We start from the raw sequence: 57,671 nt of genomic DNA on the forward strand, positions 1-57,671 counted from the left end.
CCTTCAGTTTATCTTCTACCGTATAAGTTGTATAGCGTTTTTCAAATGCACGTTCTCCATGATATTGGTACTGTCGAATCCAATTGAGTAATACTCCAGAGTTAACACCAACAGATTTAGCTAAGCTATTATGTCCCTCTGTTCCTTCAAGATATCTCTGTACCGCTTGTATTTTTTGTTGTGCTGTAAATTTGGCCATAAAGAAACTGCACCTCCAATTGATAGATGTGTCTAACAATTGGGGTGCAGTTCATAATGGGGTGCTTTTTTATTTTCGCTTCATGCTGCGTTTCAATTTTTTTGTAAAGCATGGAGATTAGATGAAGTTTGACAACGGTTTGGAATTTTCGAAAAATATTGAAATAAACACCAGGGGAGATTATACTCTATTTAAGGAATTTTTTCCTTAAACTATCCTAAAACAAGAGCTGTTATGTAAATTGAATGAAAAAGGGGTTGTAGTGAGTGTCTCAAACGATAATGATTCATGATTTAATCGAGGCTGTTAAAGATGAAGTGGTTGCTTGGAGAAGATATTTACATAAGTATCCGGAGCTTTCTTTCCAGGAGGAAAAAACGGCACAATTTGTTTATGAAAAGCTGCAAACTTTTGGTGAATTGGAAATTTCGCGTCCGACAAGAACGAGTATTATGGCCCGTTTGATCGGTCAGCAGCCTGGGAAGGTTATTGCACTGAGGGCAGATATGGATGCGCTTCCAATTGAAGAAGAGAATGTTTTTGACTTTGTGTCACAGAATTCTGGGGTTATGCATGCTTGCGGACATGATGGGCATACGGCGATGCTGCTTGGCACAGCAAAAATTCTTACACAGTTAAAGGATCAAGTTAAAGGGGAGGTGCGCTTTTTATTTCAGCATGCTGAGGAACTGCCGCCCGGTGGAGCTCAAGAAATGGTGAAAGCCGGTGTGCTTGATGGAGTGGATATGATCATTGGATCCCATCTCTTGTCGACTCTTCCTTTAGGGAAAATTGGTTTGGGCTACGGTCCGGTGATGGCTGGAGCTGATACTTTTAACATTACCGTGGTGGGGAAAGGGGGGCACGCCTCACAGCCTGAACTTACCGTCGATCCCATAGCGATTGGAACACAGGTTGTATCGAATCTCCAGCATATTGTTTCGAGGTATCGGGATGCCCAGGAAGCCCTTGTGATTTCAGTGACCCAGTTCCATGCGGGAAGTGCGATTAATGTCATTCCAAGTAGTGTAAGCATTGGTGGATCGGTTCGAAGCTTCAATCCAGAACTACGGGAAGAAATCCCGAATTTTATCGAGCGTATAGTAAAAGGAATTACGGAAGCGCATGGAGCCACATATGAATTCGATTATCTGTTTGGTTATGCCCCTACCATTAATGATGAAGAAGTTACCAGATTGATGGATGAAACGATCTGTGAAGTATTTGGTGAAGAAAGTCGAGAGATTTTAAAGCCAATTATGGGAAGTGAAGACTTCTCTGCTTTTCAAAAAGTGGTTCCGGGATCTTATATAGTAATAGGAGCCCGTAATGAAGAAAAAGGGATTATTTATCCTCACCATCATCCAAAATTCACTTTCGATGAACAGGCTTTACAAAATGGGGTGAAGTTATTTGTTCATGGGACTTTGAAAATGTTAAATCTAACATACTAGGGGGTTGAGAGGATGAAAAAAATATATTGGCTCGGAATTATCCCGTTTCTTGGCTTTATTGTGGGCGCCTTGTTTACAAATAAAGTGACTCCCTATGTTCTGGGAATGCCATTTTTTCATTTTTGGATTGTACTCTGGTCTGTGCTGACCACAGGTATAATGGGGGTTATTTACCTACTGGATCCGGCTAATCAGAAGGGAGATTCAAGATGAATATTGCCGTTTTTTTTATCCTGTTTTTTTTCGTCATTTCTGTTTGGATCGGTATCCAGGCTAAAAAAGGGAAAGAAATGAACTTGGAACAATGGTCGGTTGGAGGACGCGGAATGGGAGCCCTATTGATTTTCCTCTTGTCCGCTGGTGAAATGTATACAACCTTTACCTTTTTGGGTGCAAGTGGATCTGCTTATGGGGAAGGGGGTTCCATCTTTAGTATCGTATCATATGGCTGCCTGGCTACAGTGATCTCCTATTGGACATTTCCTGCTATCTGGAGGTATGCAAAGAAACACCAATTAGTTTCCCAATCTGACTTTTTTGTAAAAAAATATCAAAGTCCTTATCTTGGTGTGCTTGTTGCGGTTATAGGTGTTGTAGCCTGTACTTGCTACTTAGTGCTGCAATTGAAGGGATTAGGATATATCGTCTCAGCAACATCCTATGGGGCAATCTCTTCTACAGCTGCCATTTGGGTCGGAGCAATTGGCGTTACCATTTTTGTAATGGTTTCCGGTATTCACGGCTCTGCGAGGACAGCTATTTTGAAGGATATTCTGATTCTTGGCATTGTCATATTTTTAGGAGTTTATTTCCCACTTCATTATTATGGCGGGCTCCAACCTATGTATGAGGCAATTGAAAATGCAAAGCCGAACTATACCATACTTCCAGATCAGGGAATGAGCGTTTCGTGGTATATATCCACTGTTATATTAAGCTCTATTGGATTTTATATGTGGCCGCACGGGTTTTCTCCTATATATGCTGCCTCTAGCGAAAAAGCTTTGCGGAAAAACGCAATCCTAATGCCCATGTACCAATTGATATTATTGTTTGCCTTTTTTGTTGGATTTGCAGCGATCTTGCAGATGCCTGGATTAAAAGGCGGAGAAGCCGATCAAATCTTGCTGCAGCTATCTAAACAGGATTTTGATCCATGGTTTGTGGGCTTAATCGGTGGAACTGGCGTGTTAGCCGCTTTAGTGCCAAGTTCCATGCTCTTGATGTCCATATCAACCATGCTTGCAAAAAATGTATATAGCGTATTCACTCCATCAGCAACGGAAAAACAGATTGCAAAACTGGTAAAATACTTGGTTCCCCTAATTTCTCTCTTAGGGATTTACTTGACCTTTAAGGGTGGAAATTCCCTCTTTAGTCTCGCTCTAATCGCCTATAATTTCATTACACAACTTGCTCCTGCCTTTTTCGCAAGTTTGATGAGAAAGAATTTTGTAACCAAACATGGAGCATTTGCCGGGATAATAACAGGAGGGGTGCTAGTCTCCATTATGGAACTGGGGAACATGAAAATCAGTCAACTATTTCCTCATCTTCCTCAAGCAATTAAAGACCTGAATGTAGGAATTATTGCCCTATTTGTCAATATCGTAGTCTTGGTGGTGGTTAGCTTGATGACAAAAAACATTAATTATACTCATCAAGGTACCGATAGTTTGGAAACGACAACGGGAGGGCACAAGTTTCCAACACCAAAAGAATCAAATAGCTAACTTAACATGATTAATAATTTCACTAACGATATGATAATGAAAAATGAATGTGCTCTTTTCTAGGGGCAGTTTTGCAGGACGCTATTTACAGTTCGGATAACGCCGATGATGAATTGGGCTTTCTGGACTCAAAGTTGTCCGTGCACATATGCTTGACCGCCTTCTGCCCAATAACAAAGAAGATGGTTTACAAAAGGAACAAACCGGTCTGAATATGGCCGGTTTGTTTCAGTTAATTACTCTGTTTTGGAACTTTGATCTTTATTTCTTTTATTTCCTTTACTGTTGTCCCCACTAACAGGAGCTTGCCCGTGTAATTGCGGTGAATTTTGATTACCGCTGCCTTTATTGAATTTTTTTGTCATGTCTCACATCTCCTTTCTTTTTTCAAATACAGTTTGTCCCTTTTTGGTGATCTTATGTTTTCACTTGGTAAGAACATCAAATTCAAGTGATATTCAAACCATTGTTTCAAAAATAAAAACCTAAAATTGCCTTTCAGGATATAGGGATGCGATAAAAATATTTTGACGTACAACAAGAAAAAAACATGAACCTTGAGATGCAGCGAGGAAACGCACTTCTTTCACACTGCAGCTAAGGCCAGAGTAAGATTTTGTTGAAAAAGAGTCGTTCACCTATTCCAAACAGGTGAATATCATCACGTAATGAAGGAGGGGCAATTTAAGTGGACAATATTTCTGACAATTACCTCGTTAGAGTATATTTTTACGGGCTATTTTTGGAATGACAAAAACTGATTTTGGTATGTACCTTATGAAGGGCCTGCCGAATATTTGCTCCACAGTTACTAGCACTTGTACCATTAATTCGACATGAGAGCTTTTCTGGTTACTGTTTTTTTCTTAATTAGTGCCATTTTATTTTTCATGCTCTTTCAAAAAGGCTGTTTTCCCATACTTTGTTGCCATTTGCCAAGTAAAGCGGTGTGGTTGATTTCCCTTCCAGATGCTCGCTTTCCGCGGGGCGGGCGGTGAGCCTCCTCGGCGTGAACGCCTGTGGGGTCTCACCTGTCCAGCTGCTCCCGCAGGAGTCTCGCACTTGGGCTCCAATCAACCTTAAATCGTTTAGTTTTTAAAAACAACAATCTTTACGAAAAGAGCCTTCAAAAAAGATTATTAGCATATAATTTAAAAGTGGGACAGAGTATCTATGAGAAAATATAAAAAACAAAAGGCAGATTGATTCTGCCTTTTGTTTTTAGGTTTAAAAATTCCCCTGTTGGTCTTTCTAAACTATATTGATTATTCCTATTCATGATTAAACAAAAACCTGAGCCTATACACTATAACCAGCTTTCATTCAGCGTCCACAAATTTCAATTTCAATAGATTTGGGTGAAATTCTTTCCTGCAAAATGTACTCTAGATGTTAAACTTTTTGACTTCTTCTATATCAACGCCTATGGTTATCATTATGAATGCCAACAACAACCCGATCACCTGAACCCGGGGGAGAAGCAATTCTCAATGGTTATTTTTATGACCGTCATTACTTGTAATGTCATTTTTATTTAAAAATTCAATGATTCCATTCACCAATCCAGGGGATAAAGGTAGTTCAGGATTTGTATAGGTTGCTAAATTTCCCTTTTGATCTTCAGGGGCTTCTTTCAATACATGATTCATCTTTTCAAGTATAAGTAATTCAGAATCTTTTTTTTCATTATGTAATGCTTTTGCGTTGGTTGCCGGCACTTGAATATCTCTATTACCGTTCACGATTAGAACAGGGATGTTCAGTTCCTTTACTAATTCTTTCGGGTTATATTGAATCCATGATATCATGTAAGGTTGAACAGAAGGTCGGAATACACTTTGTAGATCAGCACTGACAGTCCCGACTTGTTTTCCTTGCTTTAGCTTTGCCAGTATATCTTTGGATTCCGTTAATAACGTCGGTGTCAGTTGCTCTTCAAGCTGTTTAATGAGTACTTGGTCAATGGGTTCCCCTGCACCCGCCAATGAAATGAATATGTCTGTTTCCGTTTTCCTTGCGGCTGCCATCCCAATTAAAGAGCCTTCACTATGGCCGATGATGCCAACTTTGGAAAAACGGCGATCCTTTTTGGCAAATTGAGCCCAAGCAGCTGCATCATCAATATATTGTTCAAATCTCAGATCCTTTTCTTTTCCTGCCAATTGCATATTTTCACCAATTCCGCGCTTATCATACCTAATGCTTGCGATACCTTTTTCTGCAAGACTCTCGGCTAACATTTTTAAACTATTATTTTTTCCGGGATTTGCAAGGGAGTTACCATCTTTATCGGTCGGACCAGAACCGGCAATTATAATCATCACAGGGAACGGCCCTTCATTTTTGGGTGTTTCCAAAAGACCTTTTATGGTTCCGTTCTTTAAGTCGGCCTGCACGATTTCACCTGTTTCTTTCTCTTCAACTGCCTGATCGGATTTCTTAAGCAATTCAAAGGGGAACGATTGCCCATTTTGAATAAATGTTCCTGAAATCCTTTCTTTATCTACTTTCCCATCAAACGTTATTTTCTGATTTTGGATATCCATATTAAAAAACAAGTCTGAATTGCTTAACTTTACGCTTGTTAAAGGGAATTCGTTCAATCCTTGTACAGGAATGCTTATCGTTCCATCTTTCTTCGTAAAATGAACAATGATTGGAAGCGGTTGATTTGGAATCTTAATATCTCCCTCCCATCTGCCTTCAATAGCTTTCAATGAGCTCACTTCCTTCGATTTCTCTTCCACCTCTACCGTGTCCTTGGTTCTGCAACCTACCATTAATACAAAAGCACTTACGATAAAACATATAATCGCCAAAGGTCTTTTCATTTGAGCAATCCCTTTCTTTAATAATTAGAGATAAACATGTAAAGTGTTTCTTTGTTTCAGCCATTCATATCCGTCTTCATTATAAGTAAGTTTTAATATATAATTCCAATATTTTCCCTTGGAATGATGTTTATTTTACCAGTTTACGCTTTTAAATATGGTGGCAGTATGGGACGTTTAAAAAAAATATCGAAGAGACATTCAATCCGATTGTCTTAATCGGGAGCGCTTAAGTCGGTTTTCTCATGGCACTCTTTTAAAGGTAAGATTAGGGCAAAATTAGAATGATTTGAATCAAACATTGACATCTAAAAGAAACTCTTTTAGAGTGGATTTGTAAATTAAATATCCTCGTTAGGTGAGGCTCCTGTGTAGGAGATACGCTACTGCCCAAAAATGTCGAAAGACGCCAATGGGTCAACAGAAACCATCGACATAAGGTGGTTTTTAATGTAGCTGGCTTTGTCCTATGCCACACAGTGCTAAAGCTCTACGAATGGAGGAACTGGATTTATGCTTGTATTTGTCATTCAGTCATATACGACTGGTTGTATTTGTCATCCAGGCAATGTACGCATATAAACCGTATTAAGCACCTTCATTTGTAATGGAGGTGCTTTTATTTTTTTCTGGAGGTGAGGATAGTGGGGAACTATTCACGACGATATATTCGAAGCTTAATGAAAATTGAATGAACACAAAGAGTTTAAGAAGGGGAATAATAATATTTTTTTTACTCTTGATATTTAAGGGAAATATTTTTGGGCTCCCCTAAAAAGGAGTGAGTGACGAAATGATAAAAATCCTGACGGAAGATCAAATGACTTTACAAATCATAAAAGTATTAAAAGAAGGAAAAAAGAAAGAATTTCAAGCAATATTAGAAGAACTCCAACCATATGACATTGCGCGAATTTTTGAGGGGCTTCCAGAAAAACATCATACACGTTTCTTGTTATTAATTGATTCAGAACAAATCGCTGAACTGATTCAAGAAGTTGAAAAGGTTCATCAATTGAAAATCCTTAGTAAATTAGGAATAGAGAAATCCGGCCATGTAATGGATCTAATGGATAATGATGATTTAGCTTCATTGTTAGAGGACCTATCCCCTGAAAAAATTGAAGAACTTCTTTCAGGTATGAAACAAGAAGAATCAAAAATCGTTCAAAATATCATGAATTATCCACCTGAAACGGCAGGGCGAATAATGACAAACCGTTTCGTATGGATACCCCAACATTATACGGTTCGAGAATCAGTTGAAAAGCTGAAAGTCTTTGCAGAGTTTTCGGAAACGATCAATTATCTTTATGTAATAGATAATGATAAAAAATTAGTAGGTGTTGTGTCATATCGGGATTTAATAATAAATGATGAATCTGAAAAAATTCAAGGTATTATGTATAGCCGGGTTATCTCCGTATCTGCTTATGAAGACCAGGAAGAGGTAGCGCGTGTTATTGAGCGATATGATTTTTTAGCAATTCCTGTAGTTGAAAAAAATAATGAGTTATTAGGAATTGTGACCGTCGATGATATCATTGATGTTGTCATTAAGGAAGCGAATGAAGATATTGAAAAATTATCGGCTTCGGGTAAAGCTATAGACTTTGATACGAAGGCGCACGTGGCCGCATATCGTCGGCTACCCTGGCTTATTTTACTTTTATTTATCGGATTAGTGTCCGGAACTATAATAAGCGGTTTTGAAGAAACATTGTCCAAAGTTGTTGCACTTGCTTTCTTCATGCCGATGATCGCAGGGATGACTGGAAATACAGGTACTCAATCTTTAGCTGTTGTTGTAAGAGGCCTAATCACTAGTGATACGGATAAAGGTGTCGTAACCAGACTTATTATACGGGAAATGAAAGTTGGATTGATAATAGGAATTACCTGTGGAATATTGATTTTCATCATTGCTTATGTTTGGCAGGGAAATCCCGTTCTGGGATTAGTGGTTGGAAGTTCGTTAGTGATGACCCTAATTATCGGGACATTAGCTGGGACCATTATTCCTTTGATATTATATAAATTCAACATAGATCCTGCCGTTGCTTCTGGTCCGCTAATTACAACACTGAATGATATACTTTCGTTACTCATTTACTTTGGAATTGCAACGATGTTTATTTCAAAATTGATGTAGATTTTCCAGTAAACCAAGTTCACATATGCTTGCAAAGTTTTTTAAAGTGTGAACTTGGTCTCAAAGATTTCAGAACAAAATGTCCATGCCGACGTTTTAAATCGGGATTATAGATAAGAAGAAAAAAAGTAGCTTCTGAGCTTGAACATTTGCCAAGCAGACTAAAAAAAGTGTATTTCAAGCTGCGGCCTTTTCCGGTATCCAAAAGGGGAAGGGCCGTTAAATTTTCCTGGGAAGCGAACCGTAGAAGTCTACGTACATGGTTTATTCTTAAACGAACATTGAAGGTAACAAAGCCATTTGCTGATGACCTTTATATGAAAGGAAAATATGGGATATAATAGGTCGTAGCAAGTTTAGGATTTTCAGGAAAGGCTACATAAAGAGTGTTATGGAAGCAATAGCCAATCATATTCTTTGACCTATGAACTTCATCAGTGATACGCTTCTTTTCGAAATTACGTATTTAAAACCAAGGAGGAACAATGATGACACAAACCAAACAGCAAATGATCACCCTGGCAAATCGTCCAAAAGGTATGCCTTCGAAAGGGGATTTTAACTTTGTTGAGAGTGACGTTCCCACACCAAAGGATAATGAAATTTTAGTACGTACACTATATTTATCTGTCGATCCATACATGCGTGGCAGAATGCAAGATACAAAATCATATATTGCTCCATTTGAATTGAATAAGGTTATCACCGGTGGAGTGGTTGCTGAAGTTGTTGAGTCCAAATCGAATTCCTTCAAACAAGGGGATGTCGTTGTCGGGAATATCGACTGGGCAGAATACACAGTAGTCACTGAAAAGGAAATCCGCGTGATTGATCCCAAGGTGGCTCCGGTCACAACTCATTTAGGGATTCTTGGAATGACCGGTTTAACTGCTTATTTTGGCTTGCTTGATATTGGTAAACCACAAGAAGGTGAAACTGTAGTGGTTTCAGGAGCGGCTGGAGCAGTTGGTTCAGCAGTCGGACAAATTGCTAAGATTAAAGGTGCGAAGGTTGTTGGCATCGCCGGTTCAGATGAAAAACTTGAGTACTTAACGAAAGAGCTCGGATTTGATGGAGCCGTAAATTATAAAAGAGATAGTTTTAAGACAGATTTGGTTAATGCTGTTCCCGATGGAGTCGATGTTTATTTCGATAATGTGGGCGGCGAGGTGTCCGATGCTGTTTTCACACTTTTGAATGCGAATGCCCGAATTCCATTATGCGGAGCGATTTCTTCCTATAATGCAGAAGGGAAAGATCTAGGACCGCGTCTGCAATCGGCGATGATCAAAACGAGTGCCCTTATGAAAGGTTTTACAGTTGGGAATTATGCCGCTAGATTCCAAGAGGGAGCTACGGATTTAGGTAAGTGGCTTCAAGAAGGAAAGTTGAAGTATGAAGAAACGATTATTGAAGGGTTCGAAAACACACCTGATGCCTTTTTAGGTTTATTTAAAGGAACGAACCTCGGTAAACAGCTTGTAAAAGTTGCGGAACCTGAATTCGCTCAACTATAAGATTATGGGAACAAAGTGGAGGCGGAATCTTGTTTGACCTTTGAAAATGAGGGCGTATTAAAAGAGCTGTTATTTCAAAAAAATCCCGTCAAACCAATAATAGAGGTCGAAGTACATCTTTTTAGCTAAATTGATGTGCTTCGACCTTTTTTTATTTGGATATAGGGGTGTCCATTCCTAATCATTTACAAAGCATGTCCTTCATGAAAGATAATCAAGCTTAGGAGTAAAAAAGAATTCTCAGGATTTTCATATGTTGGGATCAATGTCGTTTTCGGACTTTGTCGCTATGAATAACACCCGAGATAAGATAGTTATATATATTATCAATAATATCGATACTGGTCACTAACACATGAAAGGCCGTGTTTGTCTATCTGTTGAAGGGAAGACGGTGATGTTCCTTCTTGAAAGTCAAGGACTTCGATACATGTGGAAATCATACGAAAATTATGTGAAAAACAAAGGCTCTCAAGAATTACTTACCCTTTACCGTATCTTTTGTTCCATATGAAGGATATTAAAAAAGGGTCTCTATAAACATGGCTCTCGACATAATGATATGATAAAGTAAAAAGAATAGTTACCTAGGTAATCATTTGATGAAAGGAAAAATTGAAATGAGTAAAGAGAAGCAAGGGACATCTTCAAAATCTCTGAAGTTGGATGTAATACATACGACATTTAAACAGGCTTTTGAATTAAAAAAGAATCCATTTCCTTGGATAAAAGCTTTAAGTGCAGGGATAGCGGCTGCCTTACCTGTTTTCATTGGCTTATTATTCGGCAATTTAGCGTACGGTTTACTGGCAGGAATAGGCGGGTTCACTTATTTATACGTATTTAACCAACCGTATCACCAAAGAGCTAAAAAGATTTTCTTTGTGATGGTGGGTCTTGCTTTATCTGTTGTATTAGGGACACTTTTGGCTCCATACCAATTGGGAACAGCCATAATGATGGGGATCATCGGGGCAAGTGTTTTTTTTATTTTTGGTGCATTAAAGATTACCGGTCCTTCGGCGGTTTTCTTTGTCTTGAGTTTTGCGCTAGCGACAGGTATGCCCATTGATCAGACGCTTGCACCGTTGCGTGGAGGTCTTGTTTTATTGGGGGGGGCACTGGCTTGGATAATCTGTATGTTAGGTTGGTTTTTCAATCCTCATGGACCAGAAAAGCTTGCGGTGGAAAAGGTGTACAGAGAATTGGGTGCATTCTTTGATTCGCTAGGCACCCGGAGATTCAATGCAGCAAGACAAAGAACGGTATTGGCGATGAAACAAGCGGAAGATACATTGTTAGCCGGGTTTTCAAACAGGCGAAGCCCAGACATGTTAAAGCGGTTGTTTCTATTGAATGACCAGGCGAATGTCATTTTCCTGGAAGCATTGGAACTATCCTTGCACAAAAAGGTTGTGCTACCGCCAGAATTAGGACAATCGGTACGTGCCTTGGCTGACTCCATTGCATCTAAAACTAAAAATGAATCAAAGATTCTTCAGCCGGACCAAATGGAACTAGAGGTTGCAAAGCTATTCGTAGAAATTTACAATGCGGATGCCATCATGAATGAACCGGTTAGTAAAATCCACCAAGAAGCTTCAATCTCAAAGCCTTCTTTAAAAACGATTTTTCTTGGGGCGTTCGATAAGAACTCGTTTGTCTTTCTCTCTTCCGTTCGATATGGAACAGTCCTTACCATTGCCGCCATCATCGCCTATTCCGCTGATTTTAACCGTTCGTACTGGATTCCCTTATCCTGTGCAGCTGTTATGTCAGGTGCGACCATCGTTGCCACATTTCATCGTGCGGTACAAAGGACCTTCGGGACAATCATTGGACTCCTATTGGCAAGCTTAATTCTTGCATCCGTTCATAACGAGTTCATTATCGTTCTGATCATTTTGTGTTTGACAATCATTACAGAGCTTTTCATCGTACGGAATTATGGATTGGCGGCGATGTTTTTTACCCCTTCAGCTTTAATCATGGCGGAATATTCAACTCAAAGCTATAATTTTAGTTTTTTTGCGACCGTAAGAATAACCGATATCGTCGTCGGGAGCATGATAGGTCTTCTTGGATCGCTGCTAATCGGCAGTCAATCGGCCTCAAGCCTTCTCAATCATTTGATGGCCAAAACCATTCGAAGCCAGGGGCAATTTCTGTTGGTGGCGTTCTCTGGACATGATAATGGACTTGCAATCGATGAAAGCAGTGAAAGGAACAAAATGCAAACCAATATGGTTAATCTATTAACGGTCTACAATGCGGCTCTTGGTGAGATATTCAAAAACAAGGCTAGACTGGAATCTCTTTGGCCCGTAATATTTTCGATAGAACAGCTGGGATATTATTTAAATGCAAGCTTGAAATTCTCTGATCGGTCGGTACTTTCAGAGCGTGAACTTGCTCAATTACTGTATGTTTTTGAAACAATGGCAATCGCTGCAGATAAGGGACGGTCACTTACTAATAAAGAGGTTCCGGAAATTGAAGGGTACTCAAAAATCCGCCACGAAATTTTGGATCTTCAAAAAGCACTTCGGTTTAGCGGTGAAGCAACGAGTTAATCAATCTAGTGATTCTAATAAGGGAGTTCTTATTAGAATCTCATTCGTCCACTGTTAGTAAGATGAAATTGGCAGGATTATAGAAAAGTCTGTAAAAATGCCGGTTTTCATTATAAAATGTATGTACAAACAGAAAGGTGATGAACCATGTCAAACGTTGCTAAATTTCGTGATTTTTTAACTAGTGAGAAAATCTATATGAATGAGTTGAAAGAAGATGGCACCACCTTTTTTAGAGCCGAGCAAAAGTTAAAGGACGGGTGGAAGGTCCTTTTAGTATTTGCTTTCAATCAAGATGAAAATGTGGCGGACTTATTTTGCTTTAATGTTGCCGAGTTGAAGAATCCTGAAAAGAAACAGGATGTACATACACTGTTGAATGAATATAATGCTAATTTTAGGTATTCCAAGCTTTACGAAGAAAATGGGACCATTTCCATTCGGTATTCATACTCCATTGAGGGGGACATCGTACCGGATCTGGCGTTCAGGAAGTTAATCATGCTGCTTGAAACGGCACAGCAGGTCTATCCGCGGTTAATGGAAGTCATTTGGTCTTAAATCATCATATAGGATGAAAAAGTTCTCTGAATCAGGGGACTTTTAACATCTTTACTAGAGTGAATGAATATATTAACGTTACAATCCATAAATTATTAATTTTTTTTAAAAGAACTATTGCATTTTTTCACATTAAACTATATAATTAATTTTGTTAGTGATTCGACAAAGTTCTACAAGGATATGCGGGTGTAGTTTAGTGGTAAAACCTCAGCCTTCCAAGCTGATGATGAGGGTTCGATTCCCTTCACCCGCTCCAATACATACTCATAACGTAGGGTTTCGTTACCTGGAGAACGAAGCTTTGCGTTTAAATATTATTACAAGAATTCTACTGTTTACAGTGGGATTTTTTTATTGTCCCAATTAACTACATTCTATGGAAGCGGTAATACCGGATGTCATACCGTAACGAAAATCGTAGCTTTCTATTTATTGTGATCCTTCATCTGGGAGAGTGGGAATTTCGATGCAGAACAAACTTGTACTACGTTAGTAGAATCAGTTTGAATAGGTGTGTGCTTTTATTGTCCACACTGAAAAAGTTATAATTAGGTATGACCGAACGGTTGAATAAAAGGATATTCGCGCACGGGTTTTATTTATCCATATAAGTTAGGAAAAATCATGAAAAGACCCCTTCCGATTGTGGAAAGGGCTTATTTCCTTTCAATTTTAATTATCCTTCTGCAATAGAGTAAGTCCCTACACCCCCGTGGATTTCAAGGAACATGTCCATCAAGGATTTCGTTAGCTGATTTGCTTCAGTGATTGGAGTATTGGGTTGTAAATATATGATTTGGATGGCCTTTTTCGTTCCTTCGGTGACTTTCGTGCGTTCTGAATCAACGTAAGGACTTCCGAATGCGCCATCATGGTCGGCTGATGTAATCATATTTTCCATGGAATTCAAGCGGCCGTTCAATCCCTCATAACCATCTGACCCTTCGCCAATCTTTATCGAGATGTCTCCTGATAATTTGTCGGCATCATAAATGCCGATCGGAACTTCATATAACAGCGAGAAGAAGTTATTCAAATCGATGGCTGAATGGATGGGTGCCAAGTAATTCTGCTTTTTTACGCGGCGGTAAAGGGCTTCCACGGAGGGGCGATACCGTGACGGGTTTGTTCCTGTAGCCTTGAAAATCTCCCTCCACGCTTTAATGCCGGAAAAGTCGGTCAATTCCTTTTCTTCAAGGTCGAAGAAAAGTGCTTCCTGAAATAGTTGAAGTCTTCCTTTCACCATTTGCGGGGAGGGACCTACTTCGATGTTTTCATATGTAATGATCCCAACTTTGAATTCAGGGATTTTACTGCTTAGATTAGCTGATATGGTAATTTCCAACCGTTTCACCTCCAAAAATGATTGCAATTAGTTTATCATAGATAGCAATGGTTTGAAATGGATTCAAGCTTCAATGGGAATACTGAATGAAGTAGGTGATTAATATGGATATGAACTTATTCAAGCAAGAAGTGATTTTATATAGTAAGGAAATCGGCATTGATAAAATCGGCTTTACATCGGCCACGGCTTTTACCGAATTGAAAGGCAGGCTGATACGTCAACAGGAGCTGGATTATCAGTCAGGGTTTGAAGAAACCGATATAGAAAAGAGGGTAAGGCCTGAATTGATATTCGATAAACCGCAATCCATCATTTCGATTGCGCTTGCATATCCTTCGAAATTGAAGGATGCTCCGCAAAGTACAAAAAGTGAGCGACGCGGGATCTTTTGCAGGGCTTCTTGGGGAACGGATTATCATACCGTTCTTCGAAATAGATTGCAGTTACTTGAGAATTTCATTAAAGATAAAGTGCCAGGGGCATTGACGAAATCCATGGTTGATACGGGTGAATTATCAGATAGGGCAGTGGCTGAGCGTGCGGGAATTGGCTGGAGTGGAAAAAACAGTATGATCATCACTCCGGAATTCGGGTCTTATGTATATTTGGGGGACATGATTACCAACCTGCCATTTGAACCTGATCAACCGATGGAAGATCAATGCGGGACATGTAATAAATGTGTCGATGTTTGCCCGACTGGTGCGCTCGTTCAGGGCGGGCAGCTCAATTCCAAGCGTTGCATTGCATTCTTAACGCAGACAAAAGGTTTCCTTCCAGATGAGTTCAGGACGAAAATAGGCAATCGTTTGTATGGGTGTGATACATGCCAGACAGTTTGTCCGAAAAACAAAGGAATGGATTTTCATTTCCATGAAGAGATGGAACCCGACCTCGAGCTGGCGAAACCGCTGTTGAAACCACTGCTTACGATTTCAAATCGGGACTTTAAAGAGAAATACAGCCATGTATCTGGCTCTTGGCGTGGTAAAAAGCCAATCCAACGAAATGCCATTTTAGCATTGGCCCACTTCAAAGATGAAACGGCATTGCCCCAATTGATACAGGTCATGAAGGAAGATCCAAGGCCTGTAATCCGAGGAACGGCGGCATGGGCAATTGGGAAAATTGGCCGGGAGCAGGCCGTTTCCATTCTGGAGGAAGCAAGAATGAAGGAAACGGATGAAGAGGTACTGGCGGAAATTGAGAAAGGACTGCAGTTTACCTTGGAAACAAAATGATATTTAAGAGAAAGAAGCTGTCCCATAAGTCGTAAATGACTTTTGGGACAGCTTCTTTCTCTTTTTTCTAGTTATGGACATTACCACTGAGGTTAACCGGATAGCTGTCAATTTATAACCACTTAGTAGTAGTCTTTTGTAGTAAATACATTATTGAACAGAAGATAAAACCAGTATCGGTTATCAGCAGAACTTACATCCCCATAATAAGATTGCTGTTATACGGGTATATTTGTTACGGCATCTACCAATTCATACTTAAGGTGAGCTGCAGCACCGCTTATTTCGGACACTTGCCATTCTGAATAACTAGTTGTTATGCTATTCCTGTGGTGGGAATATTTATATATATAAATATATATATGTGTGGGTACCTAAAAAGAGAGATTATTGGGCTGTTAATAATCAGCAAATCGTTAGCTCTCGAAGCATGACTGTCCAAATTTAAATGACTTGAGTTCCCCCTATCCCTCTTAACGTGGAGGAAACTGGTCATCTTGTCTTTTATCTATATACAAAGTGCCATCACTTTGTATTTCAGCATAAAATACATCTTGTAGGCATACACCAAACTGCTGTAATTGCGTTTCCAACCAGCTTTGGTTTAAACTCAGTTTACTTAAATTATGAGGAACGATTTTTCCATCCACAATAATTTCTGTAGGTATGTATAATGGTTTCACATAAGTAATATCCTTTTTGGAAACACTCTGGCTATCCACTTTTTTTAAGACAGACAATTGACCATTTGGTTCTAAAACGGCATAGTTTACCTCTTGCATGGAGAATATGCTTTGTTCTCGCAATAGCATGCTAAGGTCATCCATGTTTAATTTTTCCCCTTTCAAAGCTTTCTCTAGGATCTTTCCATCTTTGATTACAATTGTAGGTTCGCCGTCAAGTATTATACGAGCTTTTGGAGATTTTAAATTAATAAAGCTTACAAGAATAGTGAGTACGGACCAACCGATTAAACTAACGAAGGCGTCAACCATATCAATACTTGTATCAATTGTGATGGAAGCAGCCACCGCGCCGATAGTGATACCTGTAATATAGTTGAAGTAAGTCAACTGACTTACTTGTTTTTTTCCCATAATTCGAGTAATCAATAGTAAAACCACAAAAGCAGCGACCACCCTACTTAACACTTCAATAATGCTCAAAATTCCCGTCTCCAATCTGGTCTAATCAGGTTAGAAAATTGTGTATTCATTCTTATGATTTCCCAATATTACTTTGATTATAATTCAGCATAAAAAAGCCATACTGTAATCGACCCATATGGAAAGGCTTCACACGTGACTTTAAAATTTATGAATGTAAGGGTTGTTTGGATTGCCCAGGGGGAAATCGTCAGGTGCATTTTAATCCCCTTCGCACATACACATTAGCATAGATGGTAAGAAGGAGGGCATGAACTTGAGGGAACAATTGCAACGCCTTTTACAAGAAAGAGTGGAGTTTTATACTTCCGATGATTTGGAGCGGAGTGAAAGGAAGTTACATTTGAAGAGGGAAATGATGAGGAACCGTGCTGCTGAAATTGTTCGGGTGAATGCGGCAGGGAAGGTGCATTCGAGGAAAAAGGAAGACAATGATACAGTCCTGACATATCATGTGCATCTGCAATATTTATTGAAACAGGAGGATTCATTTTATATAGAAGAAGAAATGGAAGAAAGGGAGGCCCGGTTTCGAAATGGGTATATAGTGGATGAACGTGAGCTTTTTCCCACATTTGAAACTGAAGAGGCACCGCCAAAATGTGATCCAGGCGCAGATCGTCTCGCATATAAATATGATCGGATGAAGGCCGTCCAATATGCCGAGCGTTGGTGGAATGAATTCAATCCGGCTTATCATAAATTCACTGATGATTGTACGAATTTCATTTCACAATGTTTACATGCGGGAGGAATACCGATGTGGGGGGCGCCAAACAAAAATAAGGGCTGGTGGATAAGGGGGAAAAGCTGGAGTTACACATGGACGACGGCCCATTCCTTATATCATCTGCTTAAAGCCGGGAATGTCATCAGGACAAAGCGGGTGGAGTCGGCCCAGGAATTGAATTTGGGTGATATCCTCTGCATAGATTTCGAAGGCGACGGACGGTTTGATCATAACTTGATTGTTACGGCGAAGGATCAGGACGGGATGCCGCTTGTGAATGCACATACGATGAACAGCCGTCACCGATATTGGACGTATGAGGATTCGACCAGGTATACACCGAACATCGTTTATAAATTCTTTGTGATTTTGGATGGAAGGTGATTGGTTTTTAGTCTTTTTTGTTTAATGCTATAATTAAGGTGAAGTTCAAACTAGAGGTGAAAATGAAGTGTCAATACATGTAGTTTTATATCAGCCACAGATTCCAGCAAATACAGGAAATATCGCAAGAACATGTGCAGGGACGGATACGTCTTTACATCTCATCCGCCCGCTCGGTTTCTCGACGGATGACAAACAGCTTAAACGGGCCGGTCTCGATTATTGGGAAAATGTAAAGATCCATTATTATGATTCGTTAGAAGAGTTTTATGAAAGAAATGCCGGCGGTGAATTTTATTACTTAACGAAGTTCGGGGAACAGCCGCATTCCAGCTTCGATTACAGTGATCAAGACAGTGAAATATACTTCATTTTTGGCCGTGAAACGACGGGTCTCCCGAAAGAGCTGATCCAAGAAAATATGGATCGTTGCCTTCGGATTCCGATGACGGATAAAGTACGTTCCCTTAATCTGTCGAACACGGCTGCCATCTTGGTTTATGAAGCACTGAGACAGCAAAATTACCGTGAATTGGATTTGAAAACAAAAGGTTGAGTTTCACTAATGTCATACTGTCATCGGGGACATTTGAGCCCCGATGATGGATATTTTACATATTCCTAAGGGGTGGGAGCATTGAATAACATTATTGAGAAGATTTTAGATCACCGTTCCATTCGTTCTTTTGAGGACAAGTTATTGTCTGAGGAGCAAATCAATACGATTGTGGAATGTGCCCAAGCGGCATCGACTTCAAGCTATATCCAAGCGTATTCAATCATAGGGGTAACCGATCCCGATAAGAAAGCCAAGCTTGCTGAACTTGCCGGACCACAATCATATGTAGAGAAGAATGGACATCTATTCGTCTTTTGCGCCGATTTATATCGTCAGGATATGGTTTCCGAAATGGAAAACACGGACCTGTCCGAATCGATTGAAAGTACGGAGAAATTCATGGTTGCCTGTATCGATGCTGCTCTTGCGGCTCAAAATGCAGCATTGGCAGCAGAATCGATGGATCTTGGCATTTGCTATATAGGCGGGATCCGGAATCATCTCCCGGAAGTGTCAGAGATTTTGAATATACCGCATCGCGTTATGCCATTATTCGGTCTAGTTGTCGGATATCCGAAAAACCGTTCGGATAAAAAGCCGCGTTTGCCGCTGGCCAATATCTATCATGAAAATGGATATCAGGAGGATAAGCAGGAGTTCATCGGACAACTTGGAGAGTATAATAAAACGATTTCCAGCTATTACGAGCAACGGACTAAAGGTAAACGAAAAGACACCTGGACCGAGCAAATGGCTGGAATGCTTGGAAAGAAAAGCAGGTTGTACATGAAAGATTACGTTGAGAAACAAGGTTTTAAGAAACATTGATTGATGAAAGTGCCTATTAGGAATATTCTTGCCTTCCCATAAAAGACCATCTTTCAAAGTCCCGAGTATGGGCCAAACGGTAAAGATCCCGGAAATGTTTCCGGGATCTTTACCGTTTTCATTTGTATACGGTTCGGCTCAAAAAATCCCGGCAGAATTTCTTCTTATATACCCATGAAATTACCATTGACAATATATATAGATAGAATTATAGTAATTAGGTAATGGATAATGATAATCATTTTCATTTGGAGTTTTTACTTATCTATTTTTCAGTAAATGGAGGTTAAAAAATGGTTCGCCTATATACAGAGAATTTAAATATTGGTTATGGTGAACGTTTAATTGTAAAAGATCTCAGTGTGGAAATTCCAGATAAAAAAATCACAACGATCATCGGTTCAAATGGATGTGGAAAATCCACACTTTTGAAAGCGATCACCAGGATCATTCCAAATCAATCAGGTTCGGTTGTTTTAGATGGAGTGAATATTTCAAAAGAAAGCACTAAGATCCTTGCAAGAAAAATGGCCATACTTCCGCAGACACCCGAGAGTGCAAGCGGATTGACGGTTGGGGAGCTCGTATCATATGGGCGTTTTCCCTATCAGAAAGGTTTTGGGCGCCTGACCCAAAAAGACTATGATGTGATCGATTGGGCACTTGAAGTGACCGGAACGAAAGACTTCAAGTTCCGTCCGGTGGATGCTCTTTCAGGAGGTCAGCGCCAGCGTGTTTGGATTGCCATGGCCCTTGCCCAGGAAACGGAAATCATTTTCCTGGATGAGCCGACCACTTATTTGGATATGGCGCATCAACTGGAGGTTCTAGAATTATTACAGAAGCTGAATGTAGAACAGGGACGTACAATCGTCATGGTTCTTCATGATTTAAACCAAGCTGCTCGCTTTGCCGACTATATCATTGCCTTAAAGGACGGGGAAATAGTCAAAGCGGGTGATTGCGAAGAAGTCATCACTCATGAAGTGCTTAAGGAAGTATTCCATATTGATGCGGTAATCGGGCGAGATCAACGAACGAACAAACCAATGTGCAGCACATATAATTTATTAAAAGGAGATTTGACAACAAATGAAAAAGATAATGATCCCGTTTATACTGCTGTTAGTGTTAATTATTAGTGCTTGTGGTAACGAGTCAGCCGAAAAAGAAAAAAGCACCGATTCAAAAAAGGAAAAATCAGGTACTATCACATATCAATCTGAAAATGGTCCTGTTGAAGTTCCGGCAAATCCTCAGCGTGTTTTAGTACTATCTTCTTTCGCAGGTAACGTAATGGCATTGGATGTTAACCTTGTAGGCGTTGATTCGTGGTCTAAAATGAACCCGAACTTTAAAGAGTTAAAAAATGTCGAGGAAGTAACGGACGAAAACCTGGAAAAAATCATCGAGTTGAATCCGGATTTAATCATTGGTTTATCAACGATTAAAAATGTTGATAAATTAAAGGAAATTGCTCCAACTGTAACGTATACATACGGAAAAGTGGACTATTTAACACAACATGTAGAAATTGGTAAACTTTTGAATAAAGAAAAAGAAGCTCAAGCATGGGTGGATGATTTCAAAAAACGGGCAAAAACAACCGGTGATGAAATTAAGGCTAAAATTGGAGAAGATGCTACCGTTTCCGTTTTCGAAAAGTTTGACAAACAGTTCTATGTATACGGCGATAATTGGGGACGTGGAACGGAAATCCTTTATCAAGAAATGAAATTGGGCATGCCTGAAAAGGTAAAAGAAACGGCATTGAAAGATGGTTACTTTGCCTTATCATTAGAAGTCCTGAAAGACTATGCCGGTGATTATGTGATTTTGAGCAATAACAAAGATCAGGACAATTCATTCCAGCAAACAGATACGTTTAAAAACATACCTGCCGTTAAAAACAATCAACTATATGAAGCTGATGCAAAAAAATTCTACTTCAATGATCCAATAACATTAGAATATCAATTAGACTTCTTTTCCAAAAGTTTTCTTGGAAAATAATACAGCGAGGGAGAGGGATTCCAATTCCTCTCCTTTTATTCTATAAAAAAGAGATGAGAGAGACAGATGACTAATGAAAATCAACGTTTCATCCCATTTATATATAAACTGATCATAGGGATCGCTCTATTCATAGGCATGTTCATTATTTCAATGGCATTTGGTGCTGCGGATGTTACCGTAAAAGATGTCTGGCAAGCACTGACATCGAATGCTGCTGGTGAAAAACTTTCAATCATTCGGGAAATCCGTTTCCCTCGTGAAGTGGGGGCAATCTTTGTGGGTGCAGCACTTGCCGTTTCCGGTGCCATCATGCAGGGAATGACTAGGAATCCACTTGCTGATCCGGGGTTGCTTGGATTGACGGCAGGAGCCAATGCAGGTCTCGCCATTACTTTGGCATTTATTCCAAATGCCAATAATTTAGGGATCATGATTGCGTGTTTTATAGGTTCCGCGGTGGGGGCAACCATGGTTTTCGGGATCGGTGCGATGAAAAAGGGAGGATTTTCTCCTTTACGGATCGTATTGGCTGGTGCTGCAGTCTCTGCATTCCTTTTTGCCGTTTCGCAAGGGGTCGGCCTTTATTTCAAAGTATCAAAAGATGTATCGATGTGGACTGCAGGCGGGAATATCGGAACATCATGGGGCCAGCTTCGTGTAATCGTCCCGTTCATTTTAATTGGCATCCTGATTTCCCTTTTCTTTTCCAGACAGCTCACCATACTAAGCTTAAGTGAAGAAGTGGCGGTAGGATTAGGCCAAAAGACCACACAAATAAAGGCGGTACTCTTCGTAGTCATCGTTCTCCTGGCAGGCGCTGCCGTTGCACTTGTTGGAAATATGGTATTCATCGGCTTAATGGTCCCCCATATGGTCCGGGCTTTCGTTGGTACGGATTATCGATTCATCCTGCCTATGTCAGCGATTTTAGGAGCCACTTTCATGCTACTTGCCGATACGATCGGCCGTACAATCAATTCTCCATATGAAACACCTGTGGTAGCGATTGTTGCGATGATAGGTTTACCTTTCTTCCTCCTAATCGTGCGCAAAGGAGGTAAAGCATTTTCATGATCCAGTCAGCTTTAGTCAAAAAACAGCGATGGATAGTAGGTGCACTATCCGCACTCATTATCATTACGATCATTATAGGAACGTGTTCGGGATATTCGAATCTTTCTTTAGGGCGACTGATTCCAACGCTTTTCGGGCAAGGGACATTTAAAGAGGAATTCATATTATTTTCCGTCCGATTACCACGAATCATCATTACCATTTTAGCAGGCATGGCCCTGGCACTGTCGGGAGCCATCCTTCAAGGAATCACACGTAATGATTTGGCCGATCCCGGAATCATCGGGATCAACTCTGGAGCTGGTGTTGCCATAGCCGCTTTCTTTCTGTTTTTCCCGCTTGACGCTGGATCATTTGTTTATATGGTTCCGCTTGTCGGTTTTATCGGCGCGTTATTGACGGCCTGTTTAATATATATCCTCTCATTTAAGAGAAGGAGCGGCCTTGAACCCGTTCGGTTAGTGTTGATCGGGGTTGGTTTTTCAATGGCGCTTTCAGGCCTGATGATTGTCCTCATTTCATCAGCGGAACGAGCCAAAGTCGATTTCATTGCAAAATGGTTGGCGGGAAATATATGGGGAACGGATTGGCCTTTCATTTGGGCAGTTCTTCCATGGTTAATCATTCTCATTCCATTCACTTTATATAAAGCAAATCGTTTGAATCTGCTTGGTTTAAGTGAACCGGTCGCAATTGGGGTCGGTGTATCGATTGAGAAGGAGCGGATCATATTGCTAATCACGGCTGTAGCATTGGCTGCGGCTGCCGTTGCTGTTACAGGCGGAATTGCATTCATTGGACTCATGTCCCCGCATATAGCAAAATCTTTGGTAGGACCTCGAAATCAATTATTCATTCCGGTTGCCATTTTAATCGGTGGATGGCTATTGTTGCTTGCCGATACAATAGGCCGTAATATAATTGAACCAGAGGGGATTCCTGCAGGTATCATGGTTGCATTGATCGGTGCTCCTTATTTCATGTATTTATTGTTGAAAAAATAAAATCTTGCAAAAATCCCCTGAAATTTTTCAGGGGATTTTATGTCTTTTCAGTGCTTCCGTTTTTTGTTTTAATCAGGATTATGTATATCTAATTATTTCATCAGGACTCAATCGTTTCGCTTCGAAATAAAACACTTGAATAAATTTTTTTGTATTTACCCGGGTAGGTGTAAGGACTATTGTTGAATCATTTTGCAGTTCTTTCATCTTTTGACGAACGACTGTGAAATCAAAAAATTTAGAAGCGTAATTTTCAAACTTCGGATTTGAAAAATCCGTTAAACCGAGCGAAGCAAAATGATTTAACGAATGGTTAATCGTTCTGCGTATTCGCTGTTCGGCAGCTTTTATTTCCCGGTTGATATCAACCTGCAAAGCTGATGTGCCGAGCTTTTTTTTGGTGATTTCTACAAAGATATCTTTAAGGGTCGGAAAATGCCTTCCAAAAGTAAAAGTCCGTTCATACATAAATAAATATTGCAGCATTTCGATTAAATCTTTTGCACCCTTTTCTCCAACGATCCCTAATTCCGATAAAAGGAACTCACCCACCTCTCTTATACTTTTTTCATTATAACGATTGGATTTATCAACTTTTGGTTGTTCAAAGTTAAATACACTGTTTAATGAGGCCTGGATATTTGTGATCGATCTTTCTAAATGAATGCGTTCCATGACTTTTCGGATGACTGTTAATATTTCAATACGATTGATTGGTTTAGTAATATAATAATCGATTCCAAGTGAGTATGCCTCACCAATCAGATCCTTTGATTCAACCTGCGAAATCATTATTATTTTCCCGTTAAATGTATTTTTTATATGACGAAGTGTCTCAATGCCATCCCGGATCGGCATTAATAAATCAATAAATAGTATATCGATTTGTTTTAAATTCAAAATATGTCCTTCTAATAGACTTCCATCCTCGGCTTCCTCCACCACTTCTCCTAAATCTTCGTTCTCAATAATTTGGCTCAAGTTTGAACGTATCGCACAATCATCATCTGTTATAAAAAAACGCATGGAATCATCCCTTCTGGATCAACTTATGAATGGGTAATTTTATTGAAAAAACGGCACCGTTAAAACTATTCTCAAACAGGATATCGCCTCCCAGTTCTTTTACGACTTCTTTAACATATGAGAGACCAATCCCTGTTGAAGGTGTCCCAAAATGATCATATTTTGAAGTGAATCCAGGTTTGAATATGACAGTCTGATATTTTTGAGGAATTCCAGGTCCGGTATCAGCAACCCTGAATTCTACATTGTCGCGACTTTCACTCAAACTTAAATGTACGATTCCCTTTTCTTTAATTGCTTCCACTGCATTAGCGACTAAATTATTGAAAAGGGATAACACGGTATATACATGATAATGTGAATCGTTTTTTCCATCTAATGAGTATTCAAATTGAATATCCTTTCCTAATGATAAGGCATATTTTTCATTAATTCGGATGATTAAATGAAAAAGTTCAGCAGCATTCATATAATCCCTAAAGCTCTCATTGGAAATCAATTTGGAGAGACCAGCAAAAATTCGTTGATTATCTTTCTTGACTTCATGCATTTCACCCGCGATGCGCAATGCTTTTTGACTATATGGCTCTATAGGAACATGAAAGTGCTTTTCCCGTTTTTCCAATGCTTTTAATTCTCGATACAAATCATACGATTTCTTTGTAATATTCTCTGCATTTTTTAATGTTTTTTTTAAGTGGATCGTTTCCTCGTATAAATTGGATATGAGCATCAGCATATGTTCATTTTGTTTTCTGATTTGCCGTTCCCTTGATTGTGCTTCATATAGTTTCATCATATTAAAAAAGCTTAAAACGATAAAACTGTGGGCGAATGCGATCATGATCATCTCGTTTAGTGAACCTAACGTAATTGTTGTTTCTAATACAATATATTGAAAGATTAATTCTATTGAGTCAGACAAAATTTCGATAATAAGACCAATAAATCCAATAATCAACGATCGGTTTTGAAAGCGATTGATTTTCACTAAATAAAAAAGAAAGGAGTAGGTGAAATAAAAAAAGAAACTTGGAAAATGGACTTGAAAAGAGGAAGACCAGGAAAAACTATCAAGCATGAAAAAATCTATTAGAATACGAAATACCACAACCGTTGTTCCTGTCAGGAAGCCTGAAAAAATGGCAGGTGTTTTCTGTAATAATAGTAAAAAGAAGAAAAGTACAGGCGGACCAAAGCTTACCCGAAACGTTTCATTTAAAGGGAAAAAATTCAATTCGCCTGCTAACGGCACTGTTAACAACATCAAAGCAAGGATATTGACCTCTTTTTTCATTAACGTACTGAGATTCAAGTCGTCACCACCCAATTTGTTTAAAAAATCAGTATACAGTTTCATCGGCTTCAATACAACGCTTACTTTGTTTCTGAATAGAACGGCTTATTACCGATTATGGCAAACCCAATCTTTTTTCTATATGTGAAATAAACACGTTTTTTTGTGGTTTTTTATTTTTTGATTTTGTAGGTTTTTGTATGATTATGTAGTTCCCAATTTAAAATGAACGGTAGATAGAAATATTTGAAAGCGCTTAATAATATTTAGAATATTCATTATGTCTTCATCGAATCTATTATAAGTAAGCTTGATGGCATTCGGAAAGACGCTCATATTGAAAAAAAATGATACAACAACTGAAGAGGTGGAAGAGTGTGATCGAAGAATTGTCAAAAGAGTATGACATTCATGTTAATAGTCAAAGAATAGCCGACTTAGATGAATGGGTAGCACATTACAGATCCTTTGCTACTGAAGGGCAAACCGCCAATTATATACCGGCATTGAGAAATGCACATTTACCGCAATTGGGCATTTGCATATTGGAGCCTGGTGGAACAATGATCAAGACAGGGGATTGGGAAGTCCCTTTCACGCTGCAAAGTATTTCAAAAGTGCTCAGCTTTATAGCCGCATGCTTGGGGTGCGGCATTTCTTATGTGCTAGAGAGGGTCGATGTGGAACCAACCGGGGATGCTTTCAATTCAATTATTCGTTTAGAAATGCATAAGCCGGGAAAGCCATTCAATCCTATGATAAATGCAGGGGCGATTACCATAGCATCGCTTCTCCCAGGGGATTCTTCACGAAAAAAATTGGAATTTCTCTATGCATTATTTGAAAATTTGTTAGGGAAGCGCCCAACCATCAATGAGGAAGTATATCAATCTGAGTGGCAAACTTCCCATAGAAATAGAGCTTTAGCCCACTATTTAAAAGAGACGAATTATTTAGAGTCGGATGTAGAGGAAGCTTTAGAGGTTTACCTCAAGCAATGTTCCATAGAAGTAACCACAGAAGACATAGCCTTGCTTGGACTGATTCTTGCACAAGATGGATACCATCCTATTCGTAAAGAACAAGTACTCCCTAAAAAAGTGGCTAAGCTGGCCAAAGCATTAATGCTCACTTGTGGTATGTACAATGCTTCGGGGAAATTTGCGGCTTTTGTTGGGGTGCCAGCCAAAAGTGGAGTATCTGGCGGGATTATGGCACTGGTTCCTCCAAGTGCCCGAAGCGGAATGCCTTTTCAAGATGGATGTGGCATTGGCATATATGGACCTGCTATTGATGAATATGGGAATAGTGTAACAGGTAGTATGTTATTGAAACAAATGGCACAGGAATGGGATCTAAGTATTTTCTAAAAGCAGGGAAATTTATTCTTATAAAAAGGTAATCTTTAACAAAAGGTTATGTAATGCACAATTACTTTAAGATTCAGTTGAATGTACTTGAGACGAATCATAAATCCAATTACTTTAAGGACCTTATTATAAAGGAATAATTTTGGAAAGCATGGTGATGAACATATGAATAATTTGCAGCGAAAGATGGGAACGTTTTCGTTAACGATGGTAGGACTCGGGTCTATTATTGGCTCAGGTTGGTTATTCGGAGCTTGGAGAGCGGCGCAAATCGCAGGACCCGCTGCCATTATCTCTTGGATTATCGGGATGGTCGTTATTTTATTTATCGCACTTTCTTACAGTGAATTAGGATCTATGTTTCCTGAAGCTGGGGGAATGGTAAAATACACGCAATACTCTCATGGTTCTTTTTTAGGGTTTCTTGCAGGTTGGGCAAACTGGATTGCAATCGTTTCCGTGATTCCAGTTGAAGCGATCGCTTCTGTTCAATATATGAGCTCATGGCCATGGGAATGGGCACGGTGGACACATGGATTGGTGGAAAACGGAAGTCTTACTGGGGGAGGCCTGGCAATTGCCTCTGCCTTACTGATCGTGTACTTTTTATTAAATTACTGGACAGTTAGTTTGTTTTCGAAAGCTAATTCATTTATTACGGTGTTTAAGGTTATTATACCTGGACTTACGATTGGGTCACTTTTATTTGCAGGGTTTCATGGATCCAATTTTACCTCTGCAGGAAGCATGGCTCCAAATGGTTGGGCAAGTGTACTTACAGCTGTAGCAACTTCTGGTATCATCTTTGCATTTAACGGTTTTCAAAGTCCAATTAATATGGCAGGTGAGGCAAAGAATCCTGGACGTTCGATCCCAATTGCCGTAATTGGATCCATTTTAATTGCAACGGTCATCTACGTTTTATTACAGGTTGCGTTTATAGGAGCCGTGGATCCGTCCATGATCGTGAACGGATGGCAACATTTGAATTTCAATTCACCGTTTGCTGACTTAGCAATTGTTTTAGGCATAAACTGGTTAGTTATTTTACTATATGTGGATGCATTTATTTCTCCATCCGGGACAGGAATAACATACACGGCAACAACGTCACGAATGCTTTATGGAATGGAAAAGAATAAATATTTGCCAAGCGTTTTTGGGAAATTGCATCCACTTTATGGAATCCCTCGTCAAGCCATGTTTTTGAATCTAGGGGTATCTTTCTTATTTTTATTCATGTTTAGAGGCTGGGGCGTTTTGGCAGAGGTTATTTCGGTTGCGACATTAGTTTCTTATATTACAGGTCCAGTCACAGTTATGACATTAAGGCGCACAGGTCAGAATTTGTACAGACCATTACGTCTAAAAGGATTAAGCATCATTGCACCACTTGGTTTTGTTTTCGCTTCCTTGGTTCTATATTGGGCAAGATGGCCGCTGACAGGACAAGTATTATTTATCATTATGATTGGTCTTCCCATTTATTTCTATTATCAATCAAAAATGAAATGGAAGGGATTCCGTCAAAACTTTTCGGCTGGGCTTTGGATGGTTGTTTACTTACTCTGTATGATGACCGTTTCATACTTAGGCAGTGAAAAGTTTGGAGGACTAAATATAATCCCATTTGGTTGGGATATGGTCATCATTACATGTTTAGCCTTAGGGTTTTATAGTTGGGCAATAAAGAGTGGATTCCAAACAGAATATTTGGAACAAGGACAAAAAGTAAATGAAGACTTGAGATCGATGGAGAACGACGTTGCATCTCAAACTGATAAAAAGAACGCTGTATAAATGATGAATCCACTTCATTGGTTAGCATGTTCCAATAAGCTATTACATTCGTAGAATGACATCGAAAGTGCTTCTTTCTATTTATATTGATGAGGATACTAAAAAGGGTGACGGCAAATTTAATTTGCCGTCACCCTTTTTGGAATGTAAGAAAAGGCTGTTATTCTTTTATTTCACACCTGGTTTATCTTCATATCCGGCAGTGAAGATAGCGGCTAAAAATGTAATAGCAACTCCAACGATAACAACTGTGCCCATATTATGACCTCCCTTTACCCATATTGTCCCACTTAAGTATAGGCTTAGTATACCCTAATTTTTAGCAGTAGTGCACACAAATTTTCTTGTCAGCATATTTATCATCAATTCTCAATGATTAAGCCTTTTTCGATACATGGAGAGTCAAGGGGGATTCGAAACATTGCCCGGCCACTTTTTAAAGTCTGACATGTTTGTCAGACTTGGAGCATAGATTTAAGTATTCTCTGAAAGTGACAGGGGGAGGTTCCTTAATGGATATTTTAAAGAAAATCGAAAAATTTAGAGAAGATGAACAGAAGCTGAAGTGGGAAGGCACCTTCGCAGAGTACTTAGAAATATTGAAAGAAACGCCTTTAGTTGCTCAATCTGCTCATTCACGTGTATACAACATGATCAGAGATGCAGGGATAGAGGAAGTAAATGGGACAAAGAAATACAATTTTTTCAGCGGTCAGTTGTTTGGACTAGAGGATTCACTGGAGAGGCTCATCGAGGAATATTTCCATCCAGCGGCAAAGCGGCTCGATGTCCGTAAGCGGATATTGCTTCTCATGGGTCCGGTATCAGGTGGGAAGTCCACACTCGTTTCTTTACTGAAGCGTGGACTTGAAAATTATTCATTAAAAGACTCTGGCGCGATTTATGCAATAAAAGGATGCCCGATGCATGAAGATCCACTGCATCTCATTCCGCAGTATTTACGGGATGATTTTTTTGAAGAATATGGGATCCGGATTGAAGGAAACCTATCGCCGCTGAATGTAATGAGGTTAGAACAGGAGTATGGAAGCAGGATTGAAGATGTGATGGTCGAGCGTATTTTCCTTTCAGAGGATAAGCGTGTTGGAATTGGAACATTCAGTCCTTCAGACCCTAAGTCACAGGATATTGCTGATTTGACGGGCAGCATCGATTTTTCGACCATTGCCGAATACGGATCGGAATCAGATCCGCGTGCCTATCGCTTTGATGGTGAGCTGAACAAGGCGAACCGCGGGATGATGGAGTTCCAGGAGATGCTGAAATGTGATGAGAAGTTCTTATGGCATTTGCTATCATTGACACAAGAGGGGAATTTTAAAGCTGGCCGTTTTGCATTGATTAGTGCAGATGAACTCATTGTGGCTCATACGAATGAAACGGAGTATAAAGCGTTCATTTCCAACAAGAAAAATGAAGCATTGCATTCCCGTATCATTGTCATGCCTATTCCATATAATCTTAAGGTTACCGAGGAAGAAAAGATTTATGAAAAAATGATCCGTGAAAGTGATGTCTCGGATGTTCATATAGCCCCGCATACATTAAGGGTGGCGGCAATCTTCAGCATCATGACCCGCCTGAAGGATCCCAAAAAGGGCGATATCGATTTAGTGAAAAAGATGAGGCTCTATGATGGGGAAAATGTCGAAGGATTTAATTCCGCAGACATCAATGAATTGAAAAAAGAATACCAGGATGAAGGCATGAGCGGAATCGATCCGCGTTACGTGATTAACCGAATTTCCTCTACGATCATTCGGAAGGAAAATCCGTCCATTAATGCATTGGATGTACTTATGTCATTAAAGGCAGGTCTTGACCAGCATCCGTCCATTACGAACGAACTTCGGGAGCGGTATTTGAATTTCATTTCACTGGCACGGAAAGAATACGATGCCATTGCAAAAAATGAAGTGCAAAAGGCATTTGTTTATTCGTACGAAGAGTCGGCGAAGATCCTCATGGATAACTATCTTGATAATGTCGAAGCATACTGCAATAAATCAAGGCTGCGCGATCCATTGACTGGGGAGGAAATCAACCCTGATGAAAAATTGATGCGCTCGATAGAAGAGCAAATTGGAATATCCGAGAATGCGAAAAAAGCATTCCGCGAAGAAATATTGATTCGCATTTCTGCATATGCGCGTAAAGGGAAGAGATTCGATTATAATTCCCATGATCGTTTACGGGAAGCGATCCAGAAAAAACTATTCGCGGATTTGAAGGATGTCGTTAAGATCACTACCTCAACTAAGACACCAGACGAAAGGCAACTGAAGAAAGTGAACGAGGTCATCACGAGACTTATCGATGAGCACGGATATAATTCCACTTCAGCCAATGATTTGCTGCGCTATGTGGGCAGCTTGTTAAATCGGTAATCCATAATTTTTTGCCCCTGCCCCATATCGGGCAGGGGTTTATCCCCTTTTGCGAAAGGCTAGAGGAAATCCAATCAATTCCTCTGAATTACATTAAAATCATCCACCTTTTGAAAGTGTTAAAGGGTGCCTTGACAAGGAATGAGAAATAATGAACCAAACAAAGCACCGGGCCCTACGGTATGAAGGGGAGCCCGGTGCTTTTGATTTCTATTTAGTTACATTCAAGCCATACTGCTCAATAAGTGTAATAAGTTGATTCGGTGATAGCTTGTCTTCGCTATGATCGATTTTAATTTCCCCATCATCAACATCGATGATTGCACGTTCCACACCTTCCGTTTTCAAAAGTATGGACTCCAGATTTAAAATCGGACCTTCTGACGTTGCTTCCTTTACATAAAGTGTAGTTGTTTGCATAATTCCTGCACCTCCTTAGATTTGCTCATGATGTTTTATCTATACCCGATATTTCCATAAGATATGTTACGTTTTGGATTTGGAAATATTGGGTATCAATAAGTAGGGGTGATGTTAAATGAGTAAAGAGGAATTGAAAAAAGAACATGTTCCGGAAAACAGCTCCATGGCCAAGGATTATGAAGAGATGAAAGAACTGGGGAAGCAGATGGAAAATCAAAGAACGAATGAAGAATTGAAAGAGTGGGATAAACGCCCAGGTACAGTTCAACATGAAATTGAGGAAGATAAAGATTGACGAATATCACAACCAGAATCATTCTATCTGTTTAAAAAGGTGTCCAGAAAAACTACTGGAGCACCTTTTTTGTTGTATTTCATTGCTTTTGATGCCCTTGGAAGTCTCTGTTTTGCAGATCAATTACGTGGCTAAGTTCAAAAAGATATTTTAAAATATCCTATATCCGACAAATAAAACCTGCTTTAAAAAAGAACAGACCTGATAATCATCAAGTCTGTTCTTTTTCTTGAAATACTTATTTTACAGTAATATTTAGAAAACAACCTTATAGGGCCCATAACGCCCTTGCCAAGACTTGTCTAGTTCGTAGGCAAACGTCCATTATTGAATTTTGTTGTAAATTATCCTGCATCGCTGCATAAGATAGAGTAATACTTTTCTTTTAATCCGTTTTTTCGCACTGTATTTTTCATTGGAAAACCGGAATGATGTGGGCATTCCCACACTAACTTATTATATGAAGGAATGATGAAAAGCGTGCAAACATTTTTAAGGGGGGAAGAGAATGTCGGAAGAGAGTAATCAACAGTATGTTATCTCACAGGAAAATTGGTCCCTCCATCGGAAAGGTTTTGATGATCAACAACGTCATCAGGAAAAGGTGCAGGAAGCAATCAAGAATAATTTGCCTGATCTAATTTCAGAAGAAAGCATCGTAATGTCCAATGGCCGGGATGTTATCAAGATTCCCATTCGCTCCTTGGATGAATACAAAATTCGTTATAACTATGATAAAAACAAACATGTAGGGCAAGGCGATGGAGACAGTAAAGTGGGGGATGTAGTCGCAAGGGATGGCTCACCGTCCGATGCAGGAGCCGGTAAGGGCCAAGGTGCGGGTGACAAGGCCGGTGAGGATTATTATGAAGCCGAAGTGTCGATGATGGAATTGGAGGAAGCCCTGTTCAGTCAATTGGAACTCCCTAATCTTCAGAGGAAAGAACATGCGGAGCACACGCTTGAACACATCGAATTCAACGATATCCGCAAGACAGGCCTAATGGGAAACATCGATAAAAAGAAAACGATGATATCGGCTTTCAAACGGAACGCCTTAACGGGGAACCCGGGTTTTCATCCTATTTATAAGGAAGACTTTAAATTCAAAACCTGGAATGAGATTCAGAAACCTGATTCCAAAGCAGTTGTACTGGCAATGATGGATACTTCTGGAAGTATGGGGTTATGGGAAAAATATATGGCTCGAAGCTTTTTCTTTTGGATGAACCGTTTCTTGCGGACAAAATATGAAACGGTGGAAATCGAGTTCATTGCCCATCATACAGAAGCGAAAGTGGTTCCGGAAGAGGATTTCTTTTCAAAAGGGGAAAGCGGCGGTACGATTTGTTCGTCCGTATACCGAAAAGCATTAGAACTTATTGATCATAAATATGACCCCATGAAGTTTAATATCTATCCGTTTCACTTTTCCGATGGTGATAACCTAACATCAGATAACGTCCGATGCGTTAAGCTTGTTGAAGAACTCATGAAGGTTTCCAATATGTTCGGGTATGGGGAAGTCAATCAATACAATCGTCATTCGACATTGATGACAGCTTATAAAAATATCGATAATGAAAAATTCAGGTACTATATTCTTAAGCAAAAGGCTGACGTTTTCCACGCAATGAAGAGCTTTTTTAAAGATGAGGAAAGTAAGAAGTATGCATAAAAAGGGAAACGTGGTAAGTGAAATTTTCAGATCAAAATAATTGTAGATTAAAAAGGCGTGCGATTCACATTGTACGTCTTTTTTCTAATCTTCCTTTTGGCAATGTCAGGGTGATGGATAAGACCAGATGAAAAGGCCGTTGCTCAACAGAAGCAACGGCCTTTTCAAATCTCCTATATTTATATCATTCGTTTGAAGCTTTATATTCACAATATTTATAAAGTTGAACAGAATCAAAGAAAGACAAAAAACAACCATACCCTTATATTAAGTATGGTTGTTTTAAAAAATTTCATGACTGGTTTTATTGAGTAGTTACATATTCATTATTTCCTGCACGCATTCCAACAATGAAAATAAGTGCCGATATTGCGGCCAACATCAATAAGGGAACTGTCCAGCTGTGTGTAATGTCATGTAGCAATCCGAATAATACAGGTCCAATGGCAGCTAAGAGGTACCCGAATGATTGAGCCATTCCTGATAATTCCGTCGCCTCATGGGTGCTTTGTGTTCGAAGACTAAAGAACATCATGGATAAACTGAATATGGTTCCGACCCCAATTCCAATCAATATCATGCATACTGGTATGAATAGAGTGCTTCCATATAATATGCCGAATATCCCTGCGATAAGGAAGACGACAGGGGGGATCACTAACAGACGCTGACTTTGTAGGCGTCCAGCTAAAATTGGCACAAGGAATGTTATGGGAATGACGGCAAGCTGCATGATGGATAGCATCCAGCCAGCCTCATCAGCGTTCAGCCCTTTTTGCTCCAGGATTTCCGGCATCCAGGTAATTACTGTATAGAAGATAAACGATTGCAACCCCATGAAGAATGTTATCTGCCAGGCTAACCCAGAACGCCATAAGTTAATCTTTTTATCCATTTGTGCCGTTTGCACATCTTTACCTGACTTGAATGGCCGTCTTAATTGCGGCATCCATAAGAAGACTGTGATAAGTGATAAGATTCCCCAACATCCAAGGGCACCAGCCCATCCCAATCCCGATGAAGAAGCAAGGGGAATGCTGATACCGGAACCTATTGCGCCACATAAATTCATGGAAACAGCATAGGTTCCTGTCATCAAACCGATATTCCTGGCAAAATTATGCTTGATCAGACTGGGTAACAATACATTGCCGATTGCAATGGCTAACCCAATTAAAATGGTCCCTATGAACAATGTCGGCACTCCGCCAACTGAGCGTACCCCAATCCCGATTGTTAATAATATCAAGGAAAGGAAAAGTGTAAGTTCCATTCCAAAACGCCGTGCTATCCTAGGTGCAAATGGTGATAATAAAGCGAAAGAAAGCAAAGGCAATGTCGTTAATGAACCTGATAATGTATTGGATATCCCCAGGTTATCACGGATCGAAGTGACAAGGGGGCCAACAGATGTTAAGGGAGCCCTCAGGTTTGCCCCAAGAAGAATGATCCCGATGATGAGTAGTCCAACCTTGGGTTTAATATCCATTTTTGTTTGTTCTAGTTGATTTGCTGCTTGGTTAATGCCCATAACTCCTCCTTACTTACTCTAAAGATTTTTTGAATTGTGCAATGTATTCATTCACTGTTTCGATTGCCCGGTTCGCATCTTGTTCGATGATGGCATCTACAAGATTGCAATGAATGTTCAAATGAAAGTTCACATCAGAACTCATCTCCACTATCTGGTGGATGGATTCATGCAGGGAGTGTTCCATATGTTCGTACAAATCAATCAATAAATCATTATGTGATGAAGCCATAATCGATTTATGTAACTGTATATCGGCTTCTTCGTAAGCCTTGATATCCTTTGCCCTGGCAGCTTTACTGCATGCTGATATATGATATTGCAATCGTTCTATATCTTCTTGATTACGTCTTAATGCCGCTAACTGAGCTCCCTCTCTTTCAAGGGCATGACGGACCTCTAACGTTTCTAATATACTTGACTGCTGGATCCTTCTTTCAAAAGCAGCCCCCAAGGCACTTGATGACCTTACGAATGTTCCTTTTCCTTGTTTCGTTACTAAAAGGCCCGCATAAACAAGTGACCGTACAGCTTCTCTTAATGTATTTCTGCTTACATCGAACTGTTGGATCAAATCCATTTCAGGGGGGATTTGATTTCCAATTTTCCATTCACCTGATTCGATTAACGATTCGATTTGGGAAACGACTTGTTCTACAAGTGATAAGCGATTTGTTTTAGATATGGTCAATATTCACACCTCGAATTTGTAGGATGATTGGTTCATTGGTTATTTTAACATATGTATATTGAAGATGGAGCAAAAGGAGTATTTTAAATCCAAATTTGTTTCCTTTTATTCTTCAGAAAAAAGTCGCAGTTGATTTGAGAAATCAGCTCCCTTTCCGCCGACTGTCTGCCAAGCCTCATCGAAGCAAGCGCCTGTGGTGTCTCGGCTAGCCAGTAATTCGGCAGGAGTGTCGCAAATTTCTTCCATCCAATAAGGATTACAGTAAAAAACCATAAAGTATATCAAAAGTATTGTTTTAAAATCAGTGTTCAGGATGATACAGTTCCGAATCCGCTTTTTAGACAAAAGGGTTTCTATCTGAACTTTTTAAACGAAGTTGATTGGAGCAGGTGTTCGAGACTCCTGCTTAGAAAAGCGAGTGCAGGAGAGACCCCGCAGGTGCAAAGGCGCCGAGGAGGTTTCCGGACCGACCGCGCGAATGGCCCTACGTTCAAATTGTTCTAGCACTAAAAAGACTGTAAACAAATTCGACCTGCATCGAGTTTGCCCACAGTCTGAAATCCTCTATTTAAATTCAGGGGATTTTTATATAATAGTTCTATTTTTTTTGTTTGACAATAAAAGAGAGAAGGATGAATATTGCTAACGTGACAAGACACACTGTGGTCCCAATGATGTTTTGCTTATTGAAGATAAATGCCAAAAAGATGATGCTTAAAGCAGTGATGGCTAATATAGTTGTATATGGGTACCACTTTACCCGGAAACCTGGTTTACCAGTGTATTGATTACGCAGCTTCAATTGCGCGGAACAAATGCTGATCCATAATAATAAAACTGTGAATCCAGGAATGGCCATAAGGTAGCTTAAAATCAGGTCGGGAGTCAAATAGGTTAAAAACACACCAGCCAATATACATAATGTAGTTAGGAATATACCATTAAGCGGGATACCCTTTTTGGTTGTTTTTAAAAATGCTCTAGGCGCTTCCCCATTCTGGGAAAGAGTGAACAATGTCCTTGAGGTAGCGTATATACCTGAATTTGCAGCTGATAACACAGCAGTTAAAAGAACGAAATTCATAATATCGGCTGCTCCGGGAAGACCCGATAAGCTGAAAACCTGAACGAAAGGACTTATTTCAGTGCTTACTTGGTTCCAAGGTATTACCCCACAAATAATAAGTATCGGCAAGACATAGAAAAGGATCACCCGCCATATTGTCCCTTTAATTATTTTTGGTAGGACCCGCTGACTATCTTTTGTTTCCGTGACGGCTACACCAATTAATTCTGCGCCCCCATATGAAAACATTACCACTAAAAGTGCACTTAACATTCCGTCAATTCCTTTGGGGAAAAAACCACCATGTTCCGTGTAATTAGATAATGAAGCCGAACTAGGAAACAGTCCCAGCAGGATCAAAGCTCCTAAAATAATAAAGGCAATTAAGGTTATTATTTTAATTCCTGCGAACCAAAATTCGAGTTCTCCGTAGTATTTTACTTGAAATAAATTAATTCCTATAATTACTGAAGCGCAAAGTATGCTTAACAGCCATAATGGCACCGTAGGAAACCAATATTGTAGAAAACTGCCGGCAGCGACTATTTCTACAATGATTACGATAATCCAATTAAACCAATAGAGCCATCCGACTATGAAGGATAGTTGAAACCCAAAAGCTTTATTAATGAGATGTTGCACGTTCAAATTAGGAAAAGCGGTTGCCATCTCTCCTAATGCGGCCATTACAATAAATAACAATAGCCCCCCTATTATATAGGCTAATACAACACTTGGACCTGCCATATTTAATGTATCGGAGCTCCCCTTAAAAATCCCTGTTCCTATCATTCCTGCTAAAGCAATGAACTGGACATGCCGTGGCAATAGGCCCTTTTTTAAATCTTGATGAGTCTTCTCCATTTTATTCATGCCTTTCATTCATTTTTATAATAAAATAGTCTATAAATAAAACTAAAAAAGCTCTTCTATTATTGAATGCTTTTCCGTACTAAAGTGATATGTTAATATAACATGAATCGGAAAAATGTCAATTTAGGCAGGGGAATTGAAATAGATTCCCAATCAGGAAAGAAGAGTAGTCTTTATTATCTGAAAATATTGGGTTTTATGAAATGAATCAAACGAAAAGCAAACTGATAAGTGGGTCAGACGTTAACCATACCTTTACGACGGTGGCACAGTTGTTTAATTATCAAAAATGGCTATTACAATCCTTAGAACATATTATAACTTCTGCAAACCATTTAAGTCAGGTGAAACAAAGGAAAAGGTGTATTCTTGGGAGTATATTATAAATGGGATTTCTTTAAAAGAAGCTCAATTTTTATCAATGGAATACTTCTTTCTTCTTCAACTTACGATACAGGTTATTAGTAAAAGAAGGGGGAATTGAATTTAGTGGAGATTTAATCTTGTTAGGAATGGTATTTTGACTAGAGGAATTATCAAGGAATATCAAGTTTATGTTCCGAGGGGGATCAGTTGATTGATGAAAAAACAGCGTAACATTATTTTTTACATTGGTACTTCAATTGATGGCTATATTGCGAATGATGATGGTACATTGGAGTGGTTAGAATCAACAGAGGTAGAAGGAGATTCAGGCTACAATGCACTTCTGGAAAGAATTGATACTGTCGTTATGGGAAAAGGAACTTATGATGTCATTCGTGGATTTGATATAAATTATCCTTATATTGATTATAAAAATTATGTATTTTCTAAATCTGTTAGTGGATCAGATGAATATGCTTCATTTATTGATGAAGATGTCAAAACTTTCATTAAAAAGATAAAACAAAGGCCTGGTAAAGATATATGGTTAATTGGTGGGGGAAACTTAGCTCGTGAATTTTTTAAAGAAAATTTAATTGATGAATTCCAACTAGCCATTGCACCTATTATTTTAGGGAAAGGGATTTCCCTTTATGTGGGAGATGATATTGCTCTAAAATACACATTAACGAAAGTAGAAAAATTAGGTCAACTTGCTATGCTTCATTATATTAAAAAATGATTTTGGTCATCTTTCCCTTTTTAACTACATTTATTACTGAAAACCGTTCGATGTTTATAACTAAAGATGAGTTTTAGTATAATAGTTAATAAAGATAAATAAAAGGAAGGGCACAGTTTAAATAACTGTGCTCTTTTTATTGAAATATACTAAAATCACCGAAAAAAACTCGGTGCAAATAGTTGTACATCATAACTTACATTTTTTAGATTAATTAGTTTGTGACAGGTAAAAGAACCGGTTACTTTCAAGGCCGGTTTTCTTTAATATAGGAAAAGCTAACGAGGCTATCCGTTCTCATCTAAAAAGAGAAGAGGGGCCGGCTGTAGGTTTTCTGTTTCTTGTATCGGTTCAATTTCGCTTATAAATTCCAAATAACCGGTATATACCTGCGAGGCCATCCCTAAATAGTGCAATTCAGTGTGGATGATTCCCTTCTGTGGTGAATGGTACATATACATATTTTCATCCCTCCTTTCTATAAAAAAATAGGCCAGCCAGTTATAGGAGTTAATCGAACCATTATGAACGTTATTTTTATTTGAGATCATTCTTAATGTTTCAAATATTGGATGCTCCAGGTTCGAAGTCCTTGGATTTGACGAAGGATTTTTGTTTTGTTATGAGTATTTGTTTTATTAAATCAGGATTAAAAAATATGATAAACATTTTGGAATGGTCTTAAACGAAATTTAGGACTTCCCCATATTCCTTGGCCAATTGGGTCAGAAAGCCAATGGAATCAGTTTGGAACTCCTTTTTATGTCCGTAAATCAGCCTTCCTTTTGGAACCTTTGGAGATGTGCGGAAGACATCATCAGCGCGGCTCAATGTAGTTTTTCCCCTTTCTTTAAAATAATTACATATAATCATTCTATGAGGATAAGCTAAATCGGTTTGGACAAGTCATTAAAGAAAGGGCAAATAATTCTATGAAAAAATAAAGTTTCATCAGTTAGCAAAAAAAACTCTGGATGAATAGAGCCAGAGTCTTTCATGAAAGCTGTGGGTTAATGATGTGGGTTTCAAGTTCTTTCTTCATCGTCCCCATGCAGGAAACGATCATTTTTTTCATTAATGGGCCCGCCAAATTGTGCATTGATTTCCTTAACCACTTGATCTAAAAAATCATCGGATAGTATTGGATTATTAGTTTTTTTGTGCATGTGTTTTTCAACAACCCTTTCTGGAAATCGTTGTTAGGATCAATAATGAAGGATACGTTATCAACATAACCTCACTGATAATAAATTATTCTTTCTATAGCGAACATTTTCACTCGCTTTTACATTTCACGGAAGCGTTTATAATAAACAGTTATATTTCGCTTAGAGATTAGGGTATGGGGATATGTTAGTGGATCATTTTACAACCAGAGGGGTGAACCCGATGTGGAAATGGCCCAATTACCTCTTGGTAATTGGGCGGGGGTATATTCATTTCATTTAGGGAACAACTGCCTTAAATATGTTATTAGCTGATCACGAAGTTCAGGTCGTTTCATGGCGAAATCTAATGAAGCTTGGAGGAAGCCGAATTTATCGCCAACGTCATATCGATTTCCTTTGATGATATACGAGTATATTGGTTCCTTTTCTAACAGAAGGTCTAAAGCTTCGGTAAGCTGGATCTCCCCATTCCGATCGGGCTGTGCGGTTTCAAGGATTTTAAAAATCGCAGGTGATAAAATATATCGTCCAATAATCGCCTGTGTTGATGGTGCATCCTCCACTTTTGGCTTCTCCACCAAGTTTCTTACCAGAAATATATCCTCATATCGTCCTTGGAAATTTACGATCCCATACTTGGATACATCGGCAGGTGATACATCCTTACATCCGATAATGCTCGTACGAACCTTGTTATACCGTTCCATTAACTGCTTCAAAGCTGGAACCGGGCTATCCACGATATCATCCCCTAACAAGACGGCAAAAGGTTCGTCTCCGATAAAAGTTTTGGCACATAAAACTGCATGCCCCAGGCCTAAAGGTTCCTTTTGTCTTACATAGTGGATATCCACCATGTTGGAAATGTTCTCCACGATTTTAAGCAGTTCATTTTGACCTTTCATTTGCAGAAGCATTTCAAGTTCAATGGATTTATCGAAATGATCTTCGATTGCACGTTTGTTTTTCCCTGTAACGATGATAATATCTGTAATCCCTGATTGTACCGCTTCCTCGATAATATATTGAATGGTCGGCTTATCGACAATCGGCAGCATTTCCTTTGGTTGAGCTTTCGTCGCAGGTAAAAATCGTGTTCCTAAACCGGCTGCTGGAATCACCGCTTTCTTTATCATAGCCCAGCCCCTTTTTAAGTTTCTTTAATATGCTTTTTGTTCTACCCTTCATTTTATGTGGTCATTGGTTGACCTATTTCAAAATGGGTTAAAATAAATCCCTGAAATAGAATAGATTTACCTTTGAAGCAAATATTATGGATATATGAATTGAGTCAAGAGGTGTATATTTTGCCAATTGAAAATCAAGAGAGAGTTCAAATCCTTTTTGCCTTACTCGTCATTGTTTTATATCTTTCTCCTTTATTCATCCTTGGGGAAAATGCGCATATTCGCGTACATGATAATTTGGATTCCAACCTTGCCTGGTATAAAGTCCTTTCAGAGAGCGGTGAGTTATTCGGTGCAATAGACGCCAAAATTCCCCAGATTATGAATGGACTTCCTCGAAATGCATTTGGCAGTGAGTTCAGTATTATCGTGTGGCTTCATTCACTTTTTCCGACAATGGTTGCATATGCAATGAGCCAGGCATTAACAAGGTTTATTGCATTCTTTGGTATGTATATCCTATTAAAGAAACATTTGATTACAGGATCCCGATCAGGCTGGATTAGGGTTGGAACATCCTTAGCCTTTGCCCTTACCCCATTCTGGCCATCGGGAATGCTCAGTACACTTGGAATGCCGCTTGCACTTTGGGCTTTCTTGAATATTCGCAGCAAGGACCATTCTTGGAAGAATTATTTAGTCCTTACACTTTTACCGCTTTATTCAAGCATCGTACTTGGCTTTTTCTTTTTCCTTGTTGCAATGGGGTTTCTTTGGCTAACGGATTTAATCAGGAAAAAAGGATGGAATATAACGTTTCTTCTTTCAATCGTGTATATGACGGTCATTTTTGGAATGGTGGAGTATCGTTTGGTCGCTTCATTCATTTTTGATTCAGAGCCAAACAGCAGAGATGAGTATTTTCACGCAAGGCTGCCCCTCGAGTGGGTCATTAAACTTACATTCAAAAATTTCGTTCTTGGCCATACGCATGTCATGACTGTACATGCGCTTATCATCCTGCCGATTACCATTTTCGCCTTTTATATTATTCTGACCAAAAAACTGTGGAGACAGGAAAAGGTATATGTTTTTTTATTTTGCTTGAATTTTATCCTCTCAGTGTGGTACGCATTTTGGTTTTATAAAGGCTGGCTTCCTTTAACGGAAAGGTTTCACACCCTGGATACCTTTAATTTTGCCAGATTTCACTTCTTAAGGCCGATGGTCATTTACGTGGGGTTTGCCCTCGCGATAAAGATTATTTGGGAACACAGCGATTATGCTAAGAAAACCCTTTCTATTTTCATCGCCGTTCAAATTATGATCTTAATGGGATTCAATGAGGAAATCACTCATAATAAAAAACCTTCTTTTAAAGAGTTCTATTCAGTAAGCCTTTTTCGGGAAATAAAAGATCATATTGGCCTTCCACAGGAAGAATATCGTGTTGCCAGCATTGGGCTGCATCCTGCAATTGCACAATTTAATGGATTTTACACGCTAGATAGCTATAACAATTTCTATCCGCTTACTTACAAACATCAATTTCGTCAAATAATTGAAAACGAATTGGCTAAGAATAAAAACATCAGAATCTACTTTGATGAATGGGGAGGACGTTGTTACCTATTTGCCGATGAGCTTGGGAAGCATTATATGTTCAAGAAAAGCTCGAAGAAAGAGCTGGAAAATTTAGACCTTAATATGGATGCTTTTAAAGGATTAGGTGGCAAGTATATATTTTCTGCCATACCAATTAACAACGCGGAGGAAAACGGATTGGTACTAGATAGGATTTTCGTAAAAAAAGGAAGTGTATGGAAAATTTATTTATACAGAGTCATGTGAAAAGGGGGGGAATAAAGTGAATTCACCGATACTGACGATTGTTGTACCTTGTTATAACGAAGAAAGCGTATTGCAGGATACCATTTCCCAGCTTTGTGGATTGGTGAGGGGATTAGTCGAAGAAAACGTTGTTTCTGGTCAAAGTAAAATTCTATTGGTTGACGATGGAAGTAAAGATCAAACATGGAAGATCATTTATAAGGAAACGATTAATAATGAATTTGTTCGTGGGCTAAAGCTTTCCCGGAATGCAGGACATCAAAATGCACTCCTGGCAGGATTGTTTACAGCTAAAGAAGCCTCGGATTGTGTGATTTCCATTGATGCAGATTTACAAGATGATATTCAAGTCATCCCTGAATTCATCCGGAAATTCAATGAAGGATGTGAAATTGTATACGGTGTCCGCCAAAAAAGGGACCTTGATTCATTTTTCAAACGAACATCTGCAACTGGTTTTTATAAAATGATGAACAAGATGGGGGTTAACCTTGTCTATAATCATGCGGATTTCCGGCTAATGAGTAAACGGGCGATCGCGGAGTTGGAACGATTTGATGAAACGAATCTTTTTTTACGGGGAATCGTACCGCTTATTGGGTTTAAGACGGACTCTGTTTATTATGATCGAAAAGAAAGATTGGCTGGGGAAACGAAATATCCATTTAAGAAGATGGTTGCTTTTGCGCTTGATGGCATTACTTCCTTTTCAGTTACACCGATCCGGCTTGTATTATGGCTAGGATGTTTTTCATTTTTCATTAGCTTACTCTTTGGATCTTACTTTTTATGGTTAAAGTTTTATGGGCAGACCGAGACTGGATGGACTTCATTAATCACCTCCATATGGTTGATCGGTGGCCTACAGTTGATTGCTGTCGGCTTGATTGGGGAATATATCGGTAAAATCTATAATGAATCCAAACGCCGGCCTAAATATATAGTTGATCTGGACCTATTTAATCCGCTCGATTTAAAAAAACGGGAGCAACTAGACAATGAACGGAACAGTATTGAAAAACTATCTAAAACACACTAACTCCTTTATCCGCTTTTTATTGGTTGGGATAGTCAATACAGCGCTTGGGCTTTCCCTTATGCTTTTTCTCATGAATGTTCTTGAATTATCTTACTGGGTCTCCACCTTTATCGGTAATGGTACGGGAGCTGTAACGAGTTTTCTTTTGAACAGGACTTTTACCTTTAAAAGTGATATAGAATGGCGGAGAGGAGTTGCACGTTTCTTTTGCGTCATCCTGATCTGTTATTCCGCCGCATATTCTTTAGGCCAAGCTATTGCGGAATCAATGGAAGGATCCGTTCATTTACCCATACAACAAAATGTGGCTGTGATGATAGGAGCCATTTTTTACACAGTTCTCAACTATATTGGCCAGAAATACTTTGTCTTTAAAAAAAGCAATTTAAGGCCAATTCAAGAAGGCAGGAACTAATTAGGATGGAGCAGTGTGATAATGCCCCCGATTGACGGGAATTAAAGTGGAATCGGAAAGAGAAAATCAATGCAAGTATAACGACGACTCAAGCTGGGGGCAGATCTGTTTCACTTCATCCTCTTCAAGTGGCAATCATTTATTCCTTTTATGACCATCTTTTGTTCATTCACTCCTTGTTTTTTTCTTTTTGGACGTTTATTTACCTCCGTTCCTCCCTTCGAACCATTTGTTTGCATGACTTATGTAATATACGTCAAGAATAAAACCTCGCATACAAAAAAAAATTATATTTCTGTGCAAAATTTTCATTTACATTTCCATTTCACGGGAGTATGATAATCAACAGTTTCATATTTCTAAATCGCTTAAACCTTATGGTGCGGGGGACCCGGTATTGGGATTGTTACTACAATCCAAGGGGTGAATCCTTTCAAGGTAGGGCTACTCTTAGGTCCGAATCCGACAGCTAACCTCGTAAGCGTTATATGAGAAGGAAGGTGGAGCTTGTTAGACAAAAAAATTGATGTCTACAGGTCTATTTAGTTATGACTTGTAGGCATTTTTCTATTTCTTCTTGTATTTTGCTACAGCTGGGTAACTTAAATTTAATATGGTGGTGAATACTTGATGTTATCTTCTATAAAGAGATTCCTGATTGGGAGACCTCTAAAATCAAATGCACTTGGTGAACAAAAGCTTAACAAAACAAAGGCTTTGGCGATATTATCTTCTGATGCTTTGTCTTCTGTTGCTTATGGACCTGAGCAAATATTGATCGTTCTGATCACTGTCGGTGCTGCAGCATTCTGGTATTCCCTTCCTATCGCAATCGGCGTATTGATCCTGTTAACCGCCTTGATCTTGTCCTATAGACAGATCATTTTCGCTTATCCGCATGGCGGGGGGGCATATGTGGTTTCAAAAAACAATTTGGGAGTCAATCCAGGGCTGATAGCTGGAGGATCCTTATTGGTGGATTATATTTTAACTGTGGCTGTTAGTGTTTCTGCAGGTACGGATGCAATCACGTCCGCTTTTCCCGGCCTGCATTCATATAATGTCATCATAGCCATCATTTTCGTCATTCTGCTTACAATCCTGAACTTGCGGGGGGTTACGGAGTCGGCCTCTGTTTTGGCCTATCCGGTGTACCTATTCGTTTTAGCATTGTTCATCTTGATTGGTGTCGGGATTTACAAGATTTTGACAGGGGGAGTTTCACCTGAATTGCACACGCCCATCGGGACTCCGGTAGCGGGCATCAGTTTATTCATACTGCTAAGAGCATTTGCGTCAGGAAGCTCCGCATTGACAGGAGTCGAAGCTATTTCCAATGCAATTCCGAACTTTAAAGATCCGGCCCCGAATAATGCGGCGAAAACTTTAATAGCGATGGGTTCCTTATTAGCTGTATTATTTTCGGGAATCGTATTCTTAGCCTATTATTTAAGCATCGTCCCTAGCGCAGAGGTAACAGTCGTCTCCCAGGTTGCTGAAGAGATCTTTGGTCGGAATTTCATGTATTTCTTCATTCAAGGTACGACTGCCTTGATCTTGATACTTGCGGCCAATACTGGCTATTCGGCCTTCCCTCTGCTTGCGGTAAATCTAGCGAAGGATAAATTCATACCGAGGGCGTTTACGATCAGAGGGGACCGATTAGGGTATTCCAATGGAATAATCATACTGGGACTTGCCTCGATCATCTTAATAGTCTCATTTGAAGGACATACAGAAAATCTCATTCCGCTTTATGCTGTAGGGGTATTCATTCCATTTACTCTGTCCCAGACCGGGATGATTGTTAAATGGATCCGCGAAAAGCCAAAAGGCTGGATGTTGAAATTAACCATTAATTCAATTGGTGCCATTATTAGCTTTATCGTCACGATGATATTCTTCTTGACCAAGTTTACTCAGGTTTGGCCTGTTTTGATTTTTATACCTATTATCCTGTTAATTTTTCATCGAATCAGAAAGCATTACGAAGCAGTTGGTGACCAACTAAGGATTACAACATGTGAGCCGATCTTGCCAATTGAAGGAAATATCATTATCGTCCCTGTTGCCGGGATAACTCATGTGGTCGAGAACTCTTTAAATTATGCAAAATCTCTTTCAGCGCATCAAGTCATTGCCGTTTATGTTGCTTTTGAAAGAGAAGATGAAAAGAAATTCGGAGAAAAATGGAAAAAGTGGCAGCCGGATGTCCGACTGGTTACACTGAATTCTTATTACAGAAGTATCATTCAGCCATTAACAAAATTCGTGGATACGGTTGAACATAAGGCGAGTGAATCCAATTATAAAGTTACGGTGATCATCCCCCAATTCATTCCGAAGAAGGGCTGGCACAATATTCTTCATAACCAATCAAGTTTACTGATCCGTGCCTACTTACTTTATAGAAGGAATGTGGTTGTTACGACTGTGCCATATCATTTGAAGAAGTAAGTTACAGGATGTAAGAAATATAGAAGCCTAGACTGCAGGCAAACTTGAACTGCCTCGTAAATGTTAGACACCAAACTAACATTTATGGGGTGTTTTTTTATGGCTTGTACATATTGGGCGTTTATTTCAGCTCCAGGCACTCGCTTTCCGCAGGCGGTACTGAAGCGTCCTCGGCTTGCGCCTTCGTGGGTCTCCCTTATGGACGCGCTTTTCCCGCAGGAGTCTCGCACACCCACTCCAATCAACTTGGTTATAGCATTTAATTTAGAAACCAAACCTGGGGATTTGAAGGTGTTGCTTCGGGGCAGTTGTTTCCTTCATTTGATGAAAGAGTCGTTTTCCGAACTCCTTGTGTCTACAAACTGATAGGAAGCCTAAATATGGTTTTCTTTTTTTTATAATCTTATAAATAAAAAGACAGTCCCTACAGAATCTTTTCTTGAAGAAGAACATTAATTAAAAACTCAATAAATTCACAATAACGATTAATGCTAATGAAACCCATACAAGAAAAAGGATTGCAGTAAGATGTGGGGATAAGGCATAATGATTTAAATTTTTTCAGTCAAAAGGATTTTGGAAATACTTGTCGAAAATTATAAAAACAACGCTCATGTTGATAATAGCCAGGCATGGGAAGAATGATGAACGGCTCTCCTGAAACGCGAAGAAATGTGGATGACCCTCTCGGCCGTACTCATGGCAAACGACTACTGTAGTAAATCTCTAATTGCAAGCCAAGCTTAGTGAAAGCATGAAAGTCATTGTATCAATGTTGCGAAATTATCACTGCTTGCAAAAGTTTCAAGGGTAAAGGAACTGGGTGACAATGCAATATAAAAGGAGCGTGATGGTAGTTGAACATCATTCAGAACTTCAATACCTTCGACTATTTTCCATTCCAGCCGGAATTTGAGATTCTATCGGATTACTATATAGAATATAAACAAAGAAATTCTGACCATTCAACTACATTATTCTATCAATTTAAAATCAATCGGGATTTAATGAATCCAATGTCCGTCATTCCCGATGGGTGCATCGACATATTATTTTATTGCGATCCCGATAGCCCCTCCGCAGATGTATGCGGGAGTGTCCTCAAGTACAAAACGATAAACTTTCAGGCTAATTGTGAATATTTCGGTGTGAGGTTTTTGCCTAAGCAGGAAACCCAGCATTTTAAATATTCCATGAAGGAGGTAATCAATCGCCAAATCCCCTTAGCCGATATGGTGAAAATTGGACCTGCCATTATGGAAAGGTTAATAAATGAACGGGATTTTCGTAGAAGAATAAAGCTGTTCAAAGAAGAAATAGGGATTAATATTTTTGCGTGTAATGAGTTGCCTGCCATTATAGAATATTCCTTGGACAAAATATATTCTTCCAAAGGAAATGTAAATATGAATCAATTAGCCGCTGAGACCGGATACTCTACAAGGTACTTGCGAAAGCAATTCGATGCCCATGTAGGGATGCCGCCCAAATTATTCAGCCAAATAGTGAGGTTCCAAAACTCCCTGCATATGTTATTGAACAAACGGGCCTTTACAGTTTGGGATGTGATTAATGAGAATGGATATTTTGATCAATCACATTTAATTAATGAATTTAAAAAATTTGGTTATATGACTCCTAATGAATTCATTAATGCCGTTTCAGGAAATTGTCAAACCCAATATAAAGTTATTGATATATAGTGATTAAGATCCCGTTCATACGAGATCTTTTTTTGTTTGGTTTTAATCCACGGCTTAAATATTCTGAATGTTCCGCTTTTTACAATAAAAAAATAATGCGCAGCCTTATTCTTTTAATAGATATACGATTGTTGTTTTTGAGATTTCCACTAGAAAGGGGAAACGATGGATGGGAAAAAAATATCAATTGTTCATTGAGGGGCGATGGGTTGATTCATTATCTGGAAGAACATTTGAATCACTTAATCCTGCAACAGATGAAGTGAATGCTGTAGTTGCCGAGGCTGGTCCGGAAGATGTTGATTTAGCGGTAAAAGCTGCACGAAGGGCGTTTGAATCTGGCCCATGGGCTGAAATGGCGCCGGGGGATAGGGGAAGGTTACTGAATAAAGTGGCACAGGCACTGTGGGAGAAAGCTGATATGCTGGCCGAAGTCGAATCACAAGATAACGGGCTGCCAATCAATGAAACAAAATTCATTGCGATGCCAGCCATGATAGATGTACTCGAATTTTATGCGGGGTTAGCAAATAAAGTCCAGGGAAGTACCCTTGCTTCTCCTAATAACCGGTTCAATTATACCTTGAAGGAGCCAATCGGTGTCATAGGAGCCATAGTGCCTTGGAACTTTCCTCTTATGCTGACGATGTGGAAGCTAGCCCCTGCTTTAGCGGCAGGCAATACGATCGTGATCAAACCAGCTGAGCAAACTCCTGTAAGCATTCTGGAAATGGTTAAAATCTTTCAAGAAGTCGGTATTCCAGATGGAGTCATCAATGTTATTCCGGGATACGGGAAGATAGCGGGGGATGCCCTCTCATCACATCCGGACGTCGATAAAATCGCTTTTACGGGTTCAACGAATACTGGCCGCCTAATCATGCAGGCAGCAAGTAAGAACTTAAAACCAATCAGCCTTGAATTAGGGGGGAAATCACCAAATATCGTTTTTGATGATGCCTCCATCGAGAATGCAGTGAATGGATCCATGTTTGGTATCTTCTTCGCCCAAGGCCAAGTATGCGCCTCGGGTACAAGACTTTTTGTGCAGGAAAGCATATATGATCGATTCATGGATTCATTCGTGAAGAAAGCACAATCCATCCGTGTAGGGAATCCTTTAGATCAAACGACCCAAATGGGACCGCAAGTTTCTTTACAGCAACTGAACAAAATTCAACAGTACGTAGCGGCCGGACTGGAACAGGGAGCTAATCTTGTCATGGGCGGCGAAAGAAACACGATGGCAGGAAAAGGCTATTTTTTCACGCCCACCGTTTTTGAGAATGTCACCAATGATATGACAATTGCCCGGGAAGAAATTTTTGGGCCGGTTTTGTCGGTCATCAAGTTCAAAGATGAAGAGGATGCATTGAACAAGGCAAATGACAGCTTGTATGGGCTGGCTTCAGGTTTATGGACCAATGATTTAAAACGGGCGCACCGTATGGTAAGGGGGTTAAAAGCGGGGACGGTGTATGTGAACACGTTTAGCATGCTTGATAGCACAGCCCCTTTTGGCGGCAGGAAGCAAAGTGGTTTTGGAAGGGAACTGGGCATCCAAGCGATGGATATGTATACGGAAACAAAAAACGTGTGGATTGATTTGAATGAGCAAGGCTTGAACTGGTATGGAGTTTAAGGGCAGGGATTTGATCAGCTCTTCTCACGGGTACTGGCTTAAGTTGGATTTCCTGCTATCCGCTTGATAAATCCGTATGATTGGGGTGGGTTTACTGAATATTGGCTATCTCTTCATCATATTGAATATGATTGTTTTAGGTCTTTCAATCCCGGCCGGCAGTATAGCAATGGCAACCATTCCCGTATGGCTGTTTACGGCAATGACGCTTGGCATCGCCTGTATGATCTTACTGCCAGCAGCGAAAATATACGAAAGAATCAAGTGGAAAGGGCTAGGATATAAAACGTACTTCGGGATATTCATGCAATCCCTTTTTACCGTTACATTATATACGGTCTTCCTGTTATATGGTTTGAAATACTCTAGTGTGATAGCGGCTGGAATCATAAATAGTATGGTGCCAGCCGTAACGCTGGTTCTTTCCTTCATATTATTGGGAGAGAGATTGAACATCCGTAAGGGCATAGCCATCATGCTAGCTGTTTCAGCTGTCCTGGTAATGGAGCTCGCAGGTGCGAGTACTGAGGGGGAATCCAGTGCATTAGGGATTGCTTTCATGATATTGGCAGTTGTGTCATTGGGATTGTTTTTTGTATATGCAAAGAAATTCGCAGTGGATGTGCCACCGGTGACAATGGCAGCAGGACTGTGCTTAATGGGGTTTCTAACTACGCTGCCGATGGCCATTCATGAGGCGATATCTTTTGATTGGGGAAAAATGACGCTTGGTTTATGGGGAGCTGTCATAGCCTATACCTTGCTTGGGTGGGTATTTGCTTATATTTTCACGTACTTAGGAATTTCAAAGGTTCCAGCAAGCACCATCGGGATGGCAACGGCAATCATCCCGATTACTGCAATGCTATATGCCGTGTTATTCCTGGGCGATAAATTACGAAAGGTCGATATCATTGCGACTGTTTTATTAATTCTATCGATATTCATTGCAGAATCAAAAGAAAGTGTAAAGGAAGGAAAAGAGTCCATGCCAGTTATCGGGAAAGATGATGCGGTAGGCAAATAAAATTTGCACTTTGTACACGAGTCACTTCGAGGGAAAGTTCACTTAAAAGATAGAATGATATTTTAACTATAAGGGAGAGGTTAATATGGAAAAGATGTCTAGTATGAAAGTGACGAGGGAGGATCACCCGCTTGATCCATTAACGGCCGAAGAACTTAAACTGACGGTCCAGATTTTAAAACGTGATAAAGGACTGGATGACCATTACCGCTTTGCTAACATCAGCTTACTGGAACCTGCAAAATCCATTGTTCTGGGTTATCGGGAAGAAAAACGAATCAATAGAGAAGCATTCTGTATCATCCTTCATAATAAAGAGGGAAAAACATATGAGGCTGTAGTTTCCTTAACGGAAGGCAGCATAAGGTCATGGAAACTTATTCCGGGAGTGCAGCCATCCATAATGGCTGATGAATTCATGGAGTGTCAGGAAGTCGTGAAAAGCCACCCTGAAATGAAGAAAGCCTTTGCCAAAAGAGGGCTTACGAATATGGATGATATCATGGTCGATCCATGGTCAGCAGGGAATTTTGGAATCGAAGAGGAAGTGGATGTACGAATCGTCAGGGCTTTATGTTATTACCGTACATCATTATATGATAATGGATATGCTCGTCCCATTTCAGGATTATATGTCCTTGTAGACTTAAATAAGATGGAAGTCATCAAGATTGTGGATAAAGGTGTCATGCCATTTCCGCCACTTGATGGAAATTATACACCTGATCAAGTAGGAAACATGAGGCAGGATGTTAAACCTTTGGAAATAGTCCAACCAAAAGGACCAAGTTTCACGACGGAAGGCCATGTGATAGATTGGCAAAAATGGAATATCCGTTTTGGTTTCAACTCCCGTGAAGGTCTTGTCCTTCATACGGTCAGTTACAATGATGATGGAGTGCAGCGGCCAATCCTGTATCGAGCTTCTTTATCCGAGATGGTGGTCCCTTATGGCGATCCAACAGATCCGGTGAACAGGAACAATGCTTTCGATGCAGGTGAATACGGCATTGGCATGTTGGCGAATTCACTTGAACTCGGGTGTGACTGCCTAGGTGAGATAAAGTACTTTGACGCGAATCTGGTGGATAGTAAAGGGAATGTAATTCATATTAAAAATGCAATTTGTTTACATGAGGAGGATTTTGGAATCGGGTGGAAACATACGGATTGGAGGACAGATCATGTTGAAGTTCGCCGTTCAAGAAGATTGGTCCTATCGAGCATTTCGACAGTTGGAAATTACGAATATGGATTTTATTGGTATTTCTTTCAGGATGGGACGATACAGTTTGAAGTGAAATTGACAGGAATATTGCATACACAAGCCATCGAACCTGACCGGAAGCACCCGCATGGCAATTTGGTTGCACCTCAATTATTTGCTGCACACCATCAGCATTTCTTTAATATGAGGCTTGATATGATGGTTGATGGAATTAAAAATTCAGTTTATGAAGTCAATACAAAAAGTATGGAAAAAGGACCGGACAACCCATATGGAAATGGCTTCTACCCAGTTTCGACTTTGCTTAAAAATGAATCCGATGCGGTTCGAGACCTTGATTTGCGTACAGCGCGCTTCTGGAAAATCGTCAATCCATCAAAAACGAATATATTGGGAGAGCCGGTTGGTTATAAATTGTTTGCCGGGGAGAACTGTTTCCCGTTCGCCCATGATGATTCACCCTTATTAAAACGGGCTGGATTTTTAAAACATCATTTTTGGGTGACGCCATTCGATCCTGAAGAACAGTTTGCATCAGGGAGATACCCAAACCAACATGCAGGTGGGGAAGGGTTGGAAGAGTGGGTTAAAGCCGAGCGCTCCATTGAAAATGAAGATGTGGTGGTCTGGTATAACATGGGCCACCATCATATAACCCGACCTGAAGATTGGCCAGTCATGCCTACTGCGTATATTAGCTTCATTTTGAAACCGACGGGCTTTTTCAATCGGAATCCAGCTCTTGACGTGCCTCCCTCAAAACCAAAGAATTCAGCTTGCCAGATGGGCGGTAATTCTTCCTGTCATTAAAAATAAATCGTTTCACTATTGCTCGTAAAGGGGGAAATGAATCGCATGCTGCTGCTGACCAGTTTTATGATAGTCATGGCATATACAGTTTACTTTTCTAAAAAAGCTCATCAGAAAAAAGAGCATATTGGCGTTAGCCTGGGAAAATGCATGGTCATGATGTTAAGCATGACCACAAGTTTAACCTTGAGTTTAATGCTGTCATTCCTATTGCCCGGCAAGCTGGCGGTTTTAACCGTCCTGGCTATCGCAATATGTGCAGTGGCAGCAGCAATCATCGGAAGGCCTTTCGGTTTAACAGCGGTTATGGAATCTTTATCAACAACTCTGATGGGCGCAATGATGGGAGCCATGCTTGGGGTCATGCTGCCTCTTGATTCACAAACTTTCATGCTAGTTTCGATGGATCTGATCTACCTTGCCAGTATATTCTTTGTGACTTTTTATATAAAAAGAGAGGATTTAAAAGAACTAAAAGGTGGGAGGGGATTTGCTCCTTTCTATCTGACCCTCTTGTTCTCCATCATCATTATCGGAACGACGGCTGTTTGGGAAAGTGATTATTTCAAGGTCGGTGATGATTCGGAAATGGATATGCAACATCATCAACATGGTGGGTAGCTGCAATAATGTTACTTTCATCAAAAAGGGCTGCATCTGCAGCCCTTTTTGTGTTGCGGAAACACTTCATAAAATTTCCAAGGGTCAATTCAAATAATGCGAACATATTAAAAGAAGACAAATTGAAATTTCCGCTTAGTTTTGAACATACATATATGGGGGTTGTAAATGGATATATTATTAGCTCTCTTACCGGCATTATTCTGGGGAAGCATCGTTTTATTTAATGTGAAACTCGGGGGAGGACCCTATAGTCAAACACTAGGTACAACGATTGGCGCCTTGATTTTTTCAATTGGTGTTTATATTTTTGCAGATATTAAGTTGTCACTCCTGGTGTTTGGAGTCGGAGTCGTATCTGGATTGTTTTGGGCCGTTGGACAAGCTAATCAGCTTAAGAGCATTGATTTAATGGGAGTTTCCAAAACCATGCCAATCTCAACAGGATTGCAGCTCATAGCAACCACTTTATTCGGGGTCATCGTTTTTAACGAATGGTCTACAAAGAAATCGATTATTTTAGGCGTTTTGGCTTTAGTCTTCATTATTATAGGAATCGTCTTGACCTCCTTGGAAGATAAAGAATCGAAAGAGGGCAAGTCGGGAAACTTGAAGAAAGGAATCGTTATTCTCCTCATCTCGACATTCGGTTATCTGGTTTATGTGGTCGTGGCCCGTCTTTTTGATGTTGACGGATGGTCAGCGTTGTTCCCTCAAGCGATAGGGATGGTGATAGGCGGTCTGTTATTGACTTTTAAACATAAACCGTTTAACAAATATACGATTCGCAATATCATTCCGGGATTGATATGGGCTGCAGGGAACATGTTTTTATTCATATCCCAGCCCCGTGTAGGCGTGGCTACTAGTTTTTCCCTTTCACAAATGGGCATAGTCATCTCAACTATTGGCGGGATCATCATTTTACGTGAAAAGAAAACGAAGCGCCAACTAATTGGTATTGTAATTGGAATTATCTTGATCATCATAGCTGGGATTATGCTCGGGTTGGCAAAAAGTTAATAATTGGAGGGTGATTAAATGTATACAGATTTAGAAGGTAAAGTCGTTGTTATAACGGGTTCATCCACTGGTTTAGGAAAAGCGATGGCCATTCGCTTTGCTAAGGAAAAGGCAAAGGTCGTGGTTAATTATCGTACTAAATTAGAGGAAGCAGATAGTGTAATGGAAGAAATCAAAACAAGTGGTGGGGAAGCCATTGCAGTTAAAGGCGATGTCACCATTGAAGAAGATGTGATTAACCTTGTTCAATCAGCGGTAAATAATTTCGGGAAACTCGATATATTCATCAATAATGCAGGAATTGAAAATCCTGTACCATCTCACGAGATGCCGTTAAGTGACTGGAATAAGGTTATTAATACCAATTTAACCGGAAATTTCCTTGGGTGCCGTGAAGCTATCAAGTATTTTGTCGAGAACGATATTAAAGGGAATGTTATAAACATGTCCAGTGTACATGAAATGATTCCCTGGCCTTTATTCGTTCACTATGCGGCAAGCAAGGGCGGGGTGAAGCTGCTTACGGAAACCCTGGCTCTTGAATATGCACCAAAAGGAATCCGTGTGAACAGCATTGGTCCCGGAGCCATCGCCACGCCAATAAATGCCGACAAGCTTGAAGATTCCGAAAAGAAAAAAGATCTTGAAAGCATGATTCCGATGGGGTATATCGGAAAGCCTGAAGAAATTGCTGCGGTTGCTGCATGGCTGGCATCTTTAGAGTCCAGTTATGTAACGGGCATCACTCTATTCGCTGACGGGGGAATGACAAAATACCCTGCATTCCAAGCGGGAAGAGGATGAAGGTAGTTTAATTTGATGCAATAAGAATCCCAGCAGGATCATTCCTGCTGGGATTCTTGTTAAACATGCATTAACGAGTATGATGATTATACCAGCTAATGAAGTTATCGACGACCGTATCGATAAACTGGACAGTCGACTCATGTGTAAGCTTGCCTTCATTATCGATTTTATCATGAACTGCACCAACATATACTTCATTTCCGGGAAGGAGCGGGGAAGAGATGCCTAATGCGAATAGGATCTCACGTAAATGCAATTGAGCTTTAACCGTTCCTAATTGCCCCATTGACGCACCCATGATCCATGAAGGTTTGCCGATCAAGACTTTATCGACACGTGATAACCAATCGATTGCATTGCCCAATACGCCTGGAATCGTACCATTGTATTCAGGTGTTACCCACAAGACTGCATCTGCTTCAGCCACTTTGCTTTTAAATTCTTTTACAACTAATGGAGGGTCATTTTCAATATCTTGATCATAAAAAGGTAAATCCCGAATGGTCAAGATTTCGAGATCAAATCGATCTTGATATCTAGTTTGAATATATTTTGCTAGCTTAAGGTTGTAAGACTCTTTACGAATACTTCCCACTATTGCAACAACTTTCATCTTCAATACCTCCAAGGATTTGTAATGGATAATCATGTAAATGTGTTCCACTTACCTATTATAATTGGAATATAGGTGAAAGGGAAAAAGGATGCTTGAGAAATAATCATTCTGCGGATCGCCCATCATTCACACCACGATGGAAATGCTTTTCCATGACATAGCCAAAAAAGGAGGCAAGCATTTGTTGAAACAGCATGCCAAGTACAACGGGAACAGCGACGGCAGCAGGGAAATAGGTTGTTGCAAGGACGGCTCCAGCACTGATGTTTCGCATACCGCCTGTAAATGTCAAGGTGATGATATCGGCCTTTTCCCATCTTAAAAATGCACCGACCATCCAAGAAAGGGCATAACCTGAAGCTGCTATGAACAAAACCAGGAAGGCCATGATCATTAATTTCTTATCGAAATGGGTTAAGTAAGGAGCGATTTTTGAACTGTTCAATATGACTACGATTCCAACGCTTATCTTGGAAAATGGAGCTAAGCGGGGAGATAGTGTATATTGTATTCTCCCTTTTGTAGCCTGATTCAAGAACATGGCAAGCATGGAGGGAAGAACGACCATTCCGATTAATCCTTTCACAATCGACCCCAAATCCATTTCGATCGAACCGCCTCCAAGAAGGGAAACACTGTAAGGAACGATGAATGGCGAGAGAAGGGTGGCGATCAAGATGATGGTTAGGGCAAGTATGGCATTCCCATTATAAATGGATACCCAGATCATACTGGTGACACCGGTTGGAATCACTACAGCCAGGACTAATCCGGTAATCGTGAAAACATCACCATGAAACACTAGGTGGCCGAGACCAAAAGCCCAAATGGGCATGAGCATATGAAGGATGAGCAATACGATGAAAACCGGTAAAGGGTGGGTGACGGCCTGTTGCAAAGATTTAAAGTTGGAGCCTAAACTTCCGGAAAATGTAATGAAGGCGAATATCCATGGAACAAGAAAGGTGTAATCGATTAGATGTTCGGCCAATAATACTCCAATCACCACGCTTAACGGAGTGATGAGGGGCATGATTTTATCCATTTGTTCATTTATTTTTTTCAAAATCATTCATCCACTTCCTGAGCTATTCTATTAAGTAAGTTTACCATATTCCTAAAGAAATAATTTGTAAGACAAGTAATTTGTCTGTTTATTTTTGAAATGGTGAAAAGCATGTATTGGAAGGATTCATC

49 protein-coding genes, 1 tRNA gene and 2 riboswitches are annotated in these 57,671 nt (G+C 39.8%); of the genes, 33 read left to right on the top strand and 17 right to left on the bottom strand.

Annotated elements, in window-relative coordinates:
• The coding region (locus N0M92_RS02675) for a transposase (RefSeq protein WP_260284347.1) at nucleotides 1-199 on the bottom strand (199 nt) is incomplete at its 3' end.
• A 281-nt stretch (nucleotides 200-480) separates the two neighbouring features.
• On the opposite strand from N0M92_RS02675, the gene N0M92_RS02680 reads away from it, so the two are divergent.
• Genes N0M92_RS02680 through N0M92_RS02690 form a run of 3 tightly spaced genes read left to right on the top strand, consistent with a single transcriptional unit; the run spans nucleotide 481 to nucleotide 3,386 of the window.
• A complete protein-coding gene (locus N0M92_RS02680) occupies nucleotides 481-1,653 on the top strand; it encodes a M20 family metallopeptidase (protein ID WP_260284583.1) in 1,173 nt (390 codons plus the stop codon).
• 12 nt (nucleotides 1,654-1,665) lie between these two features.
• Nucleotides 1,666-1,866, top strand: coding sequence for a DUF3311 domain-containing protein (locus N0M92_RS02685; RefSeq protein ID WP_192207968.1), 201 nt, complete (start codon nucleotides 1,666-1,668; stop codon nucleotides 1,864-1,866).
• The gene (locus N0M92_RS02690) at nucleotides 1,863-3,386 is read left to right on the top strand and encodes a sodium:solute symporter family protein (protein WP_260284348.1); all 1,524 of its coding nucleotides are present in this window, start codon (nucleotides 1,863-1,865) and stop codon (nucleotides 3,384-3,386) included. Before N0M92_RS02685 ends, N0M92_RS02690 begins: the two co-directional genes overlap by 4 nt.
• Nucleotides 3,387-3,622: 236 nt before the next feature.
• On the opposite strand, the gene N0M92_RS02695 is transcribed toward N0M92_RS02690, so the two are convergent.
• On the bottom strand, nucleotides 3,623-3,751 hold the full coding sequence (locus N0M92_RS02695; protein WP_260284349.1) for a hypothetical protein: 129 nt from the start codon (nucleotides 3,749-3,751) through the stop codon (nucleotides 3,623-3,625).
• A 1,122-nt stretch (nucleotides 3,752-4,873) separates the two neighbouring features.
• Complete coding sequence (locus N0M92_RS02700) at nucleotides 4,874-6,217, bottom strand: alpha/beta hydrolase family protein (RefSeq protein WP_260284350.1); 1,344 nt, start codon at nucleotides 6,215-6,217, stop codon at nucleotides 4,874-4,876.
• Between the two features lie 343 nt (nucleotides 6,218-6,560).
• A riboswitch (M-box (ykoK) riboswitch) is annotated at nucleotides 6,561-6,726 on the top strand.
• A 284-nt stretch (nucleotides 6,727-7,010) separates the two neighbouring features.
• Between N0M92_RS02700 and mgtE the strand changes: the two genes are divergently transcribed.
• The 5 genes from mgtE to N0M92_RS02725 all read left to right on the top strand — a co-directional run bounded on the left by mgtE (nucleotide 7,011) and on the right by N0M92_RS02725 (nucleotide 13,279).
• Nucleotides 7,011-8,369, top strand: coding sequence for a magnesium transporter (gene mgtE / locus N0M92_RS02705; RefSeq protein WP_260284351.1), 1,359 nt, complete (start codon nucleotides 7,011-7,013; stop codon nucleotides 8,367-8,369).
• A 488-nt stretch (nucleotides 8,370-8,857) separates the two neighbouring features.
• Nucleotides 8,858-9,886 carry an NADP-dependent oxidoreductase gene (locus N0M92_RS02710; protein ID WP_260284352.1) on the top strand — a complete coding sequence of 343 codons (1,029 nt, stop codon included), beginning with the start codon at nucleotides 8,858-8,860 and terminating at the stop codon, nucleotides 9,884-9,886.
• A 620-nt stretch (nucleotides 9,887-10,506) separates the two neighbouring features.
• The gene (locus tag N0M92_RS02715) at nucleotides 10,507-12,459 is read left to right on the top strand and encodes an FUSC family protein (RefSeq protein WP_260284353.1); all 1,953 of its coding nucleotides are present in this window, start codon (nucleotides 10,507-10,509) and stop codon (nucleotides 12,457-12,459) included.
• Nucleotides 12,460-12,606: 147 nt separating this feature from the next.
• Nucleotides 12,607-13,020: a YbjN domain-containing protein gene (locus N0M92_RS02720; protein ID WP_260284354.1), complete on the top strand. Its 414-nt coding sequence runs from the start codon at nucleotides 12,607-12,609 to the stop codon at nucleotides 13,018-13,020.
• A gap of 185 nt (nucleotides 13,021-13,205) precedes the next feature.
• Nucleotides 13,206-13,279, top strand: a tRNA-Gly gene (locus tag N0M92_RS02725).
• A gap of 420 nt (nucleotides 13,280-13,699) precedes the next feature.
• Here the strand turns inward: N0M92_RS02725 and N0M92_RS02730 are convergent.
• On the bottom strand, nucleotides 13,700-14,368 hold the full coding sequence (locus tag N0M92_RS02730) for a B3/B4 domain-containing protein (protein WP_260284355.1): 669 nt from the start codon (nucleotides 14,366-14,368) through the stop codon (nucleotides 13,700-13,702).
• Nucleotides 14,369-14,472: 104 nt separating this feature from the next.
• Here N0M92_RS02730 and queG point away from each other — a divergent pair, with 104 nt between their 5' ends.
• Nucleotides 14,473-15,612, top strand: a complete 1,140-nt coding sequence (queG, locus tag N0M92_RS02735) for a tRNA epoxyqueuosine(34) reductase QueG (protein ID WP_260284356.1) — start codon at nucleotides 14,473-14,475, stop codon at nucleotides 15,610-15,612.
• Between the two features lie 473 nt (nucleotides 15,613-16,085).
• On the opposite strand, the gene N0M92_RS02740 is transcribed toward queG, so the two are convergent.
• Nucleotides 16,086-16,778: a DUF421 domain-containing protein gene (locus tag N0M92_RS02740; RefSeq protein WP_260284357.1), complete on the bottom strand. Its 693-nt coding sequence runs from the start codon at nucleotides 16,776-16,778 to the stop codon at nucleotides 16,086-16,088.
• A 256-nt stretch (nucleotides 16,779-17,034) separates the two neighbouring features.
• Here N0M92_RS02740 and N0M92_RS02745 point away from each other — a divergent pair, with 256 nt between their 5' ends.
• From N0M92_RS02745 to N0M92_RS02775, 7 genes are all read left to right on the top strand, one after another.
• Entirely contained in the window at nucleotides 17,035-17,892 is an 858-nt protein-coding gene (locus N0M92_RS02745) for an amidase domain-containing protein (RefSeq protein WP_260284358.1), read from the top strand.
• 67 nt (nucleotides 17,893-17,959) lie between these two features.
• A complete protein-coding gene (trmL, locus tag N0M92_RS02750; RefSeq protein ID WP_098370923.1) occupies nucleotides 17,960-18,448 on the top strand; it encodes a tRNA (uridine(34)/cytosine(34)/5-carboxymethylaminomethyluridine(34)-2'-O)-methyltransferase TrmL in 489 nt (162 codons plus the stop codon).
• A gap of 81 nt (nucleotides 18,449-18,529) precedes the next feature.
• Nucleotides 18,530-19,279, top strand: a complete 750-nt coding sequence (gene nfsA, locus N0M92_RS02755; RefSeq protein WP_260284359.1) for an oxygen-insensitive NADPH nitroreductase — start codon at nucleotides 18,530-18,532, stop codon at nucleotides 19,277-19,279.
• A gap of 293 nt (nucleotides 19,280-19,572) precedes the next feature.
• A complete protein-coding gene (locus N0M92_RS02760; RefSeq protein WP_192203431.1) occupies nucleotides 19,573-20,421 on the top strand; it encodes an ABC transporter ATP-binding protein in 849 nt (282 codons plus the stop codon).
• A complete protein-coding gene (locus N0M92_RS02765) occupies nucleotides 20,372-21,292 on the top strand; it encodes an iron-hydroxamate ABC transporter substrate-binding protein (protein WP_260284360.1) in 921 nt (306 codons plus the stop codon). The genes N0M92_RS02760 and N0M92_RS02765 overlap by 50 nt, the downstream gene beginning before the upstream one ends.
• A gap of 66 nt (nucleotides 21,293-21,358) precedes the next feature.
• On the top strand, nucleotides 21,359-22,369 hold the full coding sequence (locus N0M92_RS02770; protein ID WP_260284361.1) for a FecCD family ABC transporter permease: 1,011 nt from the start codon (nucleotides 21,359-21,361) through the stop codon (nucleotides 22,367-22,369).
• On the top strand, nucleotides 22,366-23,373 hold the full coding sequence (locus N0M92_RS02775) for a FecCD family ABC transporter permease (protein WP_260284362.1): 1,008 nt from the start codon (nucleotides 22,366-22,368) through the stop codon (nucleotides 23,371-23,373). The genes N0M92_RS02770 and N0M92_RS02775 overlap by 4 nt, the downstream gene beginning before the upstream one ends.
• Nucleotides 23,374-23,451: 78 nt before the next feature.
• Here the strand turns inward: N0M92_RS02775 and N0M92_RS02780 are convergent, their stop codons facing one another.
• Both N0M92_RS02780 and N0M92_RS02785 read right to left on the bottom strand, forming a co-directional pair.
• The gene (locus tag N0M92_RS02780) at nucleotides 23,452-24,399 is read right to left on the bottom strand and encodes a response regulator (protein WP_260284363.1); all 948 of its coding nucleotides are present in this window, start codon (nucleotides 24,397-24,399) and stop codon (nucleotides 23,452-23,454) included.
• 4 nt (nucleotides 24,400-24,403) lie between these two features.
• On the bottom strand, nucleotides 24,404-25,666 hold the full coding sequence (locus tag N0M92_RS02785; RefSeq protein ID WP_260284584.1) for an ATP-binding protein: 1,263 nt from the start codon (nucleotides 25,664-25,666) through the stop codon (nucleotides 24,404-24,406).
• A gap of 410 nt (nucleotides 25,667-26,076) precedes the next feature.
• Here N0M92_RS02785 and N0M92_RS02790 point away from each other — a divergent pair, with 410 nt between their 5' ends.
• The 3 genes from N0M92_RS02790 (at nucleotide 26,077) to N0M92_RS02800 (ending at nucleotide 31,274) form a co-directional block, all read left to right on the top strand.
• A complete protein-coding gene (locus N0M92_RS02790) occupies nucleotides 26,077-27,066 on the top strand; it encodes a glutaminase (protein WP_260284585.1) in 990 nt (329 codons plus the stop codon).
• A 165-nt stretch (nucleotides 27,067-27,231) separates the two neighbouring features.
• A complete protein-coding gene (locus N0M92_RS02795) occupies nucleotides 27,232-28,866 on the top strand; it encodes an APC family permease (protein WP_260284364.1) in 1,635 nt (544 codons plus the stop codon).
• A 512-nt stretch (nucleotides 28,867-29,378) separates the two neighbouring features.
• The gene (locus tag N0M92_RS02800) at nucleotides 29,379-31,274 is read left to right on the top strand and encodes a PrkA family serine protein kinase (RefSeq protein WP_034315159.1); all 1,896 of its coding nucleotides are present in this window, start codon (nucleotides 29,379-29,381) and stop codon (nucleotides 31,272-31,274) included.
• A gap of 210 nt (nucleotides 31,275-31,484) precedes the next feature.
• Here N0M92_RS02800 and N0M92_RS02805 read toward each other — a convergent pair whose 3' ends face one another.
• Nucleotides 31,485-31,694: a hypothetical protein gene (locus N0M92_RS02805; protein WP_063235974.1), complete on the bottom strand. Its 210-nt coding sequence runs from the start codon at nucleotides 31,692-31,694 to the stop codon at nucleotides 31,485-31,487.
• Nucleotides 31,695-31,812: 118 nt separating this feature from the next.
• Here N0M92_RS02805 and N0M92_RS02810 point away from each other — a divergent pair, with 118 nt between their 5' ends.
• Together N0M92_RS02810 and yhbH are read left to right on the top strand one after the other, a co-directional pair.
• Nucleotides 31,813-31,992 carry a hypothetical protein gene (locus N0M92_RS02810; protein WP_063235975.1) on the top strand — a complete coding sequence of 60 codons (180 nt, stop codon included), beginning with the start codon at nucleotides 31,813-31,815 and terminating at the stop codon, nucleotides 31,990-31,992.
• 508 nt (nucleotides 31,993-32,500) lie between these two features.
• Complete coding sequence (gene yhbH / locus N0M92_RS02815; RefSeq protein ID WP_192203437.1) at nucleotides 32,501-33,670, top strand: sporulation protein YhbH; 1,170 nt, start codon at nucleotides 32,501-32,503, stop codon at nucleotides 33,668-33,670.
• A 304-nt stretch (nucleotides 33,671-33,974) separates the two neighbouring features.
• Here yhbH and N0M92_RS02820 read toward each other — a convergent pair whose 3' ends face one another.
• The 3 genes from N0M92_RS02820 to N0M92_RS02830 form a co-directional block, all read right to left on the bottom strand.
• Nucleotides 33,975-35,201, bottom strand: a complete 1,227-nt coding sequence (locus tag N0M92_RS02820; RefSeq protein WP_260284365.1) for a CynX/NimT family MFS transporter — start codon at nucleotides 35,199-35,201, stop codon at nucleotides 33,975-33,977.
• Nucleotides 35,202-35,214: 13 nt separating this feature from the next.
• Nucleotides 35,215-35,892, bottom strand: coding sequence for a FadR/GntR family transcriptional regulator (locus N0M92_RS02825; protein ID WP_260284366.1), 678 nt, complete (start codon nucleotides 35,890-35,892; stop codon nucleotides 35,215-35,217).
• 598 nt (nucleotides 35,893-36,490) lie between these two features.
• The gene (locus N0M92_RS02830) at nucleotides 36,491-37,822 is read right to left on the bottom strand and encodes an amino acid permease (protein WP_260284586.1); all 1,332 of its coding nucleotides are present in this window, start codon (nucleotides 37,820-37,822) and stop codon (nucleotides 36,491-36,493) included.
• Between the two features lie 589 nt (nucleotides 37,823-38,411).
• Between N0M92_RS02830 and N0M92_RS02835 the strand changes: the two genes are divergently transcribed.
• Nucleotides 38,412-38,939 (top strand): dihydrofolate reductase family protein, encoded by a 528-nt coding sequence (locus N0M92_RS02835; RefSeq protein WP_260284587.1) that lies wholly within the window; start codon nucleotides 38,412-38,414, stop codon nucleotides 38,937-38,939.
• Nucleotides 38,940-39,226: 287 nt separating this feature from the next.
• Here the strand turns inward: N0M92_RS02835 and N0M92_RS02840 are convergent, their stop codons facing one another.
• From N0M92_RS02840 to galU, 4 genes are all read right to left on the bottom strand, one after another.
• Nucleotides 39,227-39,400 (bottom strand): hypothetical protein, encoded by a 174-nt coding sequence (locus N0M92_RS02840; protein WP_260284367.1) that lies wholly within the window; start codon nucleotides 39,398-39,400, stop codon nucleotides 39,227-39,229.
• 220 nt (nucleotides 39,401-39,620) lie between these two features.
• Complete coding sequence (locus N0M92_RS02845) at nucleotides 39,621-39,770, bottom strand: hypothetical protein (protein ID WP_260284368.1); 150 nt, start codon at nucleotides 39,768-39,770, stop codon at nucleotides 39,621-39,623.
• A gap of 194 nt (nucleotides 39,771-39,964) precedes the next feature.
• The gene (locus tag N0M92_RS02850) at nucleotides 39,965-40,105 is read right to left on the bottom strand and encodes a bacitracin ABC transporter ATP-binding protein (protein WP_260284369.1); all 141 of its coding nucleotides are present in this window, start codon (nucleotides 40,103-40,105) and stop codon (nucleotides 39,965-39,967) included.
• A gap of 275 nt (nucleotides 40,106-40,380) precedes the next feature.
• The gene (gene galU / locus N0M92_RS02855) at nucleotides 40,381-41,244 is read right to left on the bottom strand and encodes a UTP--glucose-1-phosphate uridylyltransferase GalU (protein WP_260284370.1); all 864 of its coding nucleotides are present in this window, start codon (nucleotides 41,242-41,244) and stop codon (nucleotides 40,381-40,383) included.
• Nucleotides 41,245-41,421: 177 nt separating this feature from the next.
• Here galU and N0M92_RS02860 point away from each other — a divergent pair, with 177 nt between their 5' ends.
• The 11 genes from N0M92_RS02860 (at nucleotide 41,422) to N0M92_RS02910 (ending at nucleotide 55,855) form a co-directional block, all read left to right on the top strand.
• Nucleotides 41,422-43,086 (top strand): DUF6044 family protein, encoded by a 1,665-nt coding sequence (locus tag N0M92_RS02860; RefSeq protein WP_397443799.1) that lies wholly within the window; start codon nucleotides 41,422-41,424, stop codon nucleotides 43,084-43,086.
• Between the two features lie 16 nt (nucleotides 43,087-43,102).
• The gene (locus N0M92_RS02865; protein ID WP_260284371.1) at nucleotides 43,103-44,125 is read left to right on the top strand and encodes a glycosyltransferase family 2 protein; all 1,023 of its coding nucleotides are present in this window, start codon (nucleotides 43,103-43,105) and stop codon (nucleotides 44,123-44,125) included.
• Nucleotides 44,085-44,540, top strand: coding sequence for a GtrA family protein (locus tag N0M92_RS02870; RefSeq protein WP_192203445.1), 456 nt, complete (start codon nucleotides 44,085-44,087; stop codon nucleotides 44,538-44,540). Before N0M92_RS02865 ends, N0M92_RS02870 begins: the two co-directional genes overlap by 41 nt.
• A gap of 355 nt (nucleotides 44,541-44,895) precedes the next feature.
• Nucleotides 44,896-45,040, top strand: a riboswitch (cyclic di-AMP (ydaO/yuaA leader).
• A gap of 130 nt (nucleotides 45,041-45,170) precedes the next feature.
• Nucleotides 45,171-46,997, top strand: a complete 1,827-nt coding sequence (locus tag N0M92_RS02875) for an APC family permease (RefSeq protein ID WP_260284589.1) — start codon at nucleotides 45,171-45,173, stop codon at nucleotides 46,995-46,997.
• An 857-nt stretch (nucleotides 46,998-47,854) separates the two neighbouring features.
• On the top strand, nucleotides 47,855-48,700 hold the full coding sequence (locus tag N0M92_RS02880) for a helix-turn-helix domain-containing protein (RefSeq protein WP_260284372.1): 846 nt from the start codon (nucleotides 47,855-47,857) through the stop codon (nucleotides 48,698-48,700).
• A gap of 169 nt (nucleotides 48,701-48,869) precedes the next feature.
• Entirely contained in the window at nucleotides 48,870-50,342 is a 1,473-nt protein-coding gene (locus N0M92_RS02885) for an aldehyde dehydrogenase family protein (RefSeq protein WP_260284373.1), read from the top strand.
• 76 nt (nucleotides 50,343-50,418) lie between these two features.
• Nucleotides 50,419-51,369, top strand: a complete 951-nt coding sequence (locus tag N0M92_RS02890) for a DMT family transporter (protein ID WP_260284374.1) — start codon at nucleotides 50,419-50,421, stop codon at nucleotides 51,367-51,369.
• 85 nt (nucleotides 51,370-51,454) lie between these two features.
• Nucleotides 51,455-53,407, top strand: coding sequence for a primary-amine oxidase (locus tag N0M92_RS02895; RefSeq protein ID WP_311202506.1), 1,953 nt, complete (start codon nucleotides 51,455-51,457; stop codon nucleotides 53,405-53,407).
• A gap of 36 nt (nucleotides 53,408-53,443) precedes the next feature.
• Complete coding sequence (locus N0M92_RS02900; protein ID WP_260284375.1) at nucleotides 53,444-54,028, top strand: hypothetical protein; 585 nt, start codon at nucleotides 53,444-53,446, stop codon at nucleotides 54,026-54,028.
• A 168-nt stretch (nucleotides 54,029-54,196) separates the two neighbouring features.
• Entirely contained in the window at nucleotides 54,197-55,051 is an 855-nt protein-coding gene (locus tag N0M92_RS02905) for a GRP family sugar transporter (protein ID WP_260284376.1), read from the top strand.
• Nucleotides 55,052-55,069: 18 nt separating this feature from the next.
• A complete protein-coding gene (locus N0M92_RS02910; protein ID WP_260284377.1) occupies nucleotides 55,070-55,855 on the top strand; it encodes an SDR family oxidoreductase in 786 nt (261 codons plus the stop codon).
• A 70-nt stretch (nucleotides 55,856-55,925) separates the two neighbouring features.
• Here N0M92_RS02910 and N0M92_RS02915 read toward each other — a convergent pair whose 3' ends face one another.
• A complete protein-coding gene (locus tag N0M92_RS02915; RefSeq protein ID WP_192203455.1) occupies nucleotides 55,926-56,471 on the bottom strand; it encodes an NADPH-dependent FMN reductase in 546 nt (181 codons plus the stop codon).
• Between the two features lie 106 nt (nucleotides 56,472-56,577).
• Nucleotides 56,578-57,546, bottom strand: coding sequence for a bile acid:sodium symporter family protein (locus N0M92_RS02920; RefSeq protein ID WP_260284379.1), 969 nt, complete (start codon nucleotides 57,544-57,546; stop codon nucleotides 56,578-56,580).
• Nucleotides 57,547-57,671 lie beyond the last annotated feature (125 nt).

The sequence above is a fragment of the Peribacillus aracenensis genome (assembly GCF_025175645.1).
Lineage (GTDB): Bacteria > Bacillota > Bacilli > Bacillales > DSM-1321 > Peribacillus > Peribacillus aracenensis.

Excerpts from the sequence above, each read along its gene's own strand:
- N0M92_RS02680 (WP_260284583.1), top strand. The coding sequence starts at position 481 with ATGATTCATGATTTAATCGAGGCTGTTAAAGATGAAGTGGTTGCTTGG.
- N0M92_RS02685 (WP_192207968.1), top strand. The coding sequence starts at position 1,666 with ATGAAAAAAATATATTGGCTCGGAATTATCCCGTTTCTTGGCTTTATT.
- N0M92_RS02690 (WP_260284348.1), top strand. The coding sequence starts at position 1,863 with ATGAATATTGCCGTTTTTTTTATCCTGTTTTTTTTCGTCATTTCTGTT.
- N0M92_RS02695 (WP_260284349.1), bottom strand. The coding sequence starts at position 3,751 with ATGACAAAAAAATTCAATAAAGGCAGCGGTAATCAAAATTCACCGCAA.
- N0M92_RS02700 (WP_260284350.1), bottom strand. The coding sequence starts at position 6,217 with ATGAAAAGACCTTTGGCGATTATATGTTTTATCGTAAGTGCTTTTGTA.
- mgtE (WP_260284351.1), top strand. The coding sequence starts at position 7,011 with ATGATAAAAATCCTGACGGAAGATCAAATGACTTTACAAATCATAAAA.
- N0M92_RS02710 (WP_260284352.1), top strand. The coding sequence starts at position 8,858 with ATGACACAAACCAAACAGCAAATGATCACCCTGGCAAATCGTCCAAAA.
- N0M92_RS02715 (WP_260284353.1), top strand. The coding sequence starts at position 10,507 with ATGAGTAAAGAGAAGCAAGGGACATCTTCAAAATCTCTGAAGTTGGAT.
- N0M92_RS02720 (WP_260284354.1), top strand. The coding sequence starts at position 12,607 with ATGTCAAACGTTGCTAAATTTCGTGATTTTTTAACTAGTGAGAAAATC.
- queG (WP_260284356.1), top strand. The coding sequence starts at position 14,473 with ATGGATATGAACTTATTCAAGCAAGAAGTGATTTTATATAGTAAGGAA.
- N0M92_RS02760 (WP_192203431.1), top strand. The coding sequence starts at position 19,573 with ATGGTTCGCCTATATACAGAGAATTTAAATATTGGTTATGGTGAACGT.
- N0M92_RS02765 (WP_260284360.1), top strand. The coding sequence starts at position 20,372 with ATGAAAAAGATAATGATCCCGTTTATACTGCTGTTAGTGTTAATTATT.
- N0M92_RS02770 (WP_260284361.1), top strand. The coding sequence starts at position 21,359 with ATGACTAATGAAAATCAACGTTTCATCCCATTTATATATAAACTGATC.
- N0M92_RS02775 (WP_260284362.1), top strand. The coding sequence starts at position 22,366 with ATGATCCAGTCAGCTTTAGTCAAAAAACAGCGATGGATAGTAGGTGCA.
- N0M92_RS02780 (WP_260284363.1), bottom strand. The coding sequence starts at position 24,399 with ATGCGTTTTTTTATAACAGATGATGATTGTGCGATACGTTCAAACTTG.
- N0M92_RS02785 (WP_260284584.1), bottom strand. The coding sequence starts at position 25,666 with ATGTTGTTAACAGTGCCGTTAGCAGGCGAATTGAATTTTTTCCCTTTA.
- N0M92_RS02795 (WP_260284364.1), top strand. The coding sequence starts at position 27,232 with ATGAATAATTTGCAGCGAAAGATGGGAACGTTTTCGTTAACGATGGTA.
- N0M92_RS02800 (WP_034315159.1), top strand. The coding sequence starts at position 29,379 with ATGGATATTTTAAAGAAAATCGAAAAATTTAGAGAAGATGAACAGAAG.
- N0M92_RS02805 (WP_063235974.1), bottom strand. The coding sequence starts at position 31,694 with ATGCAAACAACTACACTTTATGTAAAGGAAGCAACGTCAGAAGGTCCG.
- N0M92_RS02810 (WP_063235975.1), top strand. The coding sequence starts at position 31,813 with ATGAGTAAAGAGGAATTGAAAAAAGAACATGTTCCGGAAAACAGCTCC.
- yhbH (WP_192203437.1), top strand. The coding sequence starts at position 32,501 with ATGTCGGAAGAGAGTAATCAACAGTATGTTATCTCACAGGAAAATTGG.
- N0M92_RS02820 (WP_260284365.1), bottom strand. The coding sequence starts at position 35,201 with ATGGGCATTAACCAAGCAGCAAATCAACTAGAACAAACAAAAATGGAT.
- N0M92_RS02830 (WP_260284586.1), bottom strand. The coding sequence starts at position 37,822 with ATGGAGAAGACTCATCAAGATTTAAAAAAGGGCCTATTGCCACGGCAT.
- N0M92_RS02835 (WP_260284587.1), top strand. The coding sequence starts at position 38,412 with ATGAAAAAACAGCGTAACATTATTTTTTACATTGGTACTTCAATTGAT.
- N0M92_RS02840 (WP_260284367.1), bottom strand. The coding sequence starts at position 39,400 with ATGTATATGTACCATTCACCACAGAAGGGAATCATCCACACTGAATTG.
- N0M92_RS02850 (WP_260284369.1), bottom strand. The coding sequence starts at position 40,105 with ATGCACAAAAAAACTAATAATCCAATACTATCCGATGATTTTTTAGAT.
- galU (WP_260284370.1), bottom strand. The coding sequence starts at position 41,244 with ATGATAAAGAAAGCGGTGATTCCAGCAGCCGGTTTAGGAACACGATTT.
- N0M92_RS02870 (WP_192203445.1), top strand. The coding sequence starts at position 44,085 with ATGAACGGAACAGTATTGAAAAACTATCTAAAACACACTAACTCCTTT.
- N0M92_RS02875 (WP_260284589.1), top strand. The coding sequence starts at position 45,171 with ATGTTATCTTCTATAAAGAGATTCCTGATTGGGAGACCTCTAAAATCA.
- N0M92_RS02885 (WP_260284373.1), top strand. The coding sequence starts at position 48,870 with ATGGGAAAAAAATATCAATTGTTCATTGAGGGGCGATGGGTTGATTCA.
- N0M92_RS02890 (WP_260284374.1), top strand. The coding sequence starts at position 50,419 with ATGATTGGGGTGGGTTTACTGAATATTGGCTATCTCTTCATCATATTG.
- N0M92_RS02895 (WP_311202506.1), top strand. The coding sequence starts at position 51,455 with ATGGAAAAGATGTCTAGTATGAAAGTGACGAGGGAGGATCACCCGCTT.
- N0M92_RS02900 (WP_260284375.1), top strand. The coding sequence starts at position 53,444 with ATGAATCGCATGCTGCTGCTGACCAGTTTTATGATAGTCATGGCATAT.
- N0M92_RS02905 (WP_260284376.1), top strand. The coding sequence starts at position 54,197 with ATGGATATATTATTAGCTCTCTTACCGGCATTATTCTGGGGAAGCATC.
- N0M92_RS02910 (WP_260284377.1), top strand. The coding sequence starts at position 55,070 with ATGTATACAGATTTAGAAGGTAAAGTCGTTGTTATAACGGGTTCATCC.
- N0M92_RS02915 (WP_192203455.1), bottom strand. The coding sequence starts at position 56,471 with ATGAAAGTTGTTGCAATAGTGGGAAGTATTCGTAAAGAGTCTTACAAC.
- N0M92_RS02920 (WP_260284379.1), bottom strand. The coding sequence starts at position 57,546 with ATGATTTTGAAAAAAATAAATGAACAAATGGATAAAATCATGCCCCTC.